The following is a 56,182-nucleotide window of genomic DNA, read 5'->3' on the forward strand; positions in this document are numbered from 1 at the left end:
TCCTACCTAAGGGGTAGGGCCAAAGTTTAGAGCGTAATGCAAAGGGCTGAATCGGCCCCGTTCGGTTCCGGCAATGTCCATGTACCGTTCCGCACTTTAGCGACAGATGAAACAAGCGGACAGCAAGAACGCGCGCTGGCGGGCTTCCCTGTGGTGCGGTAATTTAGCCAAATGGGCTCGGACTGGACTTTCCAATCTCTGATCGGCGCGCGCATGGTCGTCACGGCCAATTGCTATGAGTGCCATCCCCGCCATGATCTCGACCTGGCTGCGCTGCGCGACCGTTTCGGCCCGGATGCACCAGCCATGGCGGCTGACCTCATTCCGAAGCTCAAATGCGCCAAGTGCGGCAGCAAGCGCGTCGGGCTGATCTATACGCCGGACACGACCCCCAATGCCTATGGGGATGATGGCCGACCAGCCGGCAACGACCTACATCGTGAGCGTGTTCGAAAAGCCGCATTGGCGCACGGTGCTTGTCACGAAGGACAAGGCGAAAGCTGAGGCGATGGTGGAAAGAGATCGGCGGCAAGGTGGCGCATCGAGGAGATCACGCCGAAGCCGAAAAGGCGTTAGGAACCGAGGGAAGGCGGCCGGCACCAGTTTGGGCGGGGGCTCTGATAGGCACCGGCCTAACGGATTGTGGATCCGCTGCCGCTGGATAGTACCGCGTATGGCGATTCGAGTAATTCCGTGATCGCGGAAGGCCTTTGTGGAGGAACTCAATCCAAATGGTCGCGTTACTGCCTAGGGATTTTTTCCGATGGCTGACGATAGGGACGGAACACCCAGCAGGCCCTCTGACGACTCTATCGTTCAGCGCCTGGTTAAAGAGGCGGGTATCACGGAAGAGCAGGCTCGCGACCTTATCGCCGTGTTAGGGTATAGCTGGGCGTCGCTTATACGAAGCCCGCTTTCTGACCAGAAAACGCTAGACACAAGACCGAACGCCTACCACAGGGGCCAAGGGCCAACGGACTGACGCGGCTCGCGCTCAGACTCGGCGACGCTTAGAAAGGGCCTGCAGTAGGTCCGCTTCGTCCTCGATTCCGTTCTGGAAAACGAGGACGATTTCCTCAGCAAGGTCTTCCTTCCGTTCCTTGTCCATTTGGGCTAGACGGCGCTCGCCGCACAGTTGGTCGAAAACTCGCTGGAGCATGTCCAGGTCGGCAGGCCTAAACACTCCACTGTAACGCGAGAATGGCATAACGGCAGCCCTCAATTTGCCGTCCCTTACCCTATCATTCTGCCATCAACAACGACCAACCTCAAGGCGGTGGCATTCGGGCAAATTTGCCCCGCAAGAGCGGAATGGGCGCCGACGCCTACATCTCGTTGTTTTCGATGATGCCAGCTTCGCCGTCGGGCAGGTGGCCTGGCGCCGCCGGCTTCCGCAGCCTCGCGCCGGTGCCTTCGCCATTCGTTATATCGACATTGTGCAGCGCGTAGGCCGCGACAATCTTTGCCTTGGTCGTTTCCGTTGCGGTGCCAGTCTGCTCGAAGCGGTGGACGGTGGTGAACGCAATGCCAGCTTTCTCGGCAAGGTCTCGCACCGACCATCGGAGGATCGCACGGGCGGCCCTGTTCGCTTCCGGCGTCAGAGGGGCATTTTGCATACGCTTGTAACCAATCCAGTTGACATTGCTAACGCTTGTATGTTTTACATACACCTGTAACTAAAGCAACGGGAGTTTTACCAATGTCGAACACCACCTGTTCGGGCAGCCGCCGAAGGCATGCCCGCAATCAACCGCCGCCGCCTGCTCAACCTGACCGGGGCAGGCCTCGCTCTCGCCGCGCCGGCGCGACCGTGCGCAAAGCCTCGGCAGCGCCGATCGACGCCGCGCCTTCCGAGCATCCCGACGCAGAGCTCTTGCAGCTCGATCGAGAAATGGAGGAAGTCTACATCCAAATGAACCGCGCTTCGGAGGTCTGCAGCAAGGTCGGCAGGAAGTGCGATAAGCTTTACCCAGCAAGGCCTCCGGCGTGGGAAGAGCCGGCCATGCCGGAAGACGTAAGGGCGGCGTTCCAATCCATGACGGTCAGGGACATGGGCACCAACAACCGGCCCGCCATTCATGTCGCATGGAGCAACGAGGTCAAAGAACGGAAAGCCGCGAACAAGGCCTTGCAGGACGCGCATCATGCCAAATGGGAAGAGATAAACCGCGAGTTCGGTCTCAATGCTGCTGAGGACGCTTTCGGCGAGCGTAACGACGAGCTGTGGGATATTGGCCTGCGCATTTTTGCAACGCCGGCCACCACACTGGAGGGAATGGCGATCAAGATCCGGGCGTCCGACAAAATGGCTCTTGAGACCTTCACCGACGAAAACGAAGGCTTCGCGTCGATCGCCGCCGACATCAAACGCCTTGCGGGGGAGGCATGACGATGGCCGGCCGCATCATACGCCTTCGCCCGGCGCTCCTGCTCCTGCGCACGGCAAACAGGCTTGGCGACCTCGCCGGGCGGATCATCAAGCAGTGCGAGGGGAGGACGGGATGAACGCTCATACGCCCACTCTGAAGCCGCTGGGCATGCCCGCCGGCATTGACCCGCACCAGTGGCGCTAATCGATCGAAACGCGCCTGAATGACCTCCTGGACCGTGCCATGGCGCTGATAACGGTGCTGGATCTCATGGAGGCGGATTGCGACCTGGAGGACGGCGCCGACGATGAGCCGTCGATCGGCTCCTATGGCGGCGATGATCGCGAACGCGACGACTGCGACGACGAGGACACGAGGGATGCTGCCCGGACGACTGCGGCGAAACCGTCATGTGGCCCGACGACCTTGAGTCGCAGGAAGTGCTGATGCGCGCCTGACAGTCATTCCGCGTCCGAAACGATAATGGCCCGCTGCCTCAAATCAGGTGGCGGGCTTTCTTTATCTTGTGGCAGAAAAGTCACGCAGCGTGAATATGCAGAGATTCAACCGGCGCGAGCTTATTATACAGCTAAGCGAGGCGTACCGTTGTTCAAGGGCCAAGGGGGCTCTCCTCCCGAACTGGCGGCCCGCTGCCTCTCCCTGGGGTGGCGGGCTTTTTCATTGCTCGGGCGCATTGTCCTCCGGTCGCATCAGCTTCGGAGAGGACGACCATAGGTCTTTGAACGCCCACATCGGCGGCGTCCAGTGGGCATCCCACTTATCCATGGCGCGAAGGATGAATATTCCTGCCTCGACGGAAGTGAGGCTTCGCGTCGAGCCTGCGTCCGGTTTTTCGTGCTTCAGCCAATACAAGGTCTCATTGAGGCGAGCGATCCACTGCTTTCGCTCATCCGTCGCTTGCCCAGTATGTGTTCCCAGAGGCCACCCGCCTTCCCAGGCGCCATGTCCTCGGCGGCGCCCGTCAGCGTGATAGCCACAGCGAATTGCCCAGCATGGAAGGCCGCGATGGCAGCCTCGATCTGCTGAACTGCGGCTTCCTGTTTGGTGGCATGGTGGATTCGATAGAACGGGCGCCTCTCAATCATGTCGAGCTCATCTGTAGCCCCAGCTGTGGCCCTGGGCAGGCTTTGCCGCATCGGCGAAGGTAACGAATATCAGCTAAGTCTTTGAAAATGTTGGCTCCCCGGGCCGGATTCGAACCAGCGACCAACCGGTTAACAGCCGGTTGCTCTACCACTGAGCTACCGGGGAACAGAGGCTCTCATGTGTGAGTGGCGCAGCCTATAGCAAACCCGTTTCGGCTTTGCAAAGAAGCATTTCGTATTTTTTCGGTGCTTTTTCGCCCGGCGCTTTCTCGCAATCGCGCGCTGGCGCCCTCATATTAGCCGTCTGGCGGGGAGCGCGGAACCCAAAACGCGGTTGCGGCTTTCGTCAGGTGGTGTTTTTACTTTGCCCGAACGGACCGCCAACCAGACATGAGCGCAGCAAGCCACAATCATCCACCGGCACGGAAAATAACGGTCTTCGGCCGTCAGGTCACCATGCCGCGCTCGCGCGGCCTCAGGATCGCGATCGGCGCCGTGCTGATCTTCGGCGGCATTCTTGGCTTCCTGCCAATTCTGGGTTTCTGGATGATACCGCTTGGATTGCTGGTGCTTTCCTATGAGTTTGCCTTGGTGCGCCGCCATCGGCGCCGGCTCGTCGTGTGGTGGGAACGGCGGCGGCGGCCGAACTGACGGATTTGCACGCGGCAAGCTGACAAGCGTCCGAGAAGGGTGTTTTCCGGCTCGACTCAATCCGGGCCAATGCCGGCGCGTGCTTTTTCCAGGCCTCGCAAACCTTCTCGAGAATAGCGGCCCTCCCGCTTCTCCGACGTAAGGTCCATGCCCCAGCGCCTCCCCTCGCCATAGTTAACAGTTAACTAATATATTGATTGCAGCATACGTATCGACGATTCGACGTGTGGCATCGTGGACCCAGAGGAAACCGTCCGGAATGCACCATGGCCGCTTGACGGCATTTTCGCCGCAACCTATTGGAACCGGGTGGAACGCCGGGAGCAACGAGGCCTCGTGGCGGAGTGGTTACGCAGAGGACTGCAAATCCTTGCACCCCGGTTCGATTCCGGGCGAGGCCTCCAAATGCTCAAGCTCCCGCGCACCGGCGCCAGGGGCTCGAGTTCCGGTCGAAACGAGTCGCGGTCCTGGCGCGGCAAGCAGATTGGTTTTGGGCGGATTGGTTGGAACATGAGCGCTGATTTTGCCGAACGTCGGGTGAAAATGGTCGATGGCCAGGTCCGCACCACCGACGTGACCAGCGCGCCGCTGCTCGAGGCGATGCTTGTCGTGCCGCGCGAAGCCTTTGTCGCGCCGGGCCAGCGCGATCTTGCCTATATCGACGAGGACATCCGCATTGCCAACGGAGCGGACGGCCCACGCTACCTCATGGAGCCTTCGCCGCTGGCCAAGCTGATGCAACTGGCCGCGATCGACCCCGGCGATTCGGCGCTCGATGTCGGCTGCGGCACCGGCTATGCGGCGGCGATCCTGTCGCGGCTGGCAAAGTCCGTCGTCGCGCTGGAAAGCGATCCGGTGTTAGCCGAGGCCGCCATGTCGACGCTTTCGGCGCAGGGCTGCGACAATGTCAGCGTGGTCAAGGGACCGCTGCCGGAAGGCCATGCCGCGCGAGCGCCCTACGACGTCATTTTCATCGGCGGCAGTGTGGAGAAAGTGCCGGCGTCGCTGCTCGACCAGCTTGCGGAAGGCGGTCGTCTCGTCGCTGTCGAAGGGCAGGGGAATTCGGGTGTCGCCCGTTTATTCTTTAAGACTGGGGGGGTTGTAACCGGAAGAGGCGCATTTAATGCGGCAATTAAGCCACTACCCGGATTCGAACGTGCTCGTGCGTTCGAATTCTGAGTGATTTTGGCTTGCAGCCGACGCGTTGTCATGTTCGCTTGGGTTTGAACAATCGTTGCTGATCCGCATGACTGGGGTACTCTTGGGGGCTGACAGCAGGGAACCTGAAACACATCGCGCCGGCTGCTCGAGTGGGAGAAGCCGGCGCGGTGTGGTTCCCATGCAAAACGAATGAGGGAATAACGTGCCGTCTTTACGCAAGAAACTTTTTGCCGCCGTCCTTGTTTCGGCGACCGCGCTTTCTCCGGTGGCCGCCTCGGCGGAAACCATCCTCGGCGCACTTTCGAAGGCCTACCAGAACAATTCCTCGCTCAATTCGGCCCGCGCCGGCGTCCGCGTCACCGACGAGGGCGTGGCCATCGCCAAGTCCGGCTGGCGCCCGACCATCACCGGTTCCGCTGATATCGACTACTCCAGCAGCCATTTCGATGCCCGTAGCAATATCCCCGAGGCGAACCGAAGCTTCGCGTTAACCACCGGCAACTTCGGCGTCCAGATCGACCAGACCCTGTTCGACGGCTTTCAGACCAAGAACAACGTCGCTGCCGCCGAATCGCAGGTCCGCGCCTCGGTCGAGAGCCTGCGCAACACCGAAGAGAACATTTTGTTCAACGCGGCAAGCGCCTACATGGACGTGATTCGTGATCGGCAAGTGGCGGTGCTGACCGAGCAGAACCTGCAGTTCCTGACCGAGCAGGCGCGTGCGGCGCGATCGCGCTTCGATGTCGGCGAAGGTACTCGCACCGACGTGGCGCAGGCCGATGCCGAGCGCTCCTCCGCCGTGGCGGAACTGGCCGCCGCCCGCGCGCAGGCGCTGGCGAGCGCTGCGACCTATCGCCAGATCGTCGGCGACGAGCCGGGCAAGCTCAGGGGCGCTTCGCCATTGTCGAAGCTGTTGCCGCGGAACCTCGATGCGGCGGTCGCGATCGCATCCAGCGAACACCCAGCCATCCTCGCCACCCAGCATCTGGTCGACGCGGCGGCGTTTTCGGTGAAATCGGCCGAAGGCGCGCTGCTGCCGCAGCTCTCGGCTTCCGCCGGCGTTTCGAGCGCCTATCGCAACACCGTGCCAGGTGCATTCGGGGAGTCGGATGGCACAACCAATTCGGCCAGCATCGGTGCAACGCTGACCGTGCCGATCTATTCCGGCGGACGGAACTCGGCGAGGGTGCGCCAGAATAAGGAATCGCTCAGCCAGGCGCGGATTGAGGTCGATGTCAGCCGTGACACCGTGCGGCAAGCCGTGACCTCGGCGTGGACGCAGTACACCGCCGCCCAGCAAACCGTGGTGGCCAACCGGCAGGTGATCGCCGCGGCGCAGCTTGCGTTGAGCGGTGTCATCGAGGAGCGCAATGTCGGCCAGCGCACCACGCTCGACGTTCTCAACGCCCAGGCCACCCTCATCACCGCCAAGATCAACCAGGCCAGTTCCGAACGCGATTTGGTGGTGGCGAGCTATGCCATCCTCTCGGCGATCGGCCATCTTTCGGCCGACCGTCTCGCCCTTCAGGTGACGAAATACAGGCCTGAAGAACATTACAATGCGGTCAAGGACAAGTGGATCGGCCTGCGCACGCCGGACGGTCGCTGATCGCACCAGCAGTTTTAAGTTCTGCCCAGATTCACACTGAAGCGCCGCGTGTCCCAAGGGACGCGCGGCGTTTCAGTCTAACTCGAGATTCAAGCCAGGTCGGCTGAATGTCAAAATGCCCTAATCTGTTGAAATCCAATCTGTCCTCAGATTGGGGATTCTCGTAGGGCGATCCGTCGGTTACGCTGTCGCCATGATTCGAATCCGGTTTTTGCCGGACAGGAAATCTGCAACGAGTCACAAGGGCGGCGGATGTGACGATGGCTACGGCAAGCAGCGTGCAGCGCGAACCTTCCATGGAAGAGATACTGGCTTCCATCAGGAGGATCATCGAGGACAGCGATACCGGCCGCAAGCAATCGGACGAAGCGGAAGGTCTGCGCCAGGATCTGCAGCCGACGCCGGCGGTGGTGCCTGCACCGGCGGCAGGCGGGACGCCACCGGCGGCAGGCTGGACGCTGCCGGAGGAGGATGACTTTCGCGCCGAACTGCGTGGCGGATCAGACACGAGAGAGCCGGCTACGCAGGTGGAGGCGCAGCCATCGGCCGTCGAGCCTGTGATTTCGCGAACGGAGCCGCCGGTGAGTTCCAACCCGACTCCGGCCGAAGTGCCGGTGGCGCTTGCGGGTGACAAAGCCGCTGGCGAGCCGGCTCCGGCCGTCAAGCCGGATGCGCCTGCGACGGCAAGGGCAGCGGAGACGACCGATAGCACCGTTGCCGATTGGCGGCGTGAGATCGCCGCAGTCGGCAAGGCGATGACCGTGACCAAGCCGGACAAGGCCCCGGACGGGGCCGAGGCGCGGCAGACGCCGGACACCGAACCGAAGGCCGAGGTTTTCGAGGACGCGGCCGAATCTGCTTTCGAGCCGGCCCCGCCGCCAAACGAGTTGGCGCGCCCGGCGGCAAGCGAGACGCCGCCCGCTCGCCCGGCGATCCTTTCCGAGCATACCGGCCGGCAGGTTGCCGCCGCCTTCGGCGAGCTTTCCGATGCGTTCGCCAGCCGCAGCAAGAAAACCTTCGACGAGATGGCCGAGGAAATGCTCAGGCCCATGCTGCAGGACTGGCTGGACAACAATCTGCCGACGCTGGTCGAGCGGCTGGTGCGCGAGGAAATCGAACGCGTGGCGCGCGGCGCGCAGTAGCAATTCCGACAGAACGCCGGACGAAAACAACGCGGCGACGGTGTTTTCGTCGACGCCGCAGCTCAGCCGCTCTCAACCGATGTGGCAAAGGCAACGAGGTTTCCGTCGAGATCCGCCACGATGAAGGTGCGGGCGCCCCACGGCTCGGTCCGCAATGTCTGATGAAAGCTGACCCCGGCCGCTTGATATTCCAGGAACAGCGGCTTGATGGCATCGAGCACGATCGTCGCTGACAGCAGATCCTCATTGGCCCTCGAGCTTTTGTCGAAAAGAGGCTTGTCGACATGGCGCAGGTTCAAGCGTGCACCATCGCGGATGACCTGGGCGTAGAAGGGCGGTTCGCCATAGGTGAAACGCGTCCGGAAGCCGAGTTTTTGGCAATAGAACGCGCATGCTGCGTTTATGTCGGAAACGAAAAGCTGGGGCTCGGCAAAGGCGAGGAACGGTTTTTCTGCATCCGGTGGCTTGCTGTCCGTCATGGTTTGAAGGCCTTTCTTCAGCGCCTGCCAGTTTTCGAAACCCGCCTTCCTGGCGACCAGCTCCTGTGCATCGGCGAGTTTGAAGCCGTGATCCAGGATTTGGCGGTCGGTTAGATGACGGAAGCGCGGCAGCATCGATCCGATCGCATCCGCGACGGGATAATACCGCTCGCGATGCCAACGCAGGTAAAGCTTGGCCTGCTTCCTGACGGTCTCGAGATTCGGCATGTTCGAAAATTGGGCGCATTGAGGGTTGAGGGTGTCGTAGGCGGGCAATGCCCCTCCGGCCGGAAGCCGATGCGCCCTACAGCAGCACCGGCAAGCTATGGCGGTTTACGGTCTGTGGTCAAGGGGCCGGCCACGTCGGTATCGCATCCGGTGAGTTGTCTGAAGCCGCCCAGGCGCTATCTATAGGCCATTGCCGTCCGCCGCTCGCTTGCGGTTGACTTGCCAACTTCCTTCCGATTTACACCGAACCCAACACATCCCGACAGCTCGGACCTCTTTTCATGCTCGAAAAAACCTACGACGCCAAAATCGTCGAGCCAAAGATCGCCAAACTCTGGGACGAGGCCGACGCGTTTCGCGCCGGCGCGGGGGCCGAGGAGGGGGCCGAAGCCTTCACCATTGTCATTCCGCCGCCGAACGTCACCGGCTCGCTGCACATGGGCCATGCGCTCAACAACACGCTGCAGGACATATTGGTGCGCTTCGAGCGCATGCGCGGCAAGAACGTGCTGTGGCAGCCCGGCATGGACCATGCAGGCATCGCCACGCAGATGGTGGTGGAACGCCAGCTCATGGAGAAGCAGATCCACCGCCGCGACCTGACGCGCGGTGAGTTCATCGAGAAGGTCTGGGAGTGGAAGGCCGAATCCGGCGGCGCGATCCTCAACCAGCTGAAGCGGCTGGGTGCCTCGGCCGACTGGAGCCGAGAGCGCTTCACCATGGACGAGGGCCTGTCCAGGGCGGTGCTCGAAGTGTTCGTCACGCTCTACAAGGAAGGGCTGATCTACAAGGACAAGCGCCTTGTGAACTGGGACCCGAAGCTGCTCACGGCCATCTCCGACCTCGAGGTCGAACAGCAGGAGGTCAACGGCAATCTTTGGCATTTCCGCTATCCGGTCGAGGGCGAAGCCTTCGATCCGGAAAATCCGAAGACCTTCATCACCGTGGCGACGACACGCCCCGAGACGATGCTGGGCGATACGGCGGTGGCGGTGCATCCCGACGACGAGCGTTTTCGGCATCTGGTTGGCAAGAACCTCGTCCTGCCGATCGTCGGCCGCAAGATCCCGGTGGTGGCGGACGAATATTCCGATCCGGAAAAGGGCAGCGGCGCGGTCAAGATCACGCCGGCGCATGATTTCAACGACTTCGAGGTCGGCAAGCGCCACAAGCTGCCGGCGATCAACATCCTCACCGTCGAGGCGGCGGTGGCGCTCACGGACAATGACGACTTTCTCGCCGGGCTGGAGGTGACGCCCGAGCGCCGGGCCGTCTGGGACGCGCTCGACGGCCTCGATCGTTTCGTCGCGCGCAAGAAGATCGTCGAACTGATGGAGGCGGGCGGCTTCCTTGAAAAGGTCGAGCCGCATCGCCATGCCGTGCCGCATGGCGATCGCGGCGGCGTGCCGATCGAACCGTTCCTGACCGACCAGTGGTATGTCAACGCGGCCGAGCTCGCCAAGCCGGCGATCGCGTCCGTGCGCGAAGGCCGCACCAAGATCATACCCGGTAGCTGGGAGAAGACTTACTTCCAGTGGATGGAGAACATCGAACCGTGGTGCATCTCGCGTCAACTGTGGTGGGGACATCAGATCCCCGCCTGGTACGGGCCGGACGGGCGTGTCTTCGTCGAGAAGACCGAGGAGGAAGCGCTCACTGCCGCGGTCGAATATTATCTGGCGCTGGAGGGGCCGTGGAAGGCCTGGGTCGAGGACAAGCTCGAGAACTTCAAGCCGGGCGATATCCTGACCCGCGACGAGGATGTGCTCGACACATGGTTCTCGTCGGCGCTGTGGCCGTTCTCGACGCTTGGCTGGCCGGACCGGACGCCGGAGCTGAAGACCTACTACCAGACCGACGTGCTGGTGACCGGCTTCGACCTGATCTTCTTTTGGGTCGCCCGAATGATGATGATGGGCCTGCATTTCATGGAGGAGGAGCCGTTCCATACCGTGTATATGCATGCGCTGGTGCGCGACAAGAACGGGCAGAAGATGTCGAAGTCGAAAGGCAACGTCATCGACCCGCTCGATCTCATCGACGAATACGGCGCCGACGCGCTGCGTTTCACGCTGGCGGTGATGGCAGCGCAGGGGCGCGACGTGAAGCTCGATCCGGCGCGCATCGCCGGCTACCGCAATTTCGGCACCAAGCTGTGGAATGCGACGCGCTTCGCTGAGATGAACGACGTCGCGAGAAACGACGATTTCTGGCTGAACGATGCCAAGCTGGCGGTCAACCGCTGGATCCTGACCGAACTGACGCGCACCGCGGGTGAAATCACCGATGGCATCACCTCATATCGGTTCAACGAGGCGGCTGGCGCGGCCTACCGCTTTGTCTGGAACCTGTTCTGTGACTGGTACCTGGAACTGTTGAAGCCTGTGTTCACAGGTCCGGACGAGGCCGCCAAGGCCGAAAGCCGGGCTTGCGTCGCGTTCGTGCTCGACGAGATCTACAAGCTTCTGCACCCGATGATGCCGTTCATGACCGAAGAACTGTGGGCGCAGACATCAGGCGAGGGCAAGGAACGGCCATCGCTGCTTTGCCATGCCGCATGGCCGTCGCCCGACTTCGAGGATGAGGCCGCGGCCGCCGACATCAACTGGCTGATCGATCTTGTCTCCGGCATCCGCTCCGTGCGCTCGGAGATGAACGTGCCGCCGGCGGCGATCGCCCCGCTGGTGGTGATCGGCGCCAATGAAGCGACACGCGACAGGCTCGAACGCCAGGATTCGGCGATCAAGCGGCTTGCGCGGGTCGGCGATATTTCACTCGGCGAAACAGCACCCAAGGGCTCCGCCCAGATCGTGCTCAACGAGGCGATCATCTGCTTGCCGCTTGGCAGCCTGATCGACCTCACCGCGGAGGCGGCGCGATTGCAGAAGGAGCTGGTCAAGGTGACCGAGGAGATCGCTCGACTGCACAAGAAGCTGTCCAACGAGAAATTCGTCGTCAACGCGCCGGAAGACGTCGTGGAAGCCGAGCGCGAAAAACTCGGTGAGTACCGCGAGGCGCAGGAGAAGCTTTCGGTGGCGTTGACGATGGTGCGCGAGGCCGGTTGAGCTATCTTCGTCCGAGCACGGGATTGTCCCAAACCCGGTTCTACGATGCTCTGGATTCGTCGGGTTCGTCAGTCCCGAACTTTGCTTTCGAAGAGACTTCCTGCCGGGAAAATAGGCATTCCGCAGCGTAAATCTTGACGTAAACGGAAGTTTTGACCCCATTGTTGCCATAATGTAACAATGGGGTCTGGTCTTCGCAAAACGGGCCATTTTTGCGTCGTTTTGTGCCGGTTTTGTGAATTTTCTCGTCGATTTGCATCCCAATGGGCGGTTTTCTAGCTTTGCCCCGAAAGCCGTCACTTTGTCCAGAATACGTTCGGCAAGGGCGTACGCGTACGCATCGGGAATTCGTTGTTGCGACGTTAACCTGAATTGGTTCTAGCTTGGCCCACTCGTATTCGGGAGGGACATTCATGAGTAATTTGCGTTTGAAAGCGCTGCTGGGGGCAGGGTGCTTTTCGCTCGCTTTGATCGGGACGGCGCAAGCCGGCGGCCTTGAGCGCGGCGGCTACAACATCGATCTTCTGTTCGATCCCTCACAGGTCGCCGGCGAGGTTTCCGGCACCTATGTCATGCCCGACCGAACGCTGAATAACGTTGTTGATATCGATCCGTCTGATGGCATCGGGACGACCGGATTCGGCGGGGGAAAGACCGACGGCGTCCATGAAACAGAAGACTATTTTTCACCCCGCCTGGGCATCAAGGTCGGCGTCGGCCAGCATGTCGACTGCATGGCCGACTATTCGGAGCCGTGGGGTGCCCACACCAATCCGGGCAGTGACTGGATGGGCGTGAACAACAATATCGAGACAAAGATCGACAGTGAGAACTATGCAGCGACCTGTTCCTACAAGATGGATGTCGGCAAGGGGCAGCTTCGCTTCATCGGTGGCGTTTTCTACCAGGAAGTCAGCGGCTTCAAGCTGAGGCAGGTTGCACCCGCATTCGCCTCCATCGGCGACGGAACAGGGCTGCTGGAACTTGCCGGCGACGGGGTTGGCTGGCGTATTGGCACGGCCTATGAAATTCCTGATATCGCGCTGCGCGCCAGCCTTGTCTACAACAGCGCTGTCGACCTCGGCGACATCACCGGCCAGGTCGACCTTTCGCAGGTCAATGGACAGGTCATTCCGGTTTTCGGCAACCAGTCCATGCCGCAATCGGTCGAGTTCAAATTGCAATCCGGCATAGCGCCCGGCTGGCTGGCCTTCGGTTCGATCAAATGGGTCGACTGGAGCCAACTCCAGCTTGTCAGTTTTTGTTCGAGGCAGATTCAGGGTATTCTGCCCTGTACCTATGAAGGCCCAGGCTTCGTTACCTCGCTTGATCTGCTCTATCGCGATGGCTGGACTGTTTCCGGTGGCATCGGCCACAAGTTCAACGAACAGTGGAGCGGCGCGGTCACCTTGACCTGGGATCGTGGCACCACCACCGGCCTCGGCACGCAGACCGATACCTGGACCGTTGGCGGTGGCGCTTCCTTTACCCCGTCGCAGAACGTCGAACTTCGTTTTGGCGGCGCGATCGGCCTGATGACCAGCGGCGAAGTCGGACCGGAATTCAATGGAACCGACATTTCAGGCAACGACGTAACGTATACGTTCGGCAACGATCTCGTCACGGCGCTTGCGGCTTCTGTCAAGGTCAAGTGGTAACCCTTAATACCAAACAGCAAAAGGCCGGGCGTCGCCCGGCCTTTTGTCATGAATGGACCTTGCGGGCGGCGTTGCCACAACGACCGCGCCTGGCCGGCGTTGCAAATACGCGGCACACCTCCGCCTCTTGCGATTGTGACGTTTCGGCAACAGTTTCTGAACATCCTGTAATGTAGAAACCTCGCCGGGAACATTGCCTATTTCCCGCCATAAACCCGGCGCACCTCGAATTTGTCTCAGGACACGCGCCAAAAGGCTCGGCAATGGGGCAGGCCGCATCGCCCGCGGCGAGGACGAGTATGGACGCCAGAGTCATCTCCAAGGCCAAGCTGCCCAGCCGCCATGTGACCGTCGGTCCGGCGCGCGCGCCGCACCGCTCCTATCTCTATGCGATGGGACTGTCGGCGGCCGAGATCGCGCAACCGCTGGTCGGCGTCGCGAGCTGTTGGAACGAGGCTGCGCCCTGCAACATCTCGCTGATGCGCCAGGCGCAGGTGGTCAAGAAGGGCGTCGCCGCGGCTAACGGCACGCCGCGTGAATTCTGCACCATCACCGTCACCGACGGCATCGCCATGGGCCACCAGGGCATGAAATCGTCGCTGGTGTCGCGCGAGGTCATCGCCGATTCGGTCGAACTCACCATGCGCGGCCATTGCTACGATGCGCTGGTCGGCCTTGCCGGTTGCGACAAGTCGCTGCCCGGCATGATGATGGCCATGGTGCGGCTCAACGTGCCGTCGATCTTCATCTATGGCGGCTCGATCCTGCCCGGTTCCTACAAGGGCCGGCAGATCACCGTGCAGGACGTGTTCGAGGCCGTCGGCCACCATTCGGTCGGCACGATCGATGACGCCGAACTTCTTGAAATCGAACAAGCCGCCTGTCCTTCGGCCGGCTCTTGCGGCGCCCAGTTCACCGCCAACACCATGGCCACCGTCGCCGAGGCCATCGGCCTGGCGCTGCCCTATTCCTGCGGGGCGCCGGCGCCCTACGAGATGCGCGACCGCTTCAATTTCGCCTCGGGCGAAAAGATCATGGAGCTGATCGCAAAGAATATCCGCCCGCGCGACATCGTCACGCTGAAAGCGCTGGAGAATGCGGCGACCGTGGTTTCGGCCACCGGCGGTTCGACCAACGCGGCGCTGCATTTGCCGGCGATCGCGCATGAAGCCGGGATAAAGTTCGACCTCTTCGACGTGGCCAGGATCTTCGAGAAGACGCCCTATATCGCCGACCTGAAGCCGGGCGGCAAATATGTCGCCAAGGACATGTTCGAGGCCGGTGGCATTCCGCTTTTGATGAAGACGTTGCTCGACCACGGCTATCTGCATGGCGACTGCCTGACGGTGACCGGCCGCACTTTAGCCGAAAATATGGAGCACGTAGCCTGGAATGATAGCCAGGATGTGGTCCGTCCCGCCAACCGACCCATCACCCAAACGGGTGGTGTCGTGGGCTTGAAGGGAAACCTTGCCCCCGAAGGCGCGATCGTGAAGGTCGCGGGCATGTCGGAGCTGAAATTCTCAGGCCCGGCGCGCTGCTTCGATTCGGAAGAGGAATGTTTCGAGGCGGTTACGGATCGCAGCTACAGCGAAGGCGAGGTCCTCGTCATCCGTTACGAGGGCCCGCGCGGCGGTCCGGGCATGCGGGAAATGCTTTCGACGACGGCGGCACTCTATGGCCAGGGCATGGGCGGCAAGGTGGCTCTCATCACCGACGGACGTTTTTCGGGCGCGACACGCGGTTTCTGCATCGGCCATGTCGGGCCGGAAGCCGCCGTGGGCGGTCCGATCGGGCTGCTGAAGAACGGCGATGTGATCTCGATCGATGCGGTGAACGGCACGATCGAGGTGGCGCTATCCGACAGCGAACTGGCGGCGAGGGCAAAGGCATGGAAGACGCGCGCAACCGACTATCAGTCGGGCGCGATCTGGAAATATGCGCAAACGGTAGGGCCGGCGCGCGACGGCGCGGTCACCCATCCCGGCGGTGCGAAAGAAACACACTGTTATGCGGATATCTGAGTTGCTGAGGTCGTCTGTCTTTTCGGCACTGGTCGCGATCGCCACTTTTGGCGGGACCTTGGGCGCCGCAGGCCAGGCCATGGCCTTCGACGACAAGGTGTTCGACGACAAGACCGGCGTGAAGCCGCAGTCCAGCCCGTGGGCAGTGTTCCAGTTCGGCTTCTCCGCCTACAAGAACGGCCGCAAGGAGCAGGCGGCGGAAGCCTATAAATACGCGGCCGAAAACGGCCAGATCGGCGCCACCTGGAAGCTTGCGCGCATGTATGCCGAGGGTGACGGCGTGGAGCGCGACGATTACGCGGCGTTCAAGTTCTTCAGCGAGATCGTCGACCAGGACGTCGAGCCCGGTTCGCCGGAAGAGAGCTATGTATCGGACGCGCTCGTAGCGCTCGGCGACTATCTGAGGAAGGGAATTCCCGGCAGCCCCATCGCAGAGGACGAAGTGGCGGCCCAGGAATATTACATGCGCGCCGCCGCCAACTACCGCAACCCGAACGCCCAGTTCGAGATGGGCCAGATGTTCCTGAACGGCAAGGGCGGCGTCAAGGCCAGCATCAAGCAGGCCGGACGCTGGTTCCAGCTCGCCGCGGAGAAGGGCCATGCCGGTGCGCAAGCGACGCTCGGCAACCTGCTCTTCCAGAGCGGCAAGATCGTTCGAGGGCTGGCGATGATGACCGCCGCCCTTGAGCGGGCCTCACCTGCCGACCGGCCATGGATACGCGGCATGCAGGAAGAGGCGTTTGCCGCGGCAGGCGAGGCCGACCGCCGCACCGCGATTTCGCTGGCCGGTGACATCCTCACCAAAGGTGGCGGCGGCGACCAGTAGTCGCGAAGTCAGTCGTCACGAAGCCAGTTAGCCACGAAGCCAGTAGCCACGAAGATAGGGCATCCCGAAAAATCAAGTCGGGCAGCCGAGATCAGTTCTCGGTCGGTTTCGTCGGAACGGGGCTTGGCTCCGGCGTTGAGATCGGCGTAGCCGGCTGATGTGGCGCCAGTGTTCCCGGACAATCGCCCTGGATCTTTTTCCACGAGGTGTTGTTGAGCACCGTGTCGCAGCGGGCGAGGTGGCTCTGGCCGGCAAGCGTCAAGCAGGCGACCTGACCGATTTGGAACGATTTCCCGTTGGCCAGGCAATGCGGGTCGGCAAAAGCCGACGTCGCTGCGAGGGCAAGCGCCGCGGCACATGGGCAAAGCGCAAACCTGATCGTCATCCTAAATCCCAGCCGAACCCGGATTGCAGCGGAACCTCCGATTGTGGCGATATGACGGTCTATCAACCGGAACCGGCGATCCGGACCTCGAAATGATCAGATTGGCTCAAAAGCCAGTTCAACGGCCACGGGCACGTGGTCGGAGGGCTTTTCCCAGGCGCGCACGTGCTTTTCGATCGCAGCGGAGGAAAAGCGGTTGGCGGCTTCGGGCGAAAGCAGCAGGTGATCGATGCGAATGCCGTTGTTTTTCTGCCAGGCGCCGGCTTGATAATCCCAGAAGGTATAGACATCAGGGGCGTCGGTGACCGCGCGCACGGCTTCGGTGAAGCCGAGATGCTTCAGCCGGCGGAACGCCTGCCGCGTCTCTGGCTGAAACAGGGCATCGCCCAGCCAGTTCTCTGGAAATCTTGCGTCGATGGGCTCGGGAATGACGTTGTAGTCGCCCGCCAGCACCAGCGCCTCTTCCAGCAAAAGCCGTTCCTCGGCCCAGCGCTCCAGCCGCGCCATCCAGGACAGCTTGTAGGAGAACTTCCTTTCGTCGTCGACCGGGTTGCCGTTCGGCAGATACAGTGAGGCGACGCGCAACGCGCCCTTGTCGGTCGAGAACACGCCCTCGATGAAACGCGCCTGCTCGTCGGCATCGTCGCCCGGCAGGCCTCTGATGACCTCGTCGAAGCGCAGCTTCGACAGGATGGCGACGCCGTTAAAACCCTTTTGGCCACAGGTTTCGACATTGTAGCCGAGCGCCTCGATCTCGGCGCGCGGAAACTGCTCGTCGACGGTCTTGATCTCCTGCAGGCAGGCGATATCAGGCGCGCTTTCCATCAGCCAATGGGTCAAATTGCCGATGCGGGCCCGAACGCCGTTGATGTTCCACGTGACGATTTTCATGACGGCCTCATTGCTGTTCCGGCGGATGGCGTTCGACGAGGCCGATCGTATTGCCTGCCGGGTCCTTTAGGAAGGCCATCCATTCGCTTTCCCCCGCCGGCCCGAAAAGGCCTTCCGTGTCGCGATGGACGAGCATCGGCGGCGCGGTGAAAGGAACACCGGAAGCTTTTGCCGAGGCGTGGAAATCGTCAAGGCCTGATATGTCGAGATAGACGGTGCCGGCCGGCAGGCCGTCTGTGAACAGAAGCCGCACGTCGCCCGCCATGATGAAGGCGATGCCAGGCGGATCGAAGCGTACATGCACTGTCATGCCGAGCACGTCATGCCAGAACGCCAGCGTTGCATCGAGATCGCGCCCGGCTGAAAGCGCGACCTGGCGGACCGCGCCGATGGCGGGCATTTCTATATGCTGAAGCTGGTGCCGCAGCCGCACGAGGCGACCGCATTCGGGTTCTTGATCTGGAACGACTGGCCCATCAAATCGTCGACGAAATCGATCACCGAGCCACCCATATAGACCAGCGAGAGGTCGTCGATCAGAACGGTGGCGCCGTCCTTCTCGATGGCGATGTCGTCGTCGTTGCGGGTGTCGACCAGGTCAAACTTGTAGGAAAAGCCGGAGCAGCCGCCGCCCTCGACCGAAACGCGCAGCGCCGTCTTGCCGGCTTGGCCAGATACAATCTTGGCGATCCGCCTTGCGGCGGCGTCGGTCATTTCGACTTTCATGGCAGTCTTGGCATCAGCGCCCATGGGCGTCACCTTGCTTTCGGTTTCACATGATAGGTATGAAGCGCGAGGGGGCAAGTCAACTGCGGCAGCGGCTATGACAATTGAGTTGGGGCCATGACGAATGAGTTGGGCGACATCGGTTTCGGCTATCGGCCGCGCGCGGCCTATGCCTGCGATCCGGCAAAGTCGCGCGGGCGGCTGTTCGACGAGGTGGAGAGCCCGACCCGCACGCCGTTCCAGCGCGACCGCGACCGCATCATCCATTCGACGGCCTTTCGCCGGCTGAAGCACAAGACGCAGGTGTTCGTCGCGCATGAGGGCGACCATTACCGCACCCGGCTGACGCATTCGATCGAGGTGGCGCAGATTGCGCGCGCCCTGGCGCGGGCGCTGCGCGGCGACGAGGATCTGGCCGAGGCGGTGGCGCTGGTGCACGATTTCGGCCACACGCCCTTCGGCCATACCGGCGAGGACGCGCTGAACGAGAAGATGGCCGCCTGGGGCGGCTTCGACCACAACGCGCAATCGCTGCGCGTGGTAACGCGGCTGGAGAGCCGCTATGCCGAGTTCGACGGGCTGAACCTCACCTGGGAAACGCTGGAGGGTCTGGTCAAGCACAACGGACCGCTGACCGACGCCCACGGAAAGGGCCTGAACGGGCCGGTGCCGCAAGCGATCCGCGATTATTCGGAGCTGCACGACCTCGAGCTCGACCGCTTCGCCGGCATCGAGGCGCAGTGCGCGGCGATCGCCGACGACATCGCCTACAACACCCATGACATCGACGACGGCCTGAGATCAGGCTTCCTGACGCTGGACATGCTGGAAAAGGTCTCGCTGCCGGGATCGATCCTCGAAGGCGTGCGTCAGCGCTATCCGGCGCTCGACGATATGCGCACCGGCCACGAACTGATGCGCAGGCAGATCACGATGATGGTCGAGGACGTCATTGTTTCCACCAGCGCCAATCTCGCCCGCATCAAGCCGGACAGTGCAGACGCGGTGAGGGCGGCAGGGGAGACGATGGTCACCTTTTCCGCCGAAATGGCCGCGTTCGAAAAGGAGTTGAAGGCTTTTCTCTATGCGCATCTCTACCGGCACAGCGAGGTCATGCGCGTGCGCAACGAGGCCGAGCAGATCGTCAAGAACCTGTTCGATGTCTATTTCGCCGATCCGCGCGCCATGCCCGACGGCTGGCGCGAGGGGCTCGACCGGGCCGACGATCGCATCAAGGCGCGCAGCGTTGCCGATTTCCTGGCTGGCATGACGGATACCTACGCTTTGAAGGAGCACCGTCGTTTGTTTGACCATACGCCTGAATTGAGCTAGGGCGGGCTCGATTTTGCCGGCCACTAAGCCGGATTCCTGCAAAGCCGCCAGAGCCACGCCAAATGAACATCTTCGCCGACTTCAACGCGCGAATCACCAGAGCTGTCGAAGCGCTTGATTTGAAAGACAAGGACGGCGGTTCGCTGGACCTGTCGCGCATCGCCGTCGAGCCGCCGCGCGACGCCAGCCATGGCGACCTGGCGACCAATGCGGCGATGGTGCTGGCCAAGCCGACCGGCCAGTCCCCACGCGCACTGGCCGAAAGGCTGGCGCAAGCGCTGCGCGCCGACACCGACATCGCCGCCGCCGACGTTGCCGGTCCGGGCTTCGTCAATCTCAGGCTCAAGGATGCATTCTGGCAGACGCATCTGACCGCGCTGCTCGGCGAGGGCCGCAATTACGGCCGCTCGACGGTCGGCGGCGGCAAGAAGGCCAATGTCGAATACGTCTCGGCCAATCCAACCGGACCGATGCATGTCGGCCATTGCCGTGGCGCGGTTGTGGGCGATGCGCTCGCCAACCTGATGGCCTTCGCCGGTTACGACGTGACCAAGGAATATGTCATCAACGACGCCGGTTCGCAGATCGACGTGCTCGGCCGGTCGGTCATGCTGCGCTACCGCGAGGCGCTGGGCGAAGAGATCGGCGAGATTCCGGCCGGGCTTTATCCCGGCGACTATCTCGTGCCGGTCGGCCAGGCTCTGGCCGGCGAATTCGGCCGCTCGCTGCTGCAGATGCCCGACGAGGAAGCGCTTGCCATCGTCAAGGACCGGACCATCGACGCGATGATGGCGATGATCCGCGCGGATCTGGCGCTGCTCAACGTGCATCACGACGTCTTTTTCTCGGAGCGCACGCTGCATGCCGACAACGCCCGGAAAATCCGCTCGGCCATCAGCGACCTGACGCTCAAGGGGCACATATACAAAGGCAAGCTGCCGCCGCCCAAGGGCGAGAAACCGAACGACTGGGAGGATCGCGAGCAGACGCTGTTCCGCTCTACGGCGGTCGGCGACGACATGGACCGGGCGCTGGTCAAGTCGGACGGCACCTTCACCTATTTCGCCGCTGATGTCGCCTATTTGAAGGACAAGGTCGATCGCGGCTTCGTCGAGCTGATCTATGTGCTTGGCGCCGATCACGGCGGTTATGTGAAGCGCCTGGAAGCGCTCGCCCGGGCCATTGCCGGCGACGAGGTGAAGCTCACCGTCCTGCTTTGCCAGTTGGTGAAGCTCTTTCGCGACGGCGAGCCGGTGCGCATGTCGAAGCGGTCGGGCGATTTCGTGACCCTGCGCGAAGTGGTGGAGGAGGTCGGCCGCGATCCGATCCGTTTCATGATGCTCTACCGCAAGAACGATGCGCCGCTCGATTTTGATTTCGCCAAGGTAACCGAGCAGTCGAAGGACAATCCGGTGTTCTACGTGCAGTATGCCTCGGCGCGCTGCCATTCGGTGTTCCGGCAAGCGAGCGAACAGTTGGGCGAGGCCAATTTCGACCGCAATCGGCTGGCCGCAGCCACCGCTTCGCTGGCCGACGAAGGCGAGATCGGTCTGATCCGGAAGCTTGCGGAATATCCGCGGCTGATCGAATCCGCGGCACTTGCGCTCGAGCCGCACCGGCTGGCATTCTACCTCTACGATCTCGCCTCCAGCTTCCACGGACATTGGAACCGCGGCACCGAGAATCCCGACTTACGTTTTGTTAAGGTTAACGACCGACAATTGACGCATGCCAGACTAGGGCTGGTGCAGGCTGTTTCGGACGTTTTGACGTCCGGCCTGACGCTTATCGGAGCGGATGCGCCCACCGAAATGCGTTAGGTTTGTCTAAAAAACCTGTCACCTTTTGCCCACATTGCGCTGGTAAGGGCCAACCCTACGCGACGTCCATGGCGTCCGAATGAGTGCGAGTTCGGGAACAATAATGGCAGACAGAACCCAGCTGAGAGCAGCCGCCCAAAACGATATCGCCGACGATGATCCGTTCGCGGAACTGACCAGGATCATGGGGTTCGACCCGCGCCAGCCGGTCAGGCCCCAGGCTCAGCCGAATGCGGCTCCCGCCAGCCAGCCGATGGACGAGGGCGATTTCGACATCGACCTCGAGAAGGAATTGATGGGCGAATTCGGGGCCGACGACAATGACAGTGTCGCCGAGGTTCGCGAGCCGGCCTTCAACGCGACTGCCACTGACGCAGTGGACGACGAGCTTGCCGCGTCGCTCGAACAGGATTTCCCGCTGTATGACGACGCGGCGGACGAAGCCGTCCATGCCGTTGCTGCCTGGGAGGCGCATTCTCGGGCTGCCGAAGCATCCGCGCCGGCCGTTGAATCTGCTTTCGACGATGGTTTCGATGACGGTTTCGACGATGCGCTCGCCAGTTCGCTCGAAGATGTCTCGCCATTCGAAGATGATTTGCCGGTAGACGACGAGCTTGCCGCGTCGCTCGAACAGGACTTCCTGCTGTATGACGACGCGGCCGACGGGGCTGAACAGAATACTGCCGCCGCCGATGTTTCCGCGTCGCGCGCCGAGCCCGGCTTGGACGATGAGTTCGAAAACGCGGTCGCAAGCTCGCTCGAAGACGAGCTGGTGCTGGATGAGCATGTGCCGGTGGAGAGCGCCGCCGACGTTCCCGCGTCGCGCGCCGAACCCGCGGTCGCAAGCTCGCTCGAAGACGAGCTGATGCTGAACGAACACGTGCCGATGGAGAGCGCCGCCGAAGCTTCTGAAGGCTCCGCGCCGGTCGCCGAGCCCGCCTTCGACGATGAATTCGACAACGCGATCGCAAGCTCGCTCGAAGACGAGCTGACGTTCGATGACCATGTTCCGACGGAACACACCGCCGTCGATGCTGCCGCTGCGCCTGTTCGGGCAGTTTCGGATGAGTCCGATGAGGACTTTGCCAGCCATTTCGACGACGCCATGGCCGATGTCGATATGGATTTCGACGTTCGCACGGATGAGCCAGTCGAGGTCGATGAGCCCGAAGTTGACGAACCGGAGACAATCGCCGCCAAGGGCGAGCCTTCCGTCGCGCTCCCGGAAGATGCATTCGATAACGAGTTCGATTTGAGTTTGGACGACGTGCTTGCCGAGGAAGCCGAAGAGCCGGTTGCGCAGGCCTCCGGCTTTGCGGCCCCGCCGACTGCGCCAACCACCATGGTTCAGCCGCCGGAGCCAGCCCCCGTCGCTGACGAGCGGAGCCTGGAAGACGAGTTGAACGCGCTGTTGGGCGCCATGAGCACACGGGCTGCTCCCGTGGCTGTGCCCGAATCCGCCATGATTCAGCGGCCTGCGGCCGCGGCTGAAAGAGCCGCCGACAAACCAAGGGATATTGTCGACGACCTGGATTGGAGCCTTGACGAGCAAGCCCCTTCGGTGCCGTCGGATGACGACGCGGTTCAATCCGCCGACGCCGATCTCGACACCGTTCTCCTCGATGAGCTCGAGGGTCAGGATTTCGGTGCTGAAGATGCCGCCGAGGCGGCCGATGTCGGTTTCGACGATGATGAGTTGCATGCCGCCTTCGCCAAGGACATCGGTCTGGATCATGGCGACGGTGATAAGGTTGCGACATCCGCTTCCCAGGAGGATTCGGATGAATCGCTCAACTGGCTGGAGGCACGGCCCGCCCCGCCGGCGCCGGCCCGTTCGTGGAGCCGCGTAACGCCGGTCGCACAGTCGCAGCAGCCTGCCTTCGCGGCCCAGCCGACGGCTTCGGCGAAGACCGCTGAAGCCGCGCCGCCGATGGCTGCGGCACCGTCCTATCAGAATGAGTCGGCCTATCAGAATGAGTCGGCCTATCAGAATGAGCCGGCCTATCAGAATGAGCCGGCCTATCAGAATGAGCCGGCCTATCAGAATGAGCCCGCCTATCAGAACGAGCCCGCCTATCAGGACGAGCCGGCCGAAGGCGGCGCCGCCGATGCGGCATCCACGCCAGCGCAAAGCGAACGACCTCCGGTGGATGAGGAGATGCCCGACCTCGAGACGGTCGATGTGCCCGAGCGCGTCGTGGCGCTGGCGGACGATCTCGATATTCCGGAACTCGACTTCGACGAAGACGAGCCGGCGGCGCCTGTCTATGACGATCTTGACACTGAGTTCGCCAGCCTTCTCACGGAAATGAATGCCGTGGACGTTGCCGCCGCCCCGGCGCGCAGCGCGGCGTATGACGATGCATCGGAGTTCCATTCAGACGCCGAGATCAAGTCAGGCTATGAGTCCGACCGCGTCGAAACGCGGACCTATGCGGCGAGGCCTGCACAAACGCCATTCAGTGCGTCCTATGCCGACGCTGCCGGCGGCTTCGATCTGGGCGATGCGCCCGGCGGCGGGTCGGCTTCGCAGGCGGACGACTTTGGCTTGGACGAATTCGACTACGACCCCGAACTGGATGAAGCCATGTCGGTTCCCGGCCTGGCCGGGCAAGAGGCCGCGAGGCCCCGGAGCCGTGGCCTGCTGGTCGCCGCGGTCGTTGGCGCCGTGGCGATCGCCGGTGGTATCGGCGCCTTCGCATTGTCTTTCGGCGGCAGTGGCGGCAGCGATGCGCCGGTCATAGTCAAGGCGGACAATGCACCGATCAAGGTCAAGCCGGAAAATCCGGGCGGTACCGTCGTGCCGAACCAGAACAATAAGGTCTATGACGCCGTGGCCAAGGGTGGCGCGAGGCCTGCCGAGCCGGTCCAGGAAAAGCTGGTCACCAACACTGAAGAGCCGGTGGACGTGACGGCCAAGGAGCCGCCGCAGAGCCGTGTCGTCGATCTTTCGCCTGACGGCATCGACGCGACTGAAGGCGCCGATGCGATCGGTGGCACGCAAGCGGCCGGCGACTCGCAAGCGGCCGGCGGCACGCAAGCAGCCGGAAATGCCGACGCCGCTGCCGCTCCGGCACCCAAATCCGAAGACCGTATCGCCCAGGTCCTTCAGGAGGCCGACAACGACATAACACCCGATGTCGTCGCCGTTGCGCCGCGCAAAGTGAGGACCATGGTCGTCAAATCAGACGGTTCACTGGTTGCGCGCGAGGATCCGTCGCCTGCGGCACCGCAGGTGGCTGCCGTCGAGCCTGTCGATCCGGCGCCGCAGCATGTGGCACCGGCGGCCCAGGCCGACGACGCGGAGCAGACCGGCACGGTGCCGTCTATTGCCGACCAGGCAAGTGGCGACCCAGTGGCCGGCGATCAGTTGATCGAAGCCGTTAAGCCGGCGGCCGCGCCCGAGGCCCAAACTGCTCAACCCGTCAACACGCCGGCCACGGTTCCGGTGGCGCCGCAGCGTCCGTCCGACCAGCCGGTCGATGTCGTCGGCGAGGTCAAGCCCGACCAGGTTGCGTCCATCAATCCGGCGGCCGCCTCGAACGGCGGTGGCTCGTGGTCGATGCAGATCGCCTCGCAACCGACTGTCGAAAGCGCCCAGTCGACCTATCAGGATCTGCAGCGCCGCTATGGCAGCGTGCTTTCCGGCCTCACCGCCAACATCGTCAAGGCCGAGATTGCCGGCAAGGGAACGTTCTACCGCGTTCGCGTCCCGGCGAAATCGCGCAACGATGCGATCAACCTGTGCACCAACTACAAGGCTGCCGGCGGCAACTGCTTCGTGTCGCGCTAGCCAAATCTCCGTCCATAGGGGCAAGAACCGGCGCGGTCACGGACCGCGCCGTTTCTTTGGATTCTGGCTCAGCCGCATGTGGTTTGATGCGATTCCCTTTGTTCGCGTGAAGCTCTAAACTCCTGCCATGACCGAATCAAAATCCATGATCCTCGGCTGCGCCGGGAAATCGCTCACACGCGACGAAATCAATTTCTATCGCAATGAATGCCCCTGGGGCTTCATCCTGTTTGCACGCAATATCGGCGAGCCCGAGCAGATCCGCGATCTGGTCGCCGCGATGCGTGACTGTGTCGAGCGCCCGGATGCGCCGGTGTTCATCGACCAGGAAGGCGGCCGGGTGCAACGCCTGCGGCCGCCGCTGGCGCCGAACTATCCGGCCGGTGGCGCGCTCGGCGCCTTGTGGCGCAACGACCATGATGCCGGCAACCGCGCCGCCTGGCTGATGGCGCGGCTGCATGCCTTCGATCTGCTGCGCTACGGCATATCGGCGGATTGCCTGCCGGTGCTCGACGTGCCGATCGAGGGCGCCAGCGATGTCATTGGCGCGCGCGCCTACGGGAATGAGCCTCGTGCCGTCATCGAACTGGGTCGCGCCTCGGCGGAGGGCCTGATGTCGGGCGGCGTGCTGCCGGTGATGAAGCATGTTCCCGGGCATGGACGGGCCTTTGCCGACACGCATTTCGAACTTCCGACCGTCGATGCCTCGATGAGTGACTTGCAGCGGCATGATTTCGCCCCGTTCAGGGAGCTCAATCATTTGCCGATGGCGATGACGGCGCACGTCGTCTACAGCGCGATCGACCCGAACAACCCGGCCACGACCTCCGGCAAGGTCATCGACGAGATCATCCGCGGCGAAATCGGTTTCGACGGGCTGTTGATGAGCGACGACACTTCGATGAAGGCACTTTCTGGGGATTTCCCCTCAAAGGCGGCCGCGATCCTTGCGGCGGGCTGCGATCTGGTCCTTCACTGCAACGGCGTTTTCGAGGAGATGGCCGGGATTGCATCGCGCACCAAGGGGCTTGAGGGCACGTCGCTGGAGCGTGCTAAACGGGCGCTGACCTATATAAAGGATCGCGACGCGGCTGAAGAAACCGAGATACGCGCCGAGTTCGCCACCTATTTCGACGCGGTGGCCTAGCACCAAAGGGAAACGGGAAGTGGCGGAATCATTGGACAGTAAGGCCGGCAAGGCCGCACCGATGGACCGTCTGTGGGCCGAGAACGACGATTCGCGCCTGACCGGCGATCCCGCGCTGGTCGTCGATGTCGCCGGTTTCGAAGGCCCGCTCGATCTTCTGCTGCATCTCGCCCGCAACCAGAAAGTCGATCTGTCGCGCATCTCGATCCTGGCGCTGGCCGAGCAATATCTAGCCTTCGTCGAGAAGGTGAGGGCGCTCAGGCTGGAACTTGCTGCCGACTATCTGGTGATGGCGGCGTGGTTGGCCTTTCTCAAGTCGAAGCTTTTGATCCCGAAGCAACCCGGCGACGACGGCGAAAGCGGCGAGGAACTGGCAGCGGTGCTGCAGTTCCGGCTGAAGCGGCTGGAAGCCATGCGCGACGCGGCGGCCCGGCTGGTCAACCGCAACCGGCTCGGACGCGACGTGTTTGCACGCGGCATGCCGGAGATGGTCATCATCGAGAAACGCAACGCCTATTCGGCCTCGCTCTACGACCTGCTGACCGCCTATGCGGCGCAACGTCAGAAGCAGGCGATAACCAATGTGACGATCGCCAGGCGCGGTGTGTGGTCGCTCAAGGACGCGCGCGAGCTCCTGACCAGGCTGATCGGCACGCTTGCCGACTGGACCGCGCTGGATGGTTTCCTGATCGAGTATCTGACCGATCCGGAAGAGCGGCGCACAGCGATCGCCAGCTCCTTTGCAGCAACGTTGGAACTGGTCCGCGAAGGCAGGGTGGAAATGCGGCAGGACGAGGTGTTCGCGCCGCTCTATCTGCGCGGTCGTGCGCAAGGCATCAGGGCAGTCGAGGTGGCATCATGAGTGAACGCGCCAACGCTTCAGTCATTCCGTTCAAGGTCGACGACGAGACCGAAGAGGGCGTGCTCGTCGGGACTCCGGCAGAAAATCAGGCCCAGAATTCATTCCAGAATTCCGGCCAGAATCCCGGCCAGAATCCTGCTGAGCGGCTGCATATGGCGGAAGCCGTGCGCATGGCCGAGGCGATCGTTTTCGCCAGCGCCGAGCCGGTCAGCGAAAAGCAGCTTGCCGCGCGCCTGCCCGACGGCATCAACATTGCTGCGGCGATGGCTGAACTGCAGCAGATTTATGAGCGGCGCGGGGTCAATCTGGTGCGCGTCGGCGATGCCTGGGCGTTCCGCACCGCCGGCGACCTCGCTTTCCTGATGAGCCGCGACACGGTGCAGCAGAGGAAGCTTTCCCGCGCGGCGCTCGAAGTGCTCGCGATCATCGCCTATCACCAGCCGGTGACGCGCGCCGAGATCGAGGATATCCGCGGCGTCGAAACCTCGAAGGGCACGCTGGACACGCTGATGGAGACCGAATGGGTGAGGATGCGCGGCCGGCGCCGCACGCCCGGCCGTCCCGTCACCTACGGCACCACCGACATCTTCCTCGACCATTTCGCGCTGGAGGAGATCCGCGATCTTCCCGGCATGGAGGAATTGAAGGGCGCCGGGCTGCTTTCGGGCCGCATGCCGTCGAATTTTTCCATTCCGCTGCCGCCGGCCGATCCAGACGAGCTGACCGACGACGAGGATCCGCTGACCGACATCGACCTCGAGGAACTCGGCCTGTTGACGCCCCGCGTCGAGGAAGATTGAACCGCAGGCGGGCGTCGAAACGGCCGGCAGGCGGGAGCTGCGCGGATTCGTAGCGCCCTCTCGCAACGAAAGTGCGTGACTTCGGCCACTCATTCATAGACTCTGTCGCGGTTGTGTTTGAATCCCAGCGCGAAAACGCATAGATCATCGTCAGAGAAAACATTTCGAGAGAGAGTTGCTATGGGTTCGTTTTCGATTTGGCACTGGATGATCGTGCTGGTGATCGTGCTGCTGGTGTTCGGCCGCGGCAAGATTCCCGAGCTGATGGGTGACATGGCCAAGGGTATCAAGAGCTTCAAGAAGGGCATGGCCGACGACGATGTCGCCGAGGACAAGCGCACCGTCGAGCACCGTGCCGACGAGACCGTTTCGGCAGTGAAGGAAAAGGCCAGCAAGAGCTGAGCCCAAAACTTTAGTCGGAACGTATCGCCATGTTCGACATCGGCTGGACCGAGATGCTGGTGATCGCGATTGTCATGATCGTGGTCGTCGGGCCCAAGGATTTGCCCAAGATGCTGCGCACTTTCGGCCGCACGACGGCAAAGATGCGTGGCATGGCAGCCGACTTCCAGAAGCAGTTCAACGACGCGCTGAAAGAGGCCGAGCTCGACGACGTCAAGAAGTCGGTCGATTCGCTCAGAAGCCTCAACCCGGCCGCCGAGATCAGGAAACAGCTCAATCCGTTCGAGCAGGCGGCAGCCGACGTGCGCTCCGGGGTCGACGCGGTGATGAAGCCGAAGCCGGCTGTCGACCCGGTCACGCCAGCTGCTTCGACGCCGCAGGATACCGAGCTGAAGAACGGCGCGACGGTGCTGCCTGACATCAAAGCCCCGGAAGCGGCGCCGGCGACGCCGACGTTTCCGGCGATGACCGATGAGTCGGTGGTGACATCGCCTGTCGGGACGGCGACGGCGGCTGCGTCGCAAAAGGCTTCGCCAGCGAAGACAAGGGCTGCGTCAGCGAACGCGATGCCGGCCTCCACGGCAGCAGCGAAGCCAGCGGCAGCAGCGGCAAAGCCTGCCGCAACAAAGACCGCAGCTAAAAAGGCCGAGCCGAAGCCTGCATCGGCAGCGGTGAAGAAGCCGGCTGCAGCCGCCAAAAAGACGGCGGGAGCCACCAAGTGAGCGTTTCTGAAAAGGACGAGATCGAACAATCGGCGGCTCCGCTGATGGAGCATTTGATCGAGCTGCGCCGGCGGCTGATGTGGTCGATCGGCGGGTTCTTCATCGCCTTCCTGTTCTGCTTCTTCTTCGCCAAGCAGCTGTTCAACCTGTTGGTCATCCCGTTCAAATGGGCGACCCTATGGGCTGGGCTCGACCCGCACAAGGTAGAGCTGATCTACACGGCACCGCAGGAATTCTTCTTCACCCAGGTCAAGTTGGCGATGTTCGGCGGCATGGTGATCGCCTTTCCGCTGATCGCCACGCAGATCTACAAATTCATCGCGCCCGGCCTCTATAAGAACGAACGTAACGCTTTCCTGCCGTTCCTGATTGCTTCGCCGATCCTGTTCCTGATGGGCGCGTCGCTGGTCTATTTCTTCTTCACGCCGATGGTGATGTGGTTCTTCCTCGCCATGCAGCAGGCCGGAACCGATGATCAGGTACAGATTTCGCTGCTGCCGAAAGTCTCGGAATATCTCAGCCTGATCATGACGCTGATCTTCTCCTTCGGCCTGGTGTTCCAACTGCCGGTGGTGACCAGCCTGATGGCGCGGGTGGGCATGCTGTCGTCGCAGGCGCTGGTCGAAAAGCGCAAATGGGCCATCGTCATCGCCTTCGTCGTCGCGGCGGTGCTGACACCGCCCGACCCGATAAGCCAGATCGGCCTGGCCATCCCCACGATCCTTCTCTACGAGGTCTCGATCTGGTCGGCCCGGCTGATCGAGCGCAGCAAGGAACGGGAGCGTCTTGCGCGCGAGAAGCGGGAGGCTGCGGAAGAGGTGGCCGAAAAGCCTGCGGACGCGTCTTCGACGTAGGCTGCTTCAGGCGGGTTAGCATCATCTTCAAAATTCGCGGGACAAAGGGGGGCGCGACGGAACTCGGCCCTTGACGTCTTGCATCGATCAAGGATGCGGTTTACGCCCTCTGGCCTAGCTCAGGAGCGTTCAAGAACATGCTTGACATCAAATGGATTCGCGACAACCCGAAGGTCCTTGTCGAGGCGCTCAAGAAGCGCTCGTGGTCCGGTGGTGACGCGCAGTCCACAGTCGATGATCTGATCGCCAGGGACGAGGCGCGGCGCGAACATCTGACCGAGCTGCAGACCAGGCAGGAGCGCCGCAACGCCGCCTCGAAAGAGATCGGCAACGCCATGCGTTCGGGCGACGCCGCCCTTGCCGAACGGCTGAAGGTCGAGGTCGGCGAGATCAAGGCCTTCATCCAGAACGGCGAGGCGCGCGAACGCGAACTCGACAAGGCGCTGAACGACGCCTTGGCGGTGTTGCCCAATGTGCCGCTCGACGACGCGCCGGTCGGCAAGGACGAGCACGACAATGTCGTCAAGCGCATCGTCGGCAAGGTGGCGGCGCGCCCGAACTGGGTGAAGGAGCATTTCGAGATCGGCGAAGCGCTCGGCATGATGGATTTCGAGCGGGCGGCGAAGCTGTCCGGCTCGCGCTTCACGGTGCTGAAGAGCGGCCTGGCGCGTATGGAACGGGCACTCGGCCAGTTCATGCTGGACCTGCACACGACCGAGCATGGTTATGAGGAGATCCAGCCACCGCTAATGGTGCGGGACGAGGTTCTTTTCGGCACAAATCAGTTGCCGAAATTCGAGGAGGATCTGTTCTTTGCCCCGCATGGGGACGGCAGGCTCGGCCTCATCCCAACCGCCGAAGTGCCGCTTACAAACCTCGTGCGCGAGGACATCACGCCGCATGAAAAACTGCCGCTGCGCTATACGGCGCTGACGCCGTGCTTCCGTTCGGAGGCGGGCTCGGCCGGGCGTGACACGCGCGGCATGCTGCGCCAGCACCAGTTCTACAAGGTCGAGCTGGTCTCGATCACCGACCAGGACTCGTCGCTTGCCGAGCACGAGCGGATGACCGAATGCGCCGAGACCGTGCTGAAGCGGCTCGGCCTGCCGTTCCGCACCATGACGCTGTGCACCGGCGACATGGGCTTTGGTGCGCGCAAGACCTACGACATCGAGGTCTGGCTGCCGGGCCAGAACGCCTATCGCGAGATTTCGTCCTGCTCGGTCTGCGGCGATTTCCAGGCGCGGCGCATGGACGCCCGCTACAAGGACAGGGATGGCAAGGGCAACCGCTTCGTCCACACGCTGAACGGCTCCGGCACCGCTGTCGGCCGCGCTCTTATTGCAGTCATCGAAAACTACCAGAATGAGGATGGCAGCGTAACCATTCCTGAAGCGCTTCGGCCTTACATGGGCCGTCTGGAAAAGATCGAATCAAAATAATGCGCATCCTTCTGACCAATGATGACGGCATACATGCCGAAGGTCTTGCATCGCTCGAACGCATCGCCCGCACGCTGTCGGACGATGTCTGGGTGGTGGCGCCGGAGCAGGACCAGTCCGGCTACGCGCATTCGCTGTCGATCTCGGAGCCGCTGCGCTTGAGGAAGATCGGCGAAAAGCACTTTGCGGTGCGCGGCACGCCGACCGACTGCGTCATCATGGGTGTGAAGAAGATCCTGCCCGCGGCGCCCGACCTGATCCTGTCCGGAGTCAATTCCGGCGCCAACATCGCCGACGACGTCACCTATTCGGGCACCGTGGCCGGCGCCATGGAAGGCGCGCTGCTCGGCGTCCGCTCGATCGCCTTCAGCCAGGCCTATTCCTACGTCGGCGAGGATCGCGTCGTTCCCTACGAGACCACCGAGGCGCTGGCGCCGGCGCTGCTCAAGAAGCTTGTCGCCACACCGCTGCCGGACGGCGTGCTGATCAATGTCAATTTTCCGAATTGCCTTCCCGAAGAGGTCGCCGGCACGGTGGTCACCTCGCAAGGCAAGCTCGTCCACAGCCTGTGGGTCGACGAGCGCCGCGATGGCCGCGGGCTACCCTATTATTGGCTGCGCTTCGGCCGCGAGCCAGTCGAGGGCAAGCGAGGCACCGACCTCCATGCCATGCGCAACCGGCTGGTGTCGGTGACGCCGCTGCAACTCGATCTCACCGCTCATGAAATCCGCGATCAACTGACCAAGGCGCTCGCATGAACCACAGTCCGACGCTTGACGACCGTGAAGGCTTCGCCGCTTTCCTGCTCCGCTTGCGTGGCAGGGGCACGGTTCCGAAGGCGCTGATCGCTGCTTTCGAGGCGACACCGCGACGCGGCTTCCTTTCCGCGCAGTTCCATTCGCTCGCCTGGACGGATCGCATGCTGCCGATCGAATGCGGCGAGGCGATCGAGGGGGCCGATCTGCAAGCCGCGGTGATCGCAGCGCTTGCCATCGAACCGGGCAACCGCGTGCTCGAGATCGGCACCGGGTCCAGCTACACCGCGGCGGTGATGTCGCGGCTTGCCGTGCGGGTCGTCACCATCGACCGCTACAAGACGCTGGCCGAGCAGGCCAAACAGCGCTTCGAGGCACTCGGCATCGGCAATGTCATCGCGCGCCAGGCGGACGGCTCCAACGGACTGGCGAATGAAGCGCCGTTCGACCGCATCGTCGCATGGGCGGCCTTCGACAGCCTGCCGCGCTTCCTGCTCGACCAATTGTCGAGCGGCGGTATCGTCATCGCACCGATCGGACCCGAGGAGGGCGAGCAGGTGTTGGCTAAATTGACCAAGGTCGGCAGCCGCTTCGAACGCGAGGACATCGGCCTCGTCCGCCTGCAGCCGATCCTGCGCAGCGTCGCCGCCGTCATTTGATTTTCCGGTGCATCGCGCGCTTGGAAGATCAGCCGCTCTCGGGTCTCCGCGACGGAGCTTCGCTCCTGCTTCGCCCTAGGATGACGACGTCAAGCCGATCCGAATCTCGACACATCGACGCCGCTCCAAAATGTTTTAAGAAAATTTGCGCCTGATTCTAGCGGTTTAACCGACCAGTAACATTAACGCGCTTTAATCGCGTTCAGTCTGTACCGGGTATCTGCGGGTAAATGCGATGCAACTCAGTGTTTTGAAGGCAAACGGACGCAATCTGGCGCGTGGCTTCGCTGTCCTCATGGTCGCGGGTACTGCCGCGGGATGCAGTTCTCAGGTCGCGCGGTTCAACAGCGTCGATGACGTTTTTACCTCCTCGACCAACAACCAGCGCACGATCATCGACAAGCAGGACACCGCCCAGCCTTATCCCGGTGATGCCCCCGTTTCGGCCGCGCCGATCGACGGCAGCCATACCCAGTCAGTCACCCGCTCTAGCCTCGAACCAGTGACGACGCAGCAATTGCCGCCGGTCAGCCAGGCGCAGCCGGCGCCCGCCGCCTCTCAGGTCGACCGGACTGCAACAGGTACGGTCGCCCCGGCGGCGAAGCCGTTCAAGGATGCACAGCCTGACGCCCCGCGCGTGGCGACGGCAGGCGGCGAACAGCGTGCCACCGAGATCACCGTCAAGGACGGCGAGACCATTTCCGGTCTGTCGCGTCGCTACGGCGTGCCGGCCGACGCCCTTATGAAGGTCAATGGGCTGAGCGCGACCAAAGGGCTGAAGGCCGGCCAGAAGCTTGTCATCCCGGCCTATGCCTATTCGAGCAAGAAGCAGGCGCCGAAACTTGCCGACGCAAAGCCCGCCAACGACACCAAGCATGATTTGCCGGCCAAGGCGCCGGAGATGGTGGCCGTGCTGCCGCAGCAGCCGAAGCTCAAGGAGGGCAAGTCCGCCGCGCAGGTGGATGCATCGGCCGCAGCAAGCCAGCCGAAGGACGGTAAGGCCGCAGCTAAGCCGGCTGGCGCCGGTGGCACCTACACCGTCCAGCAGGGCGATACATTGTCGGCCATCGCCAGGAAGACCGGTGTCGGCGTGGCTGCGTTGAAGCAGGCGAACGGCATGCAGGACGGTCTGCTCAAGATCGGCCAGACCCTGAAAGTGCCTGCCGGCGGAGCCGCGACGGTCGCCAGCGCCAAGCCGGCAAAGGTCGATCCGGTAACGACGGCCACCACCCAGCCCGCGGCGAAGACCACGCCGTCGGAGACGCTCGCCGCCTACACGCCGCCGAAGAAGGATACGAAGCTCATCCAGCAGGCCGAGGACGACGACGCGGTGGCGCCTGACGCCACCGGTATCGGCAAGATGCGCTGGCCGGTGCGCGGCCGCGTGATCTCCAGCTTTGGCGGCGGCAAGGATGGTGTCGACATCGCCGTGCCGGAGGGAACGCCGGTCAAGGCGGCCGAGAACGGTGTCGTCATCTATGCCGGCGACGGCCTCAAGGAATTCGGCAATACGGTGCTGGTGCGCCACGAGAACGGGTTGGTCACGGTCTATGGCCACGCCCGTTCGATCGAGGTCCAGCGCGGCCAGAAGGTCAAGCGCGGCCAGGAAATCGCGCAGTCCGGCATGAGCGGCACCACCGACTCGCCGAAACTGCATTTCGAGGTGCGCAAGAACTCGGCGCCGGTCGATCCTTCGACCTATCTCGAATAAAGAAAAGTCGATCCTTCGACCTATCTCCAATCTCGAATAGAAGAAGAAAAGCGATCGCGCGCCGCCTGACCTCCAGTCCGGCCCGCCGGCTCAGCCCGCCCTGCCAAGGGGCGGGCTTTTTCAGTTGCTTTTCTGGACCATGATCTAGTCCGAACCAAAGGTTCGGGATCATGGTCTAATCCTTGAGCGATTTGCCGAGCCGGCCTGCCAGGTCCTGAGTGAACTGCCAGGCGACGCGGCCCGAACGGCTGCCGCGCGTCGTCGCCCATTCCAGCGCCTCGGCCCGCAGCGTCTCGGGATCGACGGCAAGGCCGTGATGGTGGACATAGCCGTCGACCATGTCGAGATATTCGTCCTGCGAACATTTATGGAAGCCGAGCCAGAGGCCGAAACGATCGGACAGCGAAACTTTTTCCTCGACCGCCTCCGACGGGTTGATGGCGGTCGAGCGCTCATTGTCGATCATGTCGCGCGGGAGCAGGTGGCGCCGGTTCGACGTGGCGTAGAAGATCACATTGGCCGGGCGGCCCTCGACGCCGCCTTCGAGCGCCGCCTTCAGCGACTTGTAGGATGTGTCGTCGTGGTCGAAGGAGAGGTCGTCGCAAAACAGGATGAAACGATAAGGCGCTGCCTTCAACTGCGCCATGAGCTTCGGCAGCGTGTCGATGTCCTCGCGGTGGATCTCGATGAGCTTGAGCGGCAGGTCCAGTTTCGCCGAGGCATTGACGGCGGCATGCGCGGCCTTGACCAGCGAGGATTTTCCCATGCCGCGTGCGCCCCACAACAGCACGTTGTTGGCTGCGTAACCGGAGGCGAAGCGCTCGGTGTTGTCGACCAATATGTCGCGGACGCGGTCAACGCCGCGGATCAGGCCGATGTCGACGCGGTTGACCTTGCGCACCGGCTCCAGATAGCCGGGATCGGCCTGCCAGACGAAGCAGTCGGCCTCGGCTAGGTCGGTTTCCGGCACCGGCGGCGGAGCGAGGCGGGCGACCGCCTCGATCAGTCGGTCGAGCTTCTTGTTCAGGGCTTCGATGGTGCTGTCGCTCATTTTACCTTTTTGTTTTGCATTCGGGAGGGCATGAGAGGGAGCCTGTTTGGTTCCGGCGATTGCGGGAACCGGTCCCAACCTTTTGTTAGAGCATGATCTTTTCCCGAAAATCGGCATTGTTTTTCGGGATCATGCTCTAACACGGCTCAACCAGCCGGAAAAGCAGCGGAAATGCCTGGCCGCAGTTGCATTGGCAACGTTACCGACTATATTCCGGCCAAATTTCACGGGGCCGCCAAATTTCCCAAGGACGGTTTGGCGGCTGTTTTTCAAAATTCAGGAGTACCTCGATGTTCGTGACACCGGCATATGCCCAAGGCGTCGGCACCTCTCCGGATATGTTCATCAGCATTTTGCCGTTTGTCCTGATTTTCGTGATCATGTATTTTCTGATCATCCGGCCGCAGCGCACGCAGCTGAAGAAGCGCGGCGAGATGCTGGCGGCGGTCCGCCGCGGCGACACTGTCATCACGGGCGGCGGTTTCGTGGGCAAGGTGACCAAGGTGATCGACGACAATGAGCTCGAGATCGATCTCGGCGGTGGCACCAAGGTAACGGCGCTGCGTTCGACGATCGCCGACGTGCGCGTCAAGGGTGAGCCGGTGGCGAACCAGAACGCCAAGAAATAGCCGAATTATCGGCGGAACGATCCGCCAGAACGCCCTGACGGACGACGCCATATGCTTTACTTCTCGCGCTTCAAGATGATCCTGATCTGGCTGGCGGTGGCCGCCACAGTGATCCTCGCAGCGCCCAATCTTTTCTCTGCCAGCACGCTGGCCCAGCTTCCTAACTGGGTGCCGAAGCGCCAGATGACGCTCGGCCTCGATCTGCAGGGCGGATCGCATATCCTGCTCAGGATGGATCCGAACGATCTGATCAAGGATCGGCTGGAGACGACCCGCGACCAAATCAGGACATTGCTGCGCGACGCCAAGATCGGTTACACCGGCCTTGCCGGATCAGGCCGGACCGTGCAGGTCCGCATCACCGATCCCGGCCAGATCGATGCCGCCAAGACCGCGTTGAAGACATTGACCGACCCGGTGGCCGCCGGCCTTTTCAGCGGCGGCTCAGTCCAGGAGATGTCGCTGGATGATTCCGAGCCCGGCCTGCTCAAATTCACCGTTACCGATGCCGGCATCAAATACCGCACGTCGGCTGCGCTGACGCAGTCGATCGAGGTTGTCGGTCGCCGTGTCAACGAACTCGGCACCACCGAGCCGATCGTGCAGCGCCAGGGCGACGACCGCATCCTGGTCCAGGTGCCGGGCCTGCAGGATCCGCAAAGGCTGAAGGACATTCTTGGCCAGACCGCCAAGCTGACCTTCCAGATGGTCGACCAGTCGATGCCGGTGCAGGACGCGCTCAACGGTCGTCCGCCGGCGGGATCCTCGGTGTTGTATTCGCAGGACGATCCGCCGGTTCCATATCTGATCGAGAACCGCGTCATCGTTTCGGGCGAAAATCTCGTCGATGCGCAGGCGACGTACAATTCGCAGACCAACGAGCCGGTGGTTTCGTTCACCTTCGATTCCAAGGGAGCGGCGCGCTTCGGCCAGGCGACCTCGCAGAATGTCGGCAAGCTGTTTGCCATCATCCTCGACAATCAGGTGATTTCGGCGCCGCAGATTCGCGAACCGATCCTTGGCGGCAGCGGCCAGATCTCCGGCAATTTCACCGCCGAGAGCGCCAACGACCTTGCCGTGCTGTTGCGCGCCGGCGCGCTGCCGGCGACGCTGACGGTGATCGAGGAGCGCACGGTAGGCCCGGGCCTCGGCGAGGATTCTATCCGCGCCGGCAAGATTGCAGGCGTGATCGGCTCCATCCTCGTCGTCGTGTTCATGTTCGTGGCCTACGGCTTTCTCGGCTTCATCGCCAACATCGCGCTGGCGGTGCATGTGGCGATGATCGTCGCGTTGCTGTCGTTGCTAGGCGCGACCCTGACTTTGCCGGGCATCGCCGGTATCGTGCTGACCATCGGCATGGCGGTCGATTCCAACGTCCTCATCTACGAGCGCATCCGCGAGGAGCGGCGAAACGGTCGCTCGGTGATCCAGGCGATCGACACGGGCTTTTCGAAAGCGCTGGCGACCATCGTCGATTCCAACGTCACCTCGCTGATCGCGACCGTGGTGCTGTTCTGGCTCGGGACCGGGCCGGTGAAGGGCTTTGCCGTAACCTTCGCCATCGGCATTCTGACCACTGTCTTCACCGCCTTCACCTTCACGCGGCTGCTGGTGTCGATCTGGCTTCGCCGCGCCCGCCCGAAGGAGTTGCCGCGCGCGCCGGTGACCTTCGTCCCGCCGGGCACGCGAATTCCGTTCATGGGCATCCGCCGCTGGACATTCGCGCTGTCCAGCGTGCTGTCGATCCTCTCGGTCGTACTGTTCATGACCGTCGACATCAACTACGGCATCGACTTCAAGGGCGGTTCGCTGATCGAGGTCCAGGCCAAGGATGGCACCGCCGATATTGCCGACATCCGCGGCAGGCTTTCGGAACTCAACATCGGCGAAGTTCAGGTGCAGCAGTTCGGCGACCCGAACGACGTCTTGATTCGCGTCGGCACGCAGGACGGCGGCGAAAACGCCGAACAGACCGTCATCGACAAGGTGCGCGGCGAGTTGCAGGACCATTACGACTTCCGCCGCGTCGAGGTGGTGGGACCGACAGTTTCCGGCGAACTCGCCAAGCAAGGCACCATCGCCATGCTGATCGCGCTGCTCGGAATCCTGATTTATGTATGGTTCCGCTTCGAATGGCAGTTCGCGGTCGGCGCCATCATCGCTACGGTCCACGATGTGGTCATGACGATCGGCTTCTTTGTCATCACTGGTCTTGAATTCAACCAATCGTCGCTTGCGGCAATACTCACCATCATCGGCTATTCGCTCAACGATACGATCGTCGTCTATGATCGTGTTCGCGAAGATTTGCGAAAATACAAGAGGATGCCGCTGCCACAACTGTTGAACAACGCCATCAACGAGACGCTGTCCAGGACGACGCTGACCTCGGTGACGACAATGCTCGCGCTGCTGGCGCTGGTGCTGTTCGGCGGCGAGGTGATTCGTTCGTTCACGCTGGCGATGCTGTTCGGCGTTGTCTTCGGAACCTATTCGTCGATCTTCATTGCCGCCCCGCTGCTCATCCTGTTCAAGCTGCGGCCGCAGGCCGCGACGGCCGACGAGGAGAAGCCGGTGAGCGGCGGCAAAGCCGTGGCAACCTGACGATTGCCGCGCCCGTGGCAAAAGGCATCGTTATCCGTGAAGCACATTTCCCCGGCCGCGCGCCGATCGAGGCCTATGGCAATGGCGGGTTCCGTTTCGCCGACATGTCGCATCGCGGCTCGCTTCTGTGCCTGCCGTCGGGCATCTACGGCTGGGAGCCGGCTGATCCCCTGGCACTGACGGCGGCCGATTTCGCCAAGCTGCTCAACGAGGCCGACAAGGTCGAGATCCTGCTGGTCGGCGCCGGCAAGGATCTCAGGCCGTTGTCGGCGGGGTTGCGTGCCGCGCTGAAGGCGGCGGGCATTGCGTCCGATCCGATGTCGACCGGGGCGGCCGTACGGACCTACAATGTTCTTCTGGCGGAAGACCGCGCGGTGGCCGCCGCGCTGATCGCCGTCGAGTGACGTGAGCGAAAACGCCAAAATCGTCATGGAAACGGTGCGAGCCGCCGACCATGACCGCTATGTTTCCGCGCTCTATGCGCCTGAAGACAAGCGTGAGGCACTTTTTTCGCTTTATGCCTTCAATGCCGAGATATCAGGCATTCGCGACCGTATCCGCGAGGCGCTGCCCGGCGAGGTGCGGCTGCAATGGTGGCGCGATGTCATCGTGGCCGACGATGACGCAGCAGCCGGGGGCGACGGCGCAAACATCGGCCATCCTGTCGCGGACGCCTTGAAGGCCACGATTTCTGCCCACCGTCTGCCAAAACCCGCCTTCGAGAACATGCTCGAAGCCCGCATCTTCGATCTCTATGACGACCCGATGCCGTCGCGCACCGATCTGGAGGGCTATTGCGGCGAGACCGCAGCGGCGCTCATCCAGCTTGCGGCGATGGTGCTTGATCCCGCCGAAGCGCCGCGGTTTGCCGAACTTGCGGGCAGGGCGGGTTGCGCGCAAGCGATGACCGGCCTTTTGCTGCTGCTGCCGCTGCACCGCAGGCGCGGGCAATGCTTTGTCCCGGCCGATATTCTGGCGGCGGCTGGATCCTCGCCGGAGGAATTCGTTGCAGGCGATGGCAGGCCTGGAGCGCAACGCGCTGTCGCCGCGATGATCGCGCTGGCGCGGGAGCATCTGTCTGCCTTCGAACGGGGTGCCTCGGTCTTGCCGGTTTCGTTGCGCCCGGCATTTCTGCCGCTGGCTTTGTCCCGCGCCTATCTCGGCAAGATGGAAGGCTCTCGCCATTCGCCTCTGAACGGCGTGGCGCGGCTCTCGGCCCTGCACCGGCATTGGCTGATGTTTCGGCGCGCGACACGAGGCTGGCTGGACGCCTGAAGGCAAGTATGACGGGACTCCGGGGAGGCCGCCAAGCCGGGACTGCGCCGCGACCGTTGACCTGGGCGGGTAACTGTCCTCTACGATGTTCTGAGAATGCCGGCCAGCTCATTCCTGGCGGTTTCTCGATACTCGACTTCAAGCCGCTGAATCATCAGCACGGCTCGAATGTCGGGCAACGAATCCCCGAAGGTGAGCGCGAACGTCTTCTCCCGAATAGCCCGGCCTTGTGTCCTCAATCGACGCCTTTACGCGCGCCCTGATCGATGCCATCCGCTCTTAGTGTTCTTCTTCCTCGCGCTGGAAGGCGCGAAGTGCGGCGCGGATGACCTCGCTCGCCGATCCGAAGGAACTGCCCTCGACTTTTTCGCGGATCATGCGCGCCATGGCGGGCGTGACGGTGACGGACAGTTTCTCGGCGGGCTCCATGGAATTGCTCCCTATGATGGAGGGTAGGATAGTATCCTACTCTCCTGCCGCCTGATCGACAAAAACAGAAAGGCGACTATTCCGCCGCTTCCGCCCGCGAAGGCAGCCCCAGCCATTCGCGGCAGTCCGCGAGCGCGCGCGACGTCACCGCACGCCGCTTGGAGACGGTCTTGTCCTTGCCGCGCAGGCGCTTTCCCTCGGCTTTCGGCGCTTCCACCGGAGGGAACAGGCCGAAATTGACGTTCATCGGCTGGAAGGAGCGCTTTCCCGGCTCGTCGTCCGAAACGATGTGGCCGCCGGTGATGTGGTTGAGCAGCGCGCCGAAAGCCGTGGTCAAGGGAGGCACCAACGGCGCGTGGCCCAGCCGCTCGGCGGCGGCGAAACGGCCGGCAAGCAGGCCGATGGCCGCGCTTTCGACATAGCCCTCGCAGCCGGTGATCTGGCCGGCGAAGCGCAGGCCAGGCCGCGACTTCAGCTGCAGCGAGGCGTCAAGCAGGGTCGGCGAATTGATGTAGGTGTTGCGGTGCAGGCCGCCGAGGCGGGCGAATTCGGCGTTTTCGAGGCCCGGGATGGTGCGGAACACGCGCACCTGCTCGGCGTGCTTCAGCTTGGTCTGGAAGCCGACCATGTTGTAGAGCGTGCCCAGCGCATTGTCCTGGCGAAGCTGCACGACGGCATAGGCCTTCACCGATGGATTGTGCGCATTGGTCAGCCCCATCGGCTTCATCGGCCCATGACGCAGCGTCTCGACGCCGCGCTCGGCCATGATCTCGATCGGCAGGCAGCCGTCGAAATAGGGCGTGCCTTCCCATTGCTTGAATTCGGTCTTTTGGCCGTCGACGAGCGCCTGCACAAAGGCGAGATATTGCTCCTTGTCCAGGGGACAGTTGATGTAGTCCTTGCCGGTGCCACCGGGCCCGACCTTGTCGTAGCGCGACTGGAACCAGCAGATGTTCATGTCGATCGTGTCGAAATGGACGATCGGCGCGATGGCATCGAAGAAGGCGAGCGCGTCGGCACCGGTCGCTTCGGCGATCGATTGGGCGAGCGATGGCGCGGTCAGTGGGCCGCTGGCGACGATCGCCTGGTCCCAATCCGCCGGTGGCAGGGCCGGCACTTCCTCGCGCTGGATGGTGATGAGCGGATGCGCTTCGAGCTTTCTGGTCACCGCTTCGGAAAACCTGTCGCGGTCGACGGCCAACGCACCGCCGGCGGGCACCTGGTTTGCGTCGCCGGCGCTCATGATCAGCGAACCGGCCAGCCGCATTTCTGCGTGCAGCAGGCCGACGGCGTTGGTTTCGGCATCGTCGGAGCGGAAGGAATTGGAACAGACGAGTTCGGCCAGCCCGTCCGTCTTGTGCGCATCGGTGCCGCGAACCGGACGCATTTCATGCAGCACGACCGGAGCGCCAGCTTCGGCCGCCTGCCATGCCGCTTCGGATCCGGCGAGGCCGCCGCCGACGATGTGAATGGGATTCTTGTTCATGAGCGCCGAAATAATCTCTTGTAGCTGCGATTGCAATTGCATGAGTTAGCCGCGCTGTTGCCGCCAAGTGCTGCAATCGTCTACTGTCGGAGGATGGGCGGGAATCTTGGGGTCTTTGTCAGAGCGACATTTCTTACAGTGGTGATAGCCGTAGTCGGATCAGCCGCCGCGGGCGAACTGGCCGCGACGGCTTCCAAGCGGATCCCCATATGCCACGGCTACAGTTGCAACTATCGCACGATGCTCGCGCTCGGCCCCGGCGACGGCGCGCGCTTCCGCGCTATCCTGCGTGCGGGCGCGGGTTCGCCTCAAGCCGAGCGTTCCGCCATTTCGAAGGCTGTCCGCTATTTCGAGCAGCGCACTTTCCGGGCCATCGGCGTTCGTGATCTGCCGCAGTCGGAATTCGGTGCATCGCGCATCAGGGGCCAGATGGATTGTGTCGACGAATCGACCAATACGCATGCGCTGCTGGTCTATCTTGCCGAGCGAAAATTGCTCAGGTTTCACAAGGTCGAGCGCAATGCCTCGCGAGGACTGTTTGTCGACGGGCGCTATCCCCATTGGACGGCGGTGATCAGCGACCGCGGGGGCACTGAATGGGTGGTGGATACCTGGTATGCGCCGATGGGCGGCGCACCCGACATTTTTCCGCTGAGCCAGTGGAAGAAGCGGGGCGTGCTGGAAAGCGGTGCGCTGAACTGACGATCGGGACTCCCGCCAAAACGGCCCTTAGAGTGCTTCGATCCTGAAAAACAACAACACCCGCCGGGGGAGGAGGTCCGGCGGGTGTCGTTTTGCTGGTCGATCCTCGGGAGGAGGTGAAGATCGACCGTATTCGTCATCGCCGGGGAGGAGGTCGGCTCTGACGAAATTCCTTTCGCCTGATGAAAGGGGGCGAAACCCCAGGACGAAACTCGTTTCGTCCTTGGGGACGAAAAAAGCTGTTTTTCGCCCCTGCAAACAGCGCCCGCCGCGGGAGGAGGTGCGGCGGGCGCCGTTTTTGTGGTCAACCCTCGGGAGGAGGTGAAGGCTGACCGTATTCGTCAGGATCGGGGAGGAGGTCGATCCTGGCGAAATTCTTGTGGCTAGATCGCCTTGCGGGCGACCGTCTTGATCTCGTCGCGGACGATGCCGAGATCATTGAGCTGGCGGTTCGAGAGGCGACCCAGCTCGGTAACCGTCGAGCGATAAACGCGCCAGTTACGATAGTTGCGGATCAGGTTCATTGTCGTTCTCTTTTTAAACTGGTTCGGACCATTTGCGGTCCGAAGAGGATTAGACCGCCTTGCGGGCGACGTAGTGGATGTCGCTGCGGCTGATGCCGAGGTCGGTCAGTTCGCGGTTGCTCAGGCGGCTCAGCTCGGAAACGGTGTCCCGGTAGCGGCGCCAATTGCGGTAGTTGCGGATCAGGTTCATGGTATTTCTCGTTTCGTCTTTCTTTCGGATCATTCCGTCTTTGTGTACGCCGTGAAGATAGGTGGGGTCATATCGATTTAAAAGCGCTATTGGTGCATGGCAGCAATGCAAATTGTGCAATGCAGCATCACCGCGCGCTCACGTCTTCGACATAGATAAACCCGAATCGGAAAATGCCGTGGCGTCAACGGCTTGGCCGGATCGGCTGAAAAAAAGACCAAGCTGGGGGAGAGAGACATGGCGAGCTATTCGTCACGGGTCAGGACCGATATCGCACGATGGCTGCAGACCGGCCTGATCGATGCCTCGACGGCCGCCGCGCTGACGCGCGACGTCGACGCCAGTCAACGCAGATCGCTGAGCTTCGGTTCGATCCTGGCGATGATGGCGGCGCTGCTGTTTGGCGCTGCCATCCTGATCTTCGTCGCCGCCAATTGGGAAGCCATCCCGCGGCTGGCACGGGTGGCGGCGCTCTTCGCGATCATCCTCGCTGGCTATGTCGGCGGCGCGGTGCTGAAGACACGCGACCATGCGGCGATCGGCGAGGCGCTCTGGATCGTCGCCGCGGCGGCATTCGGCGGATCGATCGCGCTGATCGGCCAGATGTATCATTTGTCCGGCGACGAGGCCTCGGCCTTGATCACCTGGGGCGCGGGCACGGCCCTGGCGTCGGTCGCGCTGCGCTCGAGCCCGCTGACCGTCGCTGCTGTCGGCATCGCCGACGCCTGGCTGTTCCTGAGAGAGTTCGACTATTTCGGGCGCGCGGAATTTCCGCATCTCTTCGTCGTGATGGCGCTGGTGCTGTTCGCCATTTCGTTCTGGACGCGCAGCCGGGCGGCGCGGCACCTGATCATCCTGTCGGTCATCTTCTATCTCGTGCTGATGGCCACGGAATACGAAACGCTGCAAGTCGCTGTCCCGCTCGTCGTCGTGTCGGCGCTGCTTTTCACGGCTGCGAGCTTAGCGGCCGAGCCCGTGGACAGGATACTGCAGCTTGGCGGCCGGCTGCCCCTGCACGCGCTGATCGGATTTCTCGCCGCTCTAGCGATGATCCAGTTCGAACTGGCCGATGAAAGCGGCTACAACAGCGGCTTCGCAATTGCCTCGGCCGCGGCACTTGCCGGCATTGTCGCGGCAATCGTGCTGGGCGGCCGCGAAAGCAGGGGCCTGCGCTGGATTGCCTATGCCGGCTTCGCTTTCGAACTCGCCATTATCTATGTGGTGATGTTGCAGTCGATGCTCAACACGGCAGGCTTCTTCCTTGCGGCCGCCGTGCTTCTCGGCATCCTTGCCCTTGTCATCATCCGCGTGGAAAAACGCATGAGGGCCCCGAGCGTGGAAGGAGCGGCGGCATGATGACCGGCAAAAGACTTGTTATCTCGGCGTTGGTGCTGGCGCTTGTCCAGATCAGCTTCCTGAGCTGGATCATCGCCGGCCGGGCGGCGATCCTGCGTGACGGCAAGCAAGTGCTGCTGAAGGTCGAACCGATCGATCCGCGCGATCTGCTGCGCGGCGACTATGTCCGCCTCGGCTACGAAATTTCGCGCATACCGGTGAAGCTGATCGCCAACGTCCCGGCCGGCAAGCTGACTAGTGACGATACATCCATCGTGGTCAGGCTGAAGCCGGGCGCCGACGGCTATTGGGCGGCGGCCGCGGCCTGGTTCGGGCAGGCGCCGACGCCGGCGGCATCCGACGAAGCCGATATCGTCGGGCATGTGGCCGCAGGCTGGGATGTCAGCGCGGCCACGACGATCGCGCCGGATTACGGCATCGAGCGCTTCTACCTGCCGGAAGGCGAGGGGGTGGCGATCGAGAACGACATGCGGGTACGGCCGTTCGGCGTCCGCGTCGCAATCGCAGCCAACGGCACCGCGCAGATCAAGGCGCTGATGGACGGCGACAAGACGCTGTTCGAGGAGCCGCTCTATTAGGATAGGAAAGCGCGGCCCCGATTGGATTGGAAAGCGTCGGACAGCATCAAACATGACAATTATCCTGACGACACGAGAGGACATAAATCTCGACACCGTTTTCCGCGTCGCCTGGAAAAGAGACACGGTGCAGATCAGCGACAAGGCGCTGCAGCGCATCGCAGAGTGCCGCGCTTCGTTCCTGCATCTTATTGAAACCGAACCCGTGCCGGTCATCTATGGCGTAACCACCGCCATGGGAGAACTGGCGAGCAGGCGGCTCGAACCTGGCGAGCGGCATCGCCACGCGCGCATCAAGGCGTTCGCGGCCGCCACATCATTCGGCGAGCCTTTGCCGGATCGCGTGGTGAGGGCGATCGTGCTCGCCCGCCTGGCGAATTTCCTCGAAGGAAATGCCGCGACCACGCCACGCATTGCGCTCGCAGTCGCCGCGATGCTGGACGGCGGACCCATGCCCATGGTGCCATCCTCTGGCCAGGGCGGCGCCGGTGAAATCCTCGCCCTCTATCCGCTATTTGCGGAGCTTTCGACGCGCTTCGACCTGGAAGTCAAGGAACGAGGTTCGTTGATCAACGGGTCGCCTTGCGCTGCCGCGCTGGTGGCCGACTCGGCCTTGGCGGCTCGCCGCCGTATTCGCCTTGCCGAAAAGGTCTTTGCGCTTTCGATCGAAGCGTTTCGCGCGCCGCTCGAACATTACGACCCGGCGCTCGACGCGCTGTGGGGCGATGAACATGAAGCAGCGGCCCTGCGGGGATTGAGAGCGTTTCTTGCCGGCGCCGGCACCGGGCGCCGCAATTATCAGGCGCCGGTCAGCTACCGCATCGTCCCTCGCATCCTCGGACACGCGCATCGTGCGCTGGCGTCGGCGGAGCGAGCGGCCAGCGTGTCGCTCGCTTCGGTCTCCGACAACCCGGTCTATATCCCGCCCGACGACGTGCATCCGCTCGGGCACTGCATCAGCACGGGCGGCTATCACAATGCCATGGCAACGCCTGCCCTGGACGACCTTGCGGCGATATGGGCCGATATCTGCCTCTTGTGCGACCGCCACGCCTCGAAGCTTCTGAACGGCAAGGTGTCGCTGCTGCCCGATCTGCTTTTGAGCGGGCGTGATTGGAGCGACAGCGACGGTCACGGCAATGTCGGTTATGTGCCGATGGCGATCACGGGGTATCTGGAGCAGGCGAAACTTTCAGCGCAGCGCACCTTCATCCCGGGAACGGAATCGGCCGGCGCCGGGCAGGACGACGTCGCGACGACGGTCTTCCTCGCATGGACGAAGGAAGCGCGCGCCGGCCGCTGCCTCGATGCCGCGATGGCGATGCTGGCCGTGATCGCCTCGCAGGCCTTGCATGTCACAGAGCGCGCGGCCCCTCCGGCGCTTCAGTCGTTCGTCGCGGATGTCAGAAGCATCGTGCCGCCGGTCGGCGCCGACCGCGTGCTGGGGCCTGAACTTGCGAATTTGACCGAGTGGTTCACCAAACAGGTCTTCGAGGAGTAGGCCACCAAAGTGGTGCGGATGAAGGGACTCGAACCCCCACGCCTTTCGGCACTGGAACCTAAATCCAGGGCGTCTACCAATTCCGCCACATCCGCGCCGTCCGGCAATCCCATGTAGCCATCATTCTGTCAATGTCGCAGGCCACATCAGGGGTCACTGGCCGGAATGCGAAGGTGGTTGAAAATTAGCCGCGCCTGTGACAAAAGGCGTGTCGAATGTGACGGGACGCGACGATCCGCTTCTGCAGAATGTGATAAGAAGTAGGAAAAACAAAGACTTATTCACATTTTGGAGCGTATTTTTGGACGAGTTGACCCGCTTTGAGCGGACAGATCGCCAAGTCCCGCACCAAAAGCCATTCTCGGCGAGATCATACCGGCAGGCTGTAAACGGCAGGAGCCGTTTGGCGGCCCCATTGATGAAGACAAAGGTTTTATGATGCAGGTCACCGAAACGCTCAACTCCGGTCTCAAGCGCGAGATCAAGATCACCGTGCCGGCCGGTGACATGGAAGCCAAGCTGATGGCGCGGCTTTCCGATGCCAGGAGCAAGGTCCGCATTAACGGCTTCCGCCCCGGCAAGGTGCCAGTGCAGCACCTGCGCAAGGTCTACGGCAAGTCGTTCATGGCCGAAGTGGTCAACGAGATCCTCAACGATTCGACCCGTTCGATCATCACCGGGCGCGGCGAAAAGGCTGCCATGCAGCCCGAAGTGATCATGACCGAGGACGAGAAGGAGGCTGAGAAGATCCTGGCCGGCGGCGCCGACTTCGAATTCCGCCTGAACTACGAGATCATCCCGCCCATCGAGATCAAGGATTTCTCCGACATCAAGGTGACGCGTCAGGTGTTCGACGTGCCTGACAGCGAGATCGACGAGCAGGTCCAGCGTGTCGCCGAATCGGCGCGCACGTACGAGCCGAAGGCCGGCAAGGCCGCCGAAGGCGACCGTGTGACGATCGACTATGTCGGCAAGATCGACGGCGAAGCCTTCAACGGCGGCGCCGGCACGGACCAGCCGCTGGTGCTCGGCTCCAAGGAATTCATTCCCGGCTTCGAGGACCAGCTCATCGGCAGCAAGGCCGGCGAAGAGAAGCAGGTCACGGTCACGTTCCCGGAAAACTACCAGGCGGCGCATCTTGCCGGCAAGGAAGCCACCTTCGACGTCACCGTCAAGGAAGTGTCCAAGCCCGGGGCTTTGGAAATTAACGACGAAACGGCCAAGAACCTCGGCCTGGAGTCGCTGGAGCGCCTGCGTGAAGTGGTGCGCACCCAGATCGAGAACCAGTTCGGATCGATGACGCGCCAGAAGGTCAAGCGCCAGCTGCTCGATCAGCTCGACGCCGCCTACTCGTTCGAGGCGCCGTCGAAGCTCGTCGAAGCCGAGTTCAACAACATCTGGAACCAGGTCAACCGCGATCTGGAAGCCGCGGGCCGCACTTTCGCCGACGAGGAGACGACGGAAGAAGAGGCGCGCGCCGAATATATGCGGCTTGCCGAGCGTCGCGTGCGTCTCGGCCTGGTTCTCGCCGAAATCGGCGAAAAGGCCGGCGTTACCGTGTCGGACGAGGAATTGCAGCGCGGCCTGTTCGAGCAGGTGCGCCGCTATCCGGCCGCCCAGCAGCAGGAAGCCTTCGAATTCTACCGCAGCAATCCCGAAGCATTGAACACGCTGCGCGCGCCGATATTCGAGGAGAAGGTGGTCGATCATCTCCTCGGTCAGATTTCCGTCACCGACGTCAAGGTCAGCAAGGAAGAGCTGATGGCCGACGAGGAGGAAACCGAGACGGCCAAGGCGAAGCCGGCGAAGAAAGCCGCTGCCAAGAAGGCTGAGAAGGCCGACGACGCGGAAGAACCCAAGAAGAAGGCCGCGCCGAAGAAAAAGGCTGCCAAGGACGCTGAATAAGCTGCAATCCTGCCGGATTGCGAAAGGCCGCCTCCGAGGCGGCCTTTCTTCTAGGCGACCTGGAGATCGTCGGCTGCGATGTCGAGCAGCCGGTTCATCGCGGCCCTGGCTCCGGCGGTGTCGCGCATGCGGATCGCCTCGAGCACGGCCTGATGCGCTGCCAGTGCTCGCGACTGCGCTTCCATCAGCCTGTTGGTGACGAGGAAGGACGCGCTCAGCGCCGCCTCCAGCATCCCGATCAAGCCTTTCAGAACGACGTTGTGACTTGCCGCGATCACGCTGCGGTGGAAGGCCAGGTCCGCCCGGCAGACCCCGTCGAGATCGTGCGGGATCGAATCGCGCATGGCGTTGAAGGCAGCCTCGATCGCGGCGAGATCGGAGCCGGTGCCGCGCCTGGCGGCAAGTTCGGCCGCAGCCGGTTCGAAGATGCGGCGGGCCTCGATCAGACCGGAAATCAGCTCGCTGTCGTTCTGGATATCCGGGTGCCAGCTCAGCACCACGGGATCGAGCAGCCGCCACTCGTCGCGCGACAGGACGCGTACGCCGACCCGGCGGCGCGCCTCGACCAGCCCCTTTGCCGACAGCACCTTGATCGCTTCGCGTACCGAGGTGCGGCTGACGCCGAGCATGGCGCAGAGCTCTTCCTCGCGTGGCAACATGTCGCCTTGCCGATAGGCGCCGCCAAGGATGCGGCTGCCGAGCACGTTGACGACGGAATCGTGGATGCGGCTGCCGCCGGCGCCCTCGACTGGGCGCGGCGAAGCGTCTTCGGCCACGTCAAGGTGGTCAGATGCCATGGTTTTCCGGCCCTTCTTCCGCTCGCAACTCATAGGCGCGACTGGCGCGCCACGCAACGACGCCGTCAGTCATGATAGAGCACCGAACGGCCGCCATCGACGACGATGCAGGCAGCGTTGATGAAGGGCGCCTCGTCGGAGGCGAGGAACAGCGCCGTCATCGCCACCTCTTCGGGTTTGCCAATGCGTTTTTGCGGATGCAAATCATAGGTGCGTTGCCGCTCCGCCTCGGGGTCCGGAAAAGTGTTCCAGTAGTCGACGGCGATCTGCGTCTCGATGTAGCCGGGCGCGATGGCGTTCACCCTGACGCCCCTGGCCGCGTAATCGATGCCGAGCGCCCGGGTAAGGCCGAGGAGCCCGTGCTTGGCGACGGGGTAGGGGAAGCAACCGGGGATGATCGAAAAACTGTGCGTGGAGGCAATGTTGACGATCGAGCCGGCGCTTCGGTCGAGCATGGCCGGCAATACGGCCTTGCTCATGCGCCAGACGCCGTCGAGATCGATGTCGAAGCAGCGTCGCCATTCGGCTTCGCTTGTCTCCAGCGGCTCGTGGAAGACGTTGACGCCGGCATTGTTGACGAGAATGTCGATACGGCCAAAGGTCTCCTTCGCCAGCGTGGCGACGGCTTCGACGGAAGCGGTCTGGCGGACGTCGCATGACACAAACAGGGCGCTTGCCCTGTTTGGCGAAAGGTCCCTTGCGACCGCCCCGCCGGTCACCTCGTCGATCTCGGCGATGACGACCTTCGCGCCTTCACGGTGGAAGGCGCGGGCGATCGCCTCGCCGATACCGCGTCCGGCGCCGGTTATGATCGCGACCTTGTCCTGCAGACGTCCGGTCATTTCATCCTCACCAGTCGACGATTGTGCCGTCCGGCATCACGGCGTTTTGCGTGTGCAGCACCTCGGGTGCGAAGGGATGACCCGCGCAAGCCGCCTCGTCAACCTCGATGCCAAGGCCGGGCGCGTCCGGCACCTGCCAGAAACCGTCGACCATGCGGATCGGACCTCTGACCACGTCGAAATACCACGGCACCGCGCCGACCATTTCTTCCTGGATGATATGGTTCGGCGTCGAGACGGCGAAGTGCAGGGCGGCGACGCCGGCGATCGGCCCGAGCGGGTTATGGGGAGCGACGCCGACGCCGACCGCCTCGGCATGGGCCGCGATCTTCCTGGCCTCGGAGAGGCCGCCGCAATGGCAGATGTCGGGCTGGATGATGCTGACCGCGCCGGCTGACAGCAACTCGACGAACTCAGCGCGTTCGACCAGCCGCTCACCGGTCGCCATGGGCACCGAGGTGCGGGCGGAGAGCGCCTTCAGCCCGGCTGTGTCGCCGGGCGGCAACGGCTCCTCGACAAACATCGGCCGGCTGGGGGCGAGGGCATCGATATAGGCAAGCGCCGCGGCAACCGACGCGGGGCGGCCATGAAAATCCACCATGATCTCGATCCCCGGCCCGACTGCCTTGCGCAAGGCCTCCATCAGCCGTGCCACCTTGTCCACATCGGGCAGCGGTGCGTGATAGTGGGTATAGGGTATGAACACCGCCTTGAAGGCACGGTAGCCTTTCTCGATTACGGCATGCGCGCGCTCGACCAGCGGATCGGTCTCCATCGTCTCGTAGACGGCGCGCATGTCGCCGAGACCGAGATGGGTGTAGACGCCGACCTTGTCGCGCACCTTGCCGCCAAGCAAGCGCCACACGGGCACGCCGAAATGCTTGCCCATGATGTCCCACAGCGCCATCTCGATGCCGGAGATCGCGCTCATGCCGATCGCGCCGAGCCGCCAGAATGACTGCTTGCGCATGACCCGTACGGCCTGTTCGATGTCGCGAGGGTCGCGCCCGACGATCAGCGGGGCCAGATCCTCGACCGCGCCGACCACGGCGCGGGTCTTCCATTCCAGTGTCGCTTCGCCCCAGCCATGAAGCCCCGGCTCATCGCTCAGCACCTTCACGAAAACCCAGTTTCGCATTTCCGCGTTGACCACGCGGGTCTCGATACCTGTGATCTTCACCTGGAAACTCCCGCGCAATCACTTTATAGATCATATCTATATCACACGCTAGTCGACTTTGGCGACGCGTTCAACGTCAATTGTGATGCTTGGATGCGGCAATTCCGGTGCCAACCTGCGTCGTCAGCGCCTAGAAAGGCGTTGACAGGCGCATTAAACATAGTATCTATAAATTAGTTTGATCCGATCTAGATGTTCACCTTGATCTCGGATTGGGCAAGTCCCGTAGGAAGAGGTTGCCCGCAGTCCGATTTGGCTGCGGCGCCGCGACGGGCGCAATCACGATCCGTTGGGAGGACGACATGAAATCCATGAAGCAGTTCGCAATCGCCGTGCTTGCGGCGACCACGTTTGCCTCGGTGGCCGCCCCGGCGCTGGCCGATTCGACCGGCATCGGCGCCATCTATCTCGACGACGTCGGTTTCTATGCCGCCGTGCGCAAGGGCATCCAGAACGGCGCCAACTCCATGGGCAAGGAGATCGAACTCCTCGAGACGAATGCACGCGCCGATCCAGGCGCCGAAGCCTCTTTCATCGACCGCCTGATCTCGGCCGACGTCAAGGCGATCATCCTGTCGGCCGTCTCCGCCGACGGTTCGGTGCGCGCCATCAAGCGGGCGCATGAGGCCGGCATTCCCGTCGTGTGCTACAACACCTGCATCAACGACGCCGACATGAAAAAATATGTCTATGCCTATGTGGTCGCCGACCCGACGGAGTTCGGCCGCCAGCTCGGCGACGTCGCAGCCGACTATTTCATCGCCCAAGGCATCAAGGAGCCGAAGATCGGCGTGCTGAACTGCGAGTTCGTCGAAGTCTGCGTCAAGCGCCGCGAAGGTTTTGAGGCGGCGCTCAAAGCCAAGGTTCCCGGCTATGTCATCTCGGCGAACCAGCGCGGCACCGTGCTCGATGACGCCGTGTCGGTGAGCGACCAGATGCTGTCGGCCAATCCTGACATCAACGCTTTCTTCGGCGAGGGCGGCGATGCCGGCACCGGTGCGGTGCGCACCATCAAGCAGCGCGGCCTGGCCGGAAAGGTCGTCGTTTTCGCTGCCGACATGACGTCTTCAGCCGCGACCGAACTCGCCGACTTTTCGGTGATGAAGGCGGTCGCCGACGTGTCCGGCCAGGGCATCGGCAAGCTGGCGCTCGAACAGGCGCTGAACGGCGCCGAAGGCAAGAAAGCCGCCGATATCATCGTGCCCATGGGCATATCGATCTTCAAATCGGCCGACGACGCCAAGAAGTGGCTCGAAACCCACAAGGATGGCCTTTCCTGATCGCATCCTCCCGAACCATGCGATGCTGGCCGCCGGAACGCGGCGGCCAGCCCTTTCAGGGAATGACAACTTTTCGGGAAACCGACAATCTCGCATACTGCCCACTGCCGAAAGAGCCCGGGGTCCGGAGCCTGAATCATGCCGAAAATGCTTGCCGCCTATCTTCCGGGCAATTCCACCGTCGACCTGCGCGAAATCGACCGTCCGCAGCCAGGCATCGGCCAGGTGCTCCTGAAGATGAAGGCGTCCGGCATTTGCGGCAGCGACATCCACTACATCTATCACAAGCATCTCGGCGACGATCCGCGCACGTCCTACCAAGGCGTCGTGGCGGGGCATGAGCCGGCCGGGGAGGTTGTCGAGCTTGGCGCCGGCTGCCGGCATTTCAAGCCGGGCGATCGTGTCGCCGTCTATCATATCTCCGGCTGCGGCTTCTGCCGCAACTGCCGCAAGGGGTTTCAGATCTCCTGCACCGACCCGCAACGTGCCGCCTATGGCTGGCAGCGCGATGGCGGCCATGCCGAGTATCTCGTCGCCGACGAGCGCGATCTCGTACACCTGCCTGATGCGCTGTCTTATCGCGACGGCTGCTTCATCTCCTGCGGCGTCGGCACCGCTTACGAGGCCGTGCTGCGCGGCAATGTTTCGGGCAGCGACGCGGTACTCGTCGTCGGCCTCGGGCCGGTCGGCATGGCGGCGCTGATGCTGGCCAAGGGCCGTGGCGCACGCCTGGCCATCGGCGTCGATACGCAGCCCGATCGGGTCGAGACAGCGAAGAAGCTCGGCCTGCTCGACCACGGCCTCGTCGCCGGGCCGGACGCGCTCGACGCCATCAACGAATTGACCAAGGGTGGTGCTGCGGTCGCCATCGACTGCTCGGGCAATCCGCGCGGCCGGGTGCTGGCGCTGCAGGCGACGCGGACATGGGGGCGCTGCGTCTATATCGGCGAAACCGGCAAGGTCGAATTCGACGTCAGCGACGACCTTCTGCACCGTCAGCGGACCATCTACGGCTCGTGGGTAACCAGCGTTCACAATATGGACCAGTGCTGCGAGGACCTCGATGCCTGGGGCCTGCACCCGCACGACATCATCACCGATGCCTTTCCGCTGGAAAAAGCGCCCGAGGCCTATGCGCTGATGGCAGGCGGACGCTCGGGAAAAGTCATCGTCGAATTTCCGGGCTAAGCGATGGCCGATATCGAAATCGCCAATGAAGCACTGGGCCTCACCGTCACCACGACCGGCGGAGCGATCTGGCGGTTTCTTTGGCGTTCGGGCGATGTGGAGGTGCCGCTGTTTCGCGACCCACCGCAAGGGCGGGAACGCGCGGCGCTGAAATCCGCCTGCTTTCCGCTGGTGCCTTTCGGCAACCGGGTGCGCGACAACCGCTTTTCCTTCGAAGGCCGCGAGTATTCGCTCATCCCCAACATGGACTGGGACAGGCACTACCTGCATGGCGACGGCTGGACCGGCGAGTGGCAAATTGTGCGCCACACAAGCACCGAGATCGCACTTGCGTTCAGCCATCGCGGCGTCGGCACGCCGTACGCCTATGATGCCGAACAGCGCTTTTCGATCGACGGCCCCACACTGACGACAAGACTGTCCGTCACCAATCGCGGCGAGTTCGCGCTGCCGTTTGGCCTCGGCTGGCATCCCTATTTCCCACTGACGAAAGAGACCACACTCGAGGCGGCCGCTCGCTCCTGTTGGGACGAAGATTCCTCCTGGCTGCCGACCCTCGAGCATCCGGTCGCCGGCGATACCGACTTCGCCCGGCCGCGCGGCCTGCCGCGCCGCTGGGTCAACACGGTTTTCGAGGGCTGGAACGGTGGGGCTGACATCGAGTGGCCGGAGAGCGGGATTTCCCTGGAGATCGATGCCGATCCCATCTTTTCCCGCTATCTGGTCTTCGTCTCCGATCCGGCTTTCGATGCCGGCTACGACTATGATTTCTTCTGTTTCGAACCGATGAGCCATAGCGCTGACGGGCATAACATGGTCTCCGGCGGCGGGCTGGTGAGGCTGGCACAAGATGAAAGCCTCACGGGTTCCGTCCGTTACACCTGTCACCGGCCCTGACGAGGAAGATTGCAATGAGTGCGACCACAACCACAACCAGCCGTCGGCGCGGCTTTCGCCTGTTCGCGCTCGACATGAACGAGATCGGCCTGATCGTCATCCTGCTCGTCCTCTATTTCGGCTTCGGCGCGACCACCAACGGCTTTCTGTCGCCCAACAACCACCTGTCGCTGCTGCGCGACGCGGCTTCCATCGCGATCGCCGCCTGGGCGGTGACGCTGATCATCATCGCCGGCGAGATCGACGTCAGCGTCGGGCCGATGGTCGCCTTCACCTCCGTCTGCCTCGCCTTCATGCTGAAGGCCGACGTCAACGTCGCGCTCGCTATCCTGGCGGCGCTTGCCATCGGCGGCGCGCTCGGCACCTTTGCCGGATCGCTGCGCGCCTATTTCGGGGTGCCGTCCTTCGTCGCCACGCTCGGCCTGTGGAGCGCGCTGCGCGGCATGTCGTTCTTCACCACCAACGCGCTGCCGGTCACCTTTCCCGACAACGCCTTCCTCGACATCCTTGCCGACAACATGTTCGGCATACCGACCTCGGCCTTCGTCATGCTGGTGCTGTTCGCCGTCTTCTCCTTCATCAGCCAGAAGACCGCCTACGGCCGGTCGATCTTCGCCGTCGGCGGCAACGCCAACGCCGCCGAACTGTGCGGCATCAACGTCGCGCGCATTCGCGTGCTGATCTTCACCACGTCGGGCGTGATGGCAGCCCTTGCCGGCGTACTTTTGACCGCGCGGCTCGGCTCGGGCAATGCCGGCACCGCCTCCGGCCTCGAATTCGACGTGATCGCCGCCGTCGTCATCGGCGGCACGGCACTGTCGGGCGGACGCGGCTCGATGCTCGGCACGCTGCTCGGCGTCTTCGTCATCACACTGATCGGCAACGGGCTGGTGCTGCGCGGCATCAATCCGTTCTTCCAGGAGGTGGTGCGCGGCGTCATCATCGTCGCAGCCGTGCTCGCCAACATACTGGTCACACGTTATCGCGAACGCCGCATTTTCGGCGCGTGACGGAAACCGGGAGGGGATCAGCCCATGCAGACCGCCCGCCAGCACGATCCGCAGACCTTGGTCGCCGCCGTGCGTGGCGCGACCAAGCACTATCCCGGCGTGCTGGCGCTGGACGATGTCGATTTCGAGATCGGCCGGG

At 62.7% G+C, this 56,182-nt stretch carries 53 protein-coding genes and 3 tRNA genes (1 of these 56 cut by a window edge); 39 read left to right on the plus strand and 17 right to left on the minus strand.

Features of this window, described 5'->3' with window-relative positions:
• Positions 1–171: 171 nt before the first annotated feature.
• A complete protein-coding gene (locus tag AC0NID_RS20090) occupies positions 172–504 on the plus strand; it encodes a hypothetical protein (RefSeq protein WP_473456701.1) in 333 nt (110 codons plus the stop codon).
• A gap of 821 nt (positions 505–1,325) precedes the next feature.
• On the opposite strand, the gene AC0NID_RS20095 is transcribed toward AC0NID_RS20090, so the two are convergent.
• The gene (locus AC0NID_RS20095; RefSeq protein ID WP_473456703.1) at positions 1,326–1,616 is read right to left on the minus strand and encodes a helix-turn-helix domain-containing protein; all 291 of its coding nucleotides are present in this window, start codon (positions 1,614–1,616) and stop codon (positions 1,326–1,328) included.
• Between the two features lie 83 nt (positions 1,617–1,699).
• On the opposite strand from AC0NID_RS20095, the gene AC0NID_RS20100 reads away from it, so the two are divergent.
• Complete coding sequence (locus AC0NID_RS20100; RefSeq protein ID WP_473456705.1) at positions 1,700–2,389, plus strand: hypothetical protein; 690 nt, start codon at positions 1,700–1,702, stop codon at positions 2,387–2,389.
• A 223-nt stretch (positions 2,390–2,612) separates the two neighbouring features.
• A complete protein-coding gene (locus AC0NID_RS20105; RefSeq protein ID WP_473456707.1) occupies positions 2,613–2,816 on the plus strand; it encodes a hypothetical protein in 204 nt (67 codons plus the stop codon).
• A 413-nt stretch (positions 2,817–3,229) separates the two neighbouring features.
• Here AC0NID_RS20105 and AC0NID_RS20110 read toward each other — a convergent pair whose 3' ends face one another.
• The gene (locus AC0NID_RS20110; protein ID WP_473456709.1) at positions 3,230–3,475 is read right to left on the minus strand and encodes a hypothetical protein; all 246 of its coding nucleotides are present in this window, start codon (positions 3,473–3,475) and stop codon (positions 3,230–3,232) included.
• A 91-nt stretch (positions 3,476–3,566) separates the two neighbouring features.
• A tRNA-Asn gene (locus AC0NID_RS20115) sits at positions 3,567–3,641 on the minus strand.
• A 224-nt stretch (positions 3,642–3,865) separates the two neighbouring features.
• On the opposite strand from AC0NID_RS20115, the gene AC0NID_RS20120 reads away from it, so the two are divergent.
• The 5 genes from AC0NID_RS20120 (at position 3,866) to AC0NID_RS20140 (ending at position 8,038) form a co-directional block, all read left to right on the plus strand.
• Entirely contained in the window at positions 3,866–4,126 is a 261-nt protein-coding gene (locus AC0NID_RS20120; protein WP_473456711.1) for a hypothetical protein, read from the plus strand.
• 330 nt (positions 4,127–4,456) lie between these two features.
• Positions 4,457–4,530, plus strand: a tRNA-Cys gene (locus tag AC0NID_RS20125).
• 106 nt (positions 4,531–4,636) lie between these two features.
• A complete protein-coding gene (locus AC0NID_RS20130) occupies positions 4,637–5,305 on the plus strand; it encodes a protein-L-isoaspartate O-methyltransferase family protein (RefSeq protein ID WP_473456713.1) in 669 nt (222 codons plus the stop codon).
• A gap of 184 nt (positions 5,306–5,489) precedes the next feature.
• The gene (locus AC0NID_RS20135) at positions 5,490–6,896 is read left to right on the plus strand and encodes a TolC family outer membrane protein (RefSeq protein WP_473456715.1); all 1,407 of its coding nucleotides are present in this window, start codon (positions 5,490–5,492) and stop codon (positions 6,894–6,896) included.
• A 260-nt stretch (positions 6,897–7,156) separates the two neighbouring features.
• Positions 7,157–8,038 (plus strand): PopZ family protein, encoded by an 882-nt coding sequence (locus AC0NID_RS20140; protein ID WP_473456717.1) that lies wholly within the window; start codon positions 7,157–7,159, stop codon positions 8,036–8,038.
• Between the two features lie 62 nt (positions 8,039–8,100).
• Here AC0NID_RS20140 and AC0NID_RS20145 read toward each other — a convergent pair whose 3' ends face one another.
• Entirely contained in the window at positions 8,101–8,745 is a 645-nt protein-coding gene (locus AC0NID_RS20145) for a VOC family protein (RefSeq protein ID WP_473456719.1), read from the minus strand.
• A gap of 281 nt (positions 8,746–9,026) precedes the next feature.
• On the opposite strand from AC0NID_RS20145, the gene AC0NID_RS20150 reads away from it, so the two are divergent.
• The 4 genes from AC0NID_RS20150 to AC0NID_RS20165 all read left to right on the plus strand — a co-directional run bounded on the left by AC0NID_RS20150 (position 9,027) and on the right by AC0NID_RS20165 (position 16,318).
• Positions 9,027–11,810 (plus strand): valine--tRNA ligase, encoded by a 2,784-nt coding sequence (locus AC0NID_RS20150; protein ID WP_473456721.1) that lies wholly within the window; start codon positions 9,027–9,029, stop codon positions 11,808–11,810.
• 413 nt (positions 11,811–12,223) lie between these two features.
• Complete coding sequence (locus tag AC0NID_RS20155) at positions 12,224–13,468, plus strand: outer membrane protein transport protein (RefSeq protein ID WP_473456723.1); 1,245 nt, start codon at positions 12,224–12,226, stop codon at positions 13,466–13,468.
• A 299-nt stretch (positions 13,469–13,767) separates the two neighbouring features.
• Positions 13,768–15,492: a dihydroxy-acid dehydratase gene (gene ilvD, locus AC0NID_RS20160; RefSeq protein WP_473456725.1), complete on the plus strand. Its 1,725-nt coding sequence runs from the start codon at positions 13,768–13,770 to the stop codon at positions 15,490–15,492.
• Entirely contained in the window at positions 15,479–16,318 is an 840-nt protein-coding gene (locus AC0NID_RS20165; RefSeq protein WP_473456727.1) for a tetratricopeptide repeat protein, read from the plus strand. The genes ilvD and AC0NID_RS20165 overlap by 14 nt, the downstream gene beginning before the upstream one ends.
• 91 nt (positions 16,319–16,409) lie before the next feature.
• On the opposite strand, the gene AC0NID_RS20170 is transcribed toward AC0NID_RS20165, so the two are convergent.
• The 4 genes from AC0NID_RS20170 to erpA all read right to left on the minus strand — a co-directional run bounded on the left by AC0NID_RS20170 (position 16,410) and on the right by erpA (position 18,344).
• Positions 16,410–16,703: a hypothetical protein gene (locus AC0NID_RS20170; protein WP_473456729.1), complete on the minus strand. Its 294-nt coding sequence runs from the start codon at positions 16,701–16,703 to the stop codon at positions 16,410–16,412.
• A 96-nt stretch (positions 16,704–16,799) separates the two neighbouring features.
• Positions 16,800–17,594 carry an exodeoxyribonuclease III gene (gene xth, locus AC0NID_RS20175; RefSeq protein WP_473456731.1) on the minus strand — a complete coding sequence of 265 codons (795 nt, stop codon included), beginning with the start codon at positions 17,592–17,594 and terminating at the stop codon, positions 16,800–16,802.
• 7 nt (positions 17,595–17,601) lie between these two features.
• On the minus strand, positions 17,602–17,994 hold the full coding sequence (locus tag AC0NID_RS20180; RefSeq protein WP_473456733.1) for a VOC family protein: 393 nt from the start codon (positions 17,992–17,994) through the stop codon (positions 17,602–17,604).
• 2 nt (positions 17,995–17,996) lie between these two features.
• A complete protein-coding gene (erpA, locus tag AC0NID_RS20185) occupies positions 17,997–18,344 on the minus strand; it encodes an iron-sulfur cluster insertion protein ErpA (protein ID WP_473456735.1) in 348 nt (115 codons plus the stop codon).
• A 93-nt stretch (positions 18,345–18,437) separates the two neighbouring features.
• Here erpA and AC0NID_RS20190 point away from each other — a divergent pair, with 93 nt between their 5' ends.
• The 13 genes from AC0NID_RS20190 to AC0NID_RS20250 all read left to right on the plus strand — a co-directional run bounded on the left by AC0NID_RS20190 (position 18,438) and on the right by AC0NID_RS20250 (position 34,619).
• Positions 18,438–19,652 (plus strand): deoxyguanosinetriphosphate triphosphohydrolase, encoded by a 1,215-nt coding sequence (locus AC0NID_RS20190; RefSeq protein WP_473456737.1) that lies wholly within the window; start codon positions 18,438–18,440, stop codon positions 19,650–19,652.
• Positions 19,653–19,714: 62 nt separating this feature from the next.
• Positions 19,715–21,472 (plus strand): arginine--tRNA ligase, encoded by a 1,758-nt coding sequence (gene argS / locus AC0NID_RS20195; RefSeq protein ID WP_473456739.1) that lies wholly within the window; start codon positions 19,715–19,717, stop codon positions 21,470–21,472.
• Between the two features lie 103 nt (positions 21,473–21,575).
• Positions 21,576–25,265 carry an SPOR domain-containing protein gene (locus tag AC0NID_RS20200; RefSeq protein WP_473456741.1) on the plus strand — a complete coding sequence of 1,230 codons (3,690 nt, stop codon included), beginning with the start codon at positions 21,576–21,578 and terminating at the stop codon, positions 25,263–25,265.
• A gap of 127 nt (positions 25,266–25,392) precedes the next feature.
• Entirely contained in the window at positions 25,393–26,412 is a 1,020-nt protein-coding gene (gene nagZ, locus AC0NID_RS20205; RefSeq protein WP_473456743.1) for a beta-N-acetylhexosaminidase, read from the plus strand.
• A 61-nt stretch (positions 26,413–26,473) separates the two neighbouring features.
• Positions 26,474–27,274: a segregation and condensation protein A gene (locus AC0NID_RS20210; RefSeq protein ID WP_473456799.1), complete on the plus strand. Its 801-nt coding sequence runs from the start codon at positions 26,474–26,476 to the stop codon at positions 27,272–27,274.
• Complete coding sequence (gene scpB / locus AC0NID_RS20215) at positions 27,271–28,074, plus strand: SMC-Scp complex subunit ScpB (RefSeq protein ID WP_473456745.1); 804 nt, start codon at positions 27,271–27,273, stop codon at positions 28,072–28,074. The genes AC0NID_RS20210 and scpB overlap by 4 nt, the downstream gene beginning before the upstream one ends.
• Positions 28,075–28,254: 180 nt before the next feature.
• Complete coding sequence (locus AC0NID_RS20220) at positions 28,255–28,476, plus strand: twin-arginine translocase TatA/TatE family subunit (RefSeq protein WP_013895102.1); 222 nt, start codon at positions 28,255–28,257, stop codon at positions 28,474–28,476.
• Between the two features lie 29 nt (positions 28,477–28,505).
• Positions 28,506–29,198, plus strand: a complete 693-nt coding sequence (gene tatB, locus AC0NID_RS20225) for a Sec-independent protein translocase protein TatB (protein ID WP_473456747.1) — start codon at positions 28,506–28,508, stop codon at positions 29,196–29,198.
• Positions 29,199–29,242: 44 nt separating this feature from the next.
• Positions 29,243–30,052: a twin-arginine translocase subunit TatC gene (gene tatC / locus AC0NID_RS20230; RefSeq protein WP_473456801.1), complete on the plus strand. Its 810-nt coding sequence runs from the start codon at positions 29,243–29,245 to the stop codon at positions 30,050–30,052.
• A gap of 137 nt (positions 30,053–30,189) precedes the next feature.
• The gene (gene serS, locus AC0NID_RS20235; protein ID WP_473456749.1) at positions 30,190–31,494 is read left to right on the plus strand and encodes a serine--tRNA ligase; all 1,305 of its coding nucleotides are present in this window, start codon (positions 30,190–30,192) and stop codon (positions 31,492–31,494) included.
• A complete protein-coding gene (surE, locus tag AC0NID_RS20240; protein ID WP_473456751.1) occupies positions 31,494–32,252 on the plus strand; it encodes a 5'/3'-nucleotidase SurE in 759 nt (252 codons plus the stop codon). The genes serS and surE overlap by 1 nt, the downstream gene beginning before the upstream one ends.
• Positions 32,249–32,908, plus strand: a complete 660-nt coding sequence (locus tag AC0NID_RS20245; protein WP_473456753.1) for a protein-L-isoaspartate(D-aspartate) O-methyltransferase — start codon at positions 32,249–32,251, stop codon at positions 32,906–32,908. Before surE ends, AC0NID_RS20245 begins: the two co-directional genes overlap by 4 nt.
• A 235-nt stretch (positions 32,909–33,143) precedes the next feature.
• The gene (locus AC0NID_RS20250) at positions 33,144–34,619 is read left to right on the plus strand and encodes a peptidoglycan DD-metalloendopeptidase family protein (RefSeq protein WP_473456755.1); all 1,476 of its coding nucleotides are present in this window, start codon (positions 33,144–33,146) and stop codon (positions 34,617–34,619) included.
• A gap of 175 nt (positions 34,620–34,794) precedes the next feature.
• Here the strand turns inward: AC0NID_RS20250 and AC0NID_RS20255 are convergent, their stop codons facing one another.
• Entirely contained in the window at positions 34,795–35,670 is an 876-nt protein-coding gene (locus tag AC0NID_RS20255) for an ATP-binding protein (RefSeq protein ID WP_473456757.1), read from the minus strand.
• A gap of 290 nt (positions 35,671–35,960) precedes the next feature.
• Between AC0NID_RS20255 and yajC the strand changes: the two genes are divergently transcribed.
• The 4 genes from yajC to AC0NID_RS20275 are packed head-to-tail and all read left to right on the plus strand — an operon-like array spanning position 35,961 to position 40,178.
• Positions 35,961–36,299: a preprotein translocase subunit YajC gene (gene yajC / locus AC0NID_RS20260; RefSeq protein ID WP_065007771.1), complete on the plus strand. Its 339-nt coding sequence runs from the start codon at positions 35,961–35,963 to the stop codon at positions 36,297–36,299.
• A 51-nt stretch (positions 36,300–36,350) separates the two neighbouring features.
• The gene (secDF, locus tag AC0NID_RS20265) at positions 36,351–38,903 is read left to right on the plus strand and encodes a protein translocase subunit SecDF (RefSeq protein WP_473456758.1); all 2,553 of its coding nucleotides are present in this window, start codon (positions 36,351–36,353) and stop codon (positions 38,901–38,903) included.
• Positions 38,904–38,917: 14 nt separating this feature from the next.
• Positions 38,918–39,307 carry an Mth938-like domain-containing protein gene (locus AC0NID_RS20270; protein WP_473456760.1) on the plus strand — a complete coding sequence of 130 codons (390 nt, stop codon included), beginning with the start codon at positions 38,918–38,920 and terminating at the stop codon, positions 39,305–39,307.
• Between the two features lies 1 nt (position 39,308).
• Positions 39,309–40,178 (plus strand): phytoene/squalene synthase family protein, encoded by an 870-nt coding sequence (locus tag AC0NID_RS20275; RefSeq protein ID WP_473456761.1) that lies wholly within the window; start codon positions 39,309–39,311, stop codon positions 40,176–40,178.
• 279 nt (positions 40,179–40,457) lie between these two features.
• Here the strand turns inward: AC0NID_RS20275 and AC0NID_RS20280 are convergent, their stop codons facing one another.
• A complete protein-coding gene (locus AC0NID_RS20280) occupies positions 40,458–40,607 on the minus strand; it encodes a ribbon-helix-helix domain-containing protein (RefSeq protein ID WP_473456762.1) in 150 nt (49 codons plus the stop codon).
• A gap of 76 nt (positions 40,608–40,683) precedes the next feature.
• Positions 40,684–42,093, minus strand: a complete 1,410-nt coding sequence (trmFO, locus tag AC0NID_RS20285) for a methylenetetrahydrofolate--tRNA-(uracil(54)-C(5))-methyltransferase (FADH(2)-oxidizing) TrmFO (protein WP_473456763.1) — start codon at positions 42,091–42,093, stop codon at positions 40,684–40,686.
• A gap of 138 nt (positions 42,094–42,231) precedes the next feature.
• Between trmFO and AC0NID_RS20290 the strand changes: the two genes are divergently transcribed.
• Entirely contained in the window at positions 42,232–42,795 is a 564-nt protein-coding gene (locus AC0NID_RS20290; RefSeq protein ID WP_473522310.1) for a hypothetical protein, read from the plus strand.
• A gap of 383 nt (positions 42,796–43,178) precedes the next feature.
• Here AC0NID_RS20290 and AC0NID_RS20295 read toward each other — a convergent pair whose 3' ends face one another.
• A complete protein-coding gene (locus tag AC0NID_RS20295; protein ID WP_473456765.1) occupies positions 43,179–43,319 on the minus strand; it encodes a DUF1127 domain-containing protein in 141 nt (46 codons plus the stop codon).
• Positions 43,320–43,368: 49 nt separating this feature from the next.
• Entirely contained in the window at positions 43,369–43,509 is a 141-nt protein-coding gene (locus tag AC0NID_RS20300; RefSeq protein WP_006335194.1) for a DUF1127 domain-containing protein, read from the minus strand.
• Positions 43,510–43,746: 237 nt separating this feature from the next.
• Between AC0NID_RS20300 and AC0NID_RS20305 the strand changes: the two genes are divergently transcribed.
• From AC0NID_RS20305 to AC0NID_RS20315, 3 genes are read left to right on the plus strand one after another with little or no spacing between them, the layout of a single operon-like run.
• Positions 43,747–44,865, plus strand: a complete 1,119-nt coding sequence (locus AC0NID_RS20305; protein WP_473456767.1) for a DUF2157 domain-containing protein — start codon at positions 43,747–43,749, stop codon at positions 44,863–44,865.
• Complete coding sequence (locus tag AC0NID_RS20310; protein ID WP_473456769.1) at positions 44,862–45,443, plus strand: GDYXXLXY domain-containing protein; 582 nt, start codon at positions 44,862–44,864, stop codon at positions 45,441–45,443. Before AC0NID_RS20305 ends, AC0NID_RS20310 begins: the two co-directional genes overlap by 4 nt.
• Before the next feature lie 52 nt (positions 45,444–45,495).
• Positions 45,496–46,944 carry an aromatic amino acid lyase gene (locus AC0NID_RS20315; RefSeq protein WP_473456770.1) on the plus strand — a complete coding sequence of 483 codons (1,449 nt, stop codon included), beginning with the start codon at positions 45,496–45,498 and terminating at the stop codon, positions 46,942–46,944.
• 10 nt (positions 46,945–46,954) lie between these two features.
• Here AC0NID_RS20315 and AC0NID_RS20320 read toward each other — a convergent pair.
• Positions 46,955–47,039 (minus strand) — tRNA-Leu (locus tag AC0NID_RS20320).
• 343 nt (positions 47,040–47,382) lie between these two features.
• Here AC0NID_RS20320 and tig point away from each other — a divergent pair.
• A complete protein-coding gene (gene tig, locus AC0NID_RS20325; protein WP_473456802.1) occupies positions 47,383–48,849 on the plus strand; it encodes a trigger factor in 1,467 nt (488 codons plus the stop codon).
• Between the two features lie 50 nt (positions 48,850–48,899).
• On the opposite strand, the gene AC0NID_RS20330 is transcribed toward tig, so the two are convergent.
• The 3 genes from AC0NID_RS20330 to dgoD form a co-directional block, all read right to left on the minus strand.
• Positions 48,900–49,646 (minus strand): FadR/GntR family transcriptional regulator, encoded by a 747-nt coding sequence (locus tag AC0NID_RS20330; protein WP_473456772.1) that lies wholly within the window; start codon positions 49,644–49,646, stop codon positions 48,900–48,902.
• 65 nt (positions 49,647–49,711) lie between these two features.
• On the minus strand, positions 49,712–50,488 hold the full coding sequence (locus AC0NID_RS20335) for an SDR family oxidoreductase (RefSeq protein WP_473456773.1): 777 nt from the start codon (positions 50,486–50,488) through the stop codon (positions 49,712–49,714).
• Between the two features lie 7 nt (positions 50,489–50,495).
• On the minus strand, positions 50,496–51,668 hold the full coding sequence (gene dgoD / locus AC0NID_RS20340; RefSeq protein WP_473456775.1) for a galactonate dehydratase: 1,173 nt from the start codon (positions 51,666–51,668) through the stop codon (positions 50,496–50,498).
• Between the two features lie 302 nt (positions 51,669–51,970).
• On the opposite strand from dgoD, the gene AC0NID_RS20345 reads away from it, so the two are divergent.
• The 5 genes from AC0NID_RS20345 to AC0NID_RS20365 all read left to right on the plus strand — a co-directional run.
• Complete coding sequence (locus AC0NID_RS20345; protein ID WP_473456776.1) at positions 51,971–52,948, plus strand: substrate-binding domain-containing protein; 978 nt, start codon at positions 51,971–51,973, stop codon at positions 52,946–52,948.
• 138 nt (positions 52,949–53,086) lie between these two features.
• Positions 53,087–54,136, plus strand: a complete 1,050-nt coding sequence (locus AC0NID_RS20350) for a zinc-dependent alcohol dehydrogenase family protein (protein WP_473456777.1) — start codon at positions 53,087–53,089, stop codon at positions 54,134–54,136.
• A 3-nt stretch (positions 54,137–54,139) separates the two neighbouring features.
• Positions 54,140–55,033 (plus strand): aldose 1-epimerase, encoded by an 894-nt coding sequence (locus AC0NID_RS20355; protein WP_473456778.1) that lies wholly within the window; start codon positions 54,140–54,142, stop codon positions 55,031–55,033.
• A 14-nt stretch (positions 55,034–55,047) separates the two neighbouring features.
• The gene (locus AC0NID_RS20360; RefSeq protein ID WP_473456779.1) at positions 55,048–56,043 is read left to right on the plus strand and encodes an ABC transporter permease; all 996 of its coding nucleotides are present in this window, start codon (positions 55,048–55,050) and stop codon (positions 56,041–56,043) included.
• Positions 56,044–56,067: 24 nt separating this feature from the next.
• Positions 56,068–56,182, plus strand: partial view of a sugar ABC transporter ATP-binding protein gene (locus AC0NID_RS20365; RefSeq protein WP_473456780.1) — the beginning only. 1,397 nt of this gene lie beyond the right edge of the window; only the first 115 of its 1,512 coding nucleotides appear in the window; the start codon lies at positions 56,068–56,070; its stop codon lies beyond the right edge, outside the window.

This window comes from Mesorhizobium sp. WSM4821, assembly GCF_055901555.1.

Bases quoted from the DNA above. Each gene is read 5' to 3' on its own strand.
- erpA (WP_473456735.1), bottom strand. From the start codon at position 18,344: ATGGGCGCTGATGCCAAGACTGCCATGAAAGTCGAAATGACCGACGCC.
- tatB (WP_473456747.1), top strand. From the start codon at position 28,506: ATGTTCGACATCGGCTGGACCGAGATGCTGGTGATCGCGATTGTCATG.
- AC0NID_RS20170 (WP_473456729.1), bottom strand. From the start codon at position 16,703: ATGACGATCAGGTTTGCGCTTTGCCCATGTGCCGCGGCGCTTGCCCTC.
- AC0NID_RS20350 (WP_473456777.1), top strand. From the start codon at position 53,087: ATGCCGAAAATGCTTGCCGCCTATCTTCCGGGCAATTCCACCGTCGAC.
- trmFO (WP_473456763.1), bottom strand. From the start codon at position 42,093: ATGAACAAGAATCCCATTCACATCGTCGGCGGCGGCCTCGCCGGATCC.
- AC0NID_RS20100 (WP_473456705.1), top strand. From the start codon at position 1,700: ATGTCGAACACCACCTGTTCGGGCAGCCGCCGAAGGCATGCCCGCAAT.
- AC0NID_RS20355 (WP_473456778.1), top strand. From the start codon at position 54,140: ATGGCCGATATCGAAATCGCCAATGAAGCACTGGGCCTCACCGTCACC.
- nagZ (WP_473456743.1), top strand. From the start codon at position 25,393: ATGACCGAATCAAAATCCATGATCCTCGGCTGCGCCGGGAAATCGCTC.
- surE (WP_473456751.1), top strand. From the start codon at position 31,494: ATGCGCATCCTTCTGACCAATGATGACGGCATACATGCCGAAGGTCTT.
- AC0NID_RS20300 (WP_006335194.1), bottom strand. From the start codon at position 43,509: ATGAACCTGATCCGCAACTACCGCAATTGGCGCCGCTACCGGGACACC.
- AC0NID_RS20200 (WP_473456741.1), top strand. From the start codon at position 21,576: ATGGCAGACAGAACCCAGCTGAGAGCAGCCGCCCAAAACGATATCGCC.
- serS (WP_473456749.1), top strand. From the start codon at position 30,190: ATGCTTGACATCAAATGGATTCGCGACAACCCGAAGGTCCTTGTCGAG.
- tatC (WP_473456801.1), top strand. From the start codon at position 29,243: ATGGAGCATTTGATCGAGCTGCGCCGGCGGCTGATGTGGTCGATCGGC.
- AC0NID_RS20210 (WP_473456799.1), top strand. From the start codon at position 26,474: ATGGACCGTCTGTGGGCCGAGAACGACGATTCGCGCCTGACCGGCGAT.
- AC0NID_RS20305 (WP_473456767.1), top strand. From the start codon at position 43,747: ATGGCGAGCTATTCGTCACGGGTCAGGACCGATATCGCACGATGGCTG.
- xth (WP_473456731.1), bottom strand. From the start codon at position 17,594: ATGAAAATCGTCACGTGGAACATCAACGGCGTTCGGGCCCGCATCGGC.
- AC0NID_RS20190 (WP_473456737.1), top strand. From the start codon at position 18,438: ATGACGAATGAGTTGGGCGACATCGGTTTCGGCTATCGGCCGCGCGCG.
- AC0NID_RS20345 (WP_473456776.1), top strand. From the start codon at position 51,971: ATGAAATCCATGAAGCAGTTCGCAATCGCCGTGCTTGCGGCGACCACG.
- ilvD (WP_473456725.1), top strand. From the start codon at position 13,768: ATGGACGCCAGAGTCATCTCCAAGGCCAAGCTGCCCAGCCGCCATGTG.
- AC0NID_RS20130 (WP_473456713.1), top strand. From the start codon at position 4,637: ATGAGCGCTGATTTTGCCGAACGTCGGGTGAAAATGGTCGATGGCCAG.
- scpB (WP_473456745.1), top strand. From the start codon at position 27,271: ATGAGTGAACGCGCCAACGCTTCAGTCATTCCGTTCAAGGTCGACGAC.
- AC0NID_RS20280 (WP_473456762.1), bottom strand. From the start codon at position 40,607: ATGGAGCCCGCCGAGAAACTGTCCGTCACCGTCACGCCCGCCATGGCG.
- AC0NID_RS20315 (WP_473456770.1), top strand. From the start codon at position 45,496: ATGACAATTATCCTGACGACACGAGAGGACATAAATCTCGACACCGTT.
- AC0NID_RS20180 (WP_473456733.1), bottom strand. From the start codon at position 17,994: ATGCCCGCCATCGGCGCGGTCCGCCAGGTCGCGCTTTCAGCCGGGCGC.
- yajC (WP_065007771.1), top strand. From the start codon at position 35,961: ATGTTCGTGACACCGGCATATGCCCAAGGCGTCGGCACCTCTCCGGAT.
- AC0NID_RS20145 (WP_473456719.1), bottom strand. From the start codon at position 8,745: ATGCCGAATCTCGAGACCGTCAGGAAGCAGGCCAAGCTTTACCTGCGT.
- secDF (WP_473456758.1), top strand. From the start codon at position 36,351: ATGCTTTACTTCTCGCGCTTCAAGATGATCCTGATCTGGCTGGCGGTG.
- AC0NID_RS20155 (WP_473456723.1), top strand. From the start codon at position 12,224: ATGAGTAATTTGCGTTTGAAAGCGCTGCTGGGGGCAGGGTGCTTTTCG.
- AC0NID_RS20220 (WP_013895102.1), top strand. From the start codon at position 28,255: ATGGGTTCGTTTTCGATTTGGCACTGGATGATCGTGCTGGTGATCGTG.
- AC0NID_RS20150 (WP_473456721.1), top strand. From the start codon at position 9,027: ATGCTCGAAAAAACCTACGACGCCAAAATCGTCGAGCCAAAGATCGCC.
- AC0NID_RS20310 (WP_473456769.1), top strand. From the start codon at position 44,862: ATGATGACCGGCAAAAGACTTGTTATCTCGGCGTTGGTGCTGGCGCTT.
- AC0NID_RS20255 (WP_473456757.1), bottom strand. From the start codon at position 35,670: ATGAGCGACAGCACCATCGAAGCCCTGAACAAGAAGCTCGACCGACTG.
- AC0NID_RS20110 (WP_473456709.1), bottom strand. From the start codon at position 3,475: ATGATTGAGAGGCGCCCGTTCTATCGAATCCACCATGCCACCAAACAG.
- AC0NID_RS20090 (WP_473456701.1), top strand. From the start codon at position 172: ATGGGCTCGGACTGGACTTTCCAATCTCTGATCGGCGCGCGCATGGTC.
- AC0NID_RS20105 (WP_473456707.1), top strand. From the start codon at position 2,613: ATGGCGCTGATAACGGTGCTGGATCTCATGGAGGCGGATTGCGACCTG.
- AC0NID_RS20250 (WP_473456755.1), top strand. From the start codon at position 33,144: ATGCAACTCAGTGTTTTGAAGGCAAACGGACGCAATCTGGCGCGTGGC.
- AC0NID_RS20165 (WP_473456727.1), top strand. From the start codon at position 15,479: ATGCGGATATCTGAGTTGCTGAGGTCGTCTGTCTTTTCGGCACTGGTC.
- AC0NID_RS20245 (WP_473456753.1), top strand. From the start codon at position 32,249: ATGAACCACAGTCCGACGCTTGACGACCGTGAAGGCTTCGCCGCTTTC.
- AC0NID_RS20295 (WP_473456765.1), bottom strand. From the start codon at position 43,319: ATGAACCTGATCCGCAACTATCGTAACTGGCGCGTTTATCGCTCGACG.
- AC0NID_RS20140 (WP_473456717.1), top strand. From the start codon at position 7,157: ATGGCTACGGCAAGCAGCGTGCAGCGCGAACCTTCCATGGAAGAGATA.
- AC0NID_RS20335 (WP_473456773.1), bottom strand. From the start codon at position 50,488: ATGACCGGACGTCTGCAGGACAAGGTCGCGATCATAACCGGCGCCGGA.
- AC0NID_RS20360 (WP_473456779.1), top strand. From the start codon at position 55,048: ATGAGTGCGACCACAACCACAACCAGCCGTCGGCGCGGCTTTCGCCTG.
- AC0NID_RS20330 (WP_473456772.1), bottom strand. From the start codon at position 49,646: ATGGCATCTGACCACCTTGACGTGGCCGAAGACGCTTCGCCGCGCCCA.
- AC0NID_RS20120 (WP_473456711.1), top strand. From the start codon at position 3,866: ATGAGCGCAGCAAGCCACAATCATCCACCGGCACGGAAAATAACGGTC.
- argS (WP_473456739.1), top strand. From the start codon at position 19,715: ATGAACATCTTCGCCGACTTCAACGCGCGAATCACCAGAGCTGTCGAA.
- tig (WP_473456802.1), top strand. From the start codon at position 47,383: ATGCAGGTCACCGAAACGCTCAACTCCGGTCTCAAGCGCGAGATCAAG.
- AC0NID_RS20095 (WP_473456703.1), bottom strand. From the start codon at position 1,616: ATGCAAAATGCCCCTCTGACGCCGGAAGCGAACAGGGCCGCCCGTGCG.